This window comes from Dietzia cercidiphylli (assembly GCF_039531545.1).
In the GTDB taxonomy this organism is placed as follows: Bacteria; Actinomycetota; Actinomycetes; order Mycobacteriales; family Mycobacteriaceae; genus Dietzia; species Dietzia natronolimnaea.
This window is the reverse complement of the sequence record NZ_BAAAQG010000003.1, coordinates 420,456-478,126: the sequence shown is the minus strand read 5'-3', so window position 1 is coordinate 478,126 and position 57,671 is coordinate 420,456. Positions and strand designations below refer to the sequence as shown.

The 57,671-nt window shown below is 71.4% G+C and carries 51 protein-coding genes and 1 pseudogene (2 of these 52 cut by a window edge); 16 read left to right on the top strand and 36 right to left on the bottom strand.

All coding sequences use genetic code 11. The annotated features are described in order from the left end of the window. From purN to sucC, 4 genes are all read right to left on the bottom strand, one after another. A protein-coding gene (gene purN / locus ABD250_RS04005) for a phosphoribosylglycinamide formyltransferase (RefSeq protein ID WP_182658017.1) crosses the window boundary here: on the bottom strand, positions 1-286 show its start. The gene continues 338 nt to the left of window position 1, outside the view; only the first 286 of its 624 coding nucleotides appear in the window; it begins with the start codon at positions 284-286; the stop codon falls past the left edge of the window. Positions 287-346: 60 nt separating this feature from the next. Continuing rightward, positions 347-2,023 carry a cell division protein PerM gene (locus ABD250_RS04000; RefSeq protein ID WP_344390736.1) on the bottom strand — a complete coding sequence of 559 codons (1,677 nt, stop codon included), beginning with the start codon at positions 2,021-2,023 and terminating at the stop codon, positions 347-349. Between the two features lie 125 nt (positions 2,024-2,148). Further along, a complete protein-coding gene (sucD, locus tag ABD250_RS03995; protein ID WP_182610770.1) occupies positions 2,149-3,051 on the bottom strand; it encodes a succinate--CoA ligase subunit alpha in 903 nt (300 codons plus the stop codon). Between the two features lie 21 nt (positions 3,052-3,072). Further along, positions 3,073-4,239 carry an ADP-forming succinate--CoA ligase subunit beta gene (gene sucC / locus ABD250_RS03990; protein WP_182615772.1) on the bottom strand — a complete coding sequence of 389 codons (1,167 nt, stop codon included), beginning with the start codon at positions 4,237-4,239 and terminating at the stop codon, positions 3,073-3,075. Positions 4,240-4,571: 332 nt separating this feature from the next. Here sucC and ABD250_RS03985 point away from each other — a divergent pair, with 332 nt between their 5' ends. Continuing rightward, positions 4,572-5,432: a M23 family metallopeptidase gene (locus tag ABD250_RS03985; protein WP_344390733.1), complete on the top strand. Its 861-nt coding sequence runs from the start codon at positions 4,572-4,574 to the stop codon at positions 5,430-5,432. Between the two features lie 407 nt (positions 5,433-5,839). On the opposite strand, the gene ABD250_RS03980 is transcribed toward ABD250_RS03985, so the two are convergent. Both ABD250_RS03980 and ABD250_RS03975 read right to left on the bottom strand, forming a co-directional pair. After that, positions 5,840-8,416, bottom strand: coding sequence for a UvrD-helicase domain-containing protein (locus tag ABD250_RS03980; RefSeq protein WP_182657968.1), 2,577 nt, complete (start codon positions 8,414-8,416; stop codon positions 5,840-5,842). Positions 8,417-8,456: 40 nt separating this feature from the next. Further along, positions 8,457-9,881 carry an amino acid carrier protein gene (locus ABD250_RS03975; protein ID WP_182657967.1) on the bottom strand — a complete coding sequence of 475 codons (1,425 nt, stop codon included), beginning with the start codon at positions 9,879-9,881 and terminating at the stop codon, positions 8,457-8,459. A gap of 58 nt (positions 9,882-9,939) precedes the next feature. Here ABD250_RS03975 and ABD250_RS03970 point away from each other — a divergent pair, with 58 nt between their 5' ends. Continuing rightward, positions 9,940-10,218, top strand: a complete 279-nt coding sequence (locus tag ABD250_RS03970; protein ID WP_107746400.1) for a chorismate mutase — start codon at positions 9,940-9,942, stop codon at positions 10,216-10,218. On the opposite strand, the gene ABD250_RS03965 is transcribed toward ABD250_RS03970, so the two are convergent. After that, the gene (locus tag ABD250_RS03965) at positions 10,189-10,887 is read right to left on the bottom strand and encodes a DUF5701 family protein (protein WP_338404128.1); all 699 of its coding nucleotides are present in this window, start codon (positions 10,885-10,887) and stop codon (positions 10,189-10,191) included. The genes ABD250_RS03970 and ABD250_RS03965 overlap by 30 nt on opposite strands. Positions 10,888-11,016: 129 nt before the next feature. Here ABD250_RS03965 and pgi point away from each other — a divergent pair, with 129 nt between their 5' ends. From pgi to ABD250_RS03950, 3 genes are all read left to right on the top strand, one after another. After that, the gene (gene pgi, locus ABD250_RS03960; protein ID WP_182657965.1) at positions 11,017-12,663 is read left to right on the top strand and encodes a glucose-6-phosphate isomerase; all 1,647 of its coding nucleotides are present in this window, start codon (positions 11,017-11,019) and stop codon (positions 12,661-12,663) included. A gap of 51 nt (positions 12,664-12,714) precedes the next feature. Further along, positions 12,715-13,308 (top strand): dihydrofolate reductase family protein, encoded by a 594-nt coding sequence (locus tag ABD250_RS03955; RefSeq protein WP_182657964.1) that lies wholly within the window; start codon positions 12,715-12,717, stop codon positions 13,306-13,308. Positions 13,309-13,450: 142 nt separating this feature from the next. Beyond that, on the top strand, positions 13,451-15,133 hold the full coding sequence (locus ABD250_RS03950) for an HNH endonuclease signature motif containing protein (RefSeq protein WP_182657963.1): 1,683 nt from the start codon (positions 13,451-13,453) through the stop codon (positions 15,131-15,133). 54 nt (positions 15,134-15,187) lie between these two features. Here ABD250_RS03950 and ABD250_RS03945 read toward each other — a convergent pair whose 3' ends face one another. The 4 genes from ABD250_RS03945 to ABD250_RS03930 all read right to left on the bottom strand — a co-directional run bounded on the left by ABD250_RS03945 (position 15,188) and on the right by ABD250_RS03930 (position 22,662). Beyond that, the gene (locus tag ABD250_RS03945; protein WP_179525869.1) at positions 15,188-15,943 is read right to left on the bottom strand and encodes an SDR family oxidoreductase; all 756 of its coding nucleotides are present in this window, start codon (positions 15,941-15,943) and stop codon (positions 15,188-15,190) included. Next, positions 15,940-16,815 carry a DNA-formamidopyrimidine glycosylase family protein gene (locus ABD250_RS03940; RefSeq protein WP_182653434.1) on the bottom strand — a complete coding sequence of 292 codons (876 nt, stop codon included), beginning with the start codon at positions 16,813-16,815 and terminating at the stop codon, positions 15,940-15,942. The genes ABD250_RS03945 and ABD250_RS03940 overlap by 4 nt, the downstream gene beginning before the upstream one ends. Positions 16,816-16,899: 84 nt before the next feature. Beyond that, positions 16,900-17,856 (bottom strand): cation diffusion facilitator family transporter, encoded by a 957-nt coding sequence (locus tag ABD250_RS03935; RefSeq protein ID WP_182657962.1) that lies wholly within the window; start codon positions 17,854-17,856, stop codon positions 16,900-16,902. 63 nt (positions 17,857-17,919) lie between these two features. After that, positions 17,920-22,662, bottom strand: a complete 4,743-nt coding sequence (locus ABD250_RS03930; RefSeq protein WP_344390724.1) for an ATP-dependent helicase — start codon at positions 22,660-22,662, stop codon at positions 17,920-17,922. Positions 22,663-22,728: 66 nt separating this feature from the next. On the opposite strand from ABD250_RS03930, the gene ABD250_RS03925 reads away from it, so the two are divergent. Genes ABD250_RS03925 through ABD250_RS03915 form a run of 3 tightly spaced genes read left to right on the top strand, consistent with a single transcriptional unit; the run spans position 22,729 to position 24,858 of the window. Further along, positions 22,729-23,508: a 3'(2'),5'-bisphosphate nucleotidase CysQ gene (locus ABD250_RS03925; protein WP_422110520.1), complete on the top strand. Its 780-nt coding sequence runs from the start codon at positions 22,729-22,731 to the stop codon at positions 23,506-23,508. Between the two features lie 10 nt (positions 23,509-23,518). Then, entirely contained in the window at positions 23,519-24,319 is an 801-nt protein-coding gene (locus ABD250_RS03920; RefSeq protein ID WP_182609993.1) for a thymidylate synthase, read from the top strand. Between the two features lie 29 nt (positions 24,320-24,348). Next, a complete protein-coding gene (locus tag ABD250_RS03915) occupies positions 24,349-24,858 on the top strand; it encodes a dihydrofolate reductase (RefSeq protein WP_344390972.1) in 510 nt (169 codons plus the stop codon). Positions 24,859-24,871: 13 nt separating this feature from the next. On the opposite strand, the gene ABD250_RS03910 is transcribed toward ABD250_RS03915, so the two are convergent. The 14 genes from ABD250_RS03910 to mftA form a co-directional block, all read right to left on the bottom strand. Then, positions 24,872-25,486, bottom strand: coding sequence for a DUF1707 SHOCT-like domain-containing protein (locus ABD250_RS03910; protein WP_182658687.1), 615 nt, complete (start codon positions 25,484-25,486; stop codon positions 24,872-24,874). A 13-nt stretch (positions 25,487-25,499) separates the two neighbouring features. Next, positions 25,500-25,886, bottom strand: coding sequence for a DUF302 domain-containing protein (locus tag ABD250_RS03905; protein ID WP_179525875.1), 387 nt, complete (start codon positions 25,884-25,886; stop codon positions 25,500-25,502). A gap of 76 nt (positions 25,887-25,962) precedes the next feature. Further along, entirely contained in the window at positions 25,963-26,229 is a 267-nt protein-coding gene (locus ABD250_RS03900) for a metal-sensitive transcriptional regulator (protein ID WP_179525876.1), read from the bottom strand. 184 nt (positions 26,230-26,413) lie between these two features. Beyond that, on the bottom strand, positions 26,414-27,535 hold the full coding sequence (locus tag ABD250_RS03895; RefSeq protein ID WP_182658686.1) for an NDMA-dependent alcohol dehydrogenase: 1,122 nt from the start codon (positions 27,533-27,535) through the stop codon (positions 26,414-26,416). Positions 27,536-27,678: 143 nt separating this feature from the next. Continuing rightward, positions 27,679-28,062 (bottom strand): thioredoxin, encoded by a 384-nt coding sequence (gene trxA / locus ABD250_RS03890; RefSeq protein ID WP_179525878.1) that lies wholly within the window; start codon positions 28,060-28,062, stop codon positions 27,679-27,681. A 156-nt stretch (positions 28,063-28,218) separates the two neighbouring features. After that, positions 28,219-29,154, bottom strand: coding sequence for an alpha/beta fold hydrolase (locus ABD250_RS03885; protein WP_182658685.1), 936 nt, complete (start codon positions 29,152-29,154; stop codon positions 28,219-28,221). Positions 29,155-29,211: 57 nt separating this feature from the next. Next, positions 29,212-30,519 carry a mycofactocin system GMC family oxidoreductase MftG gene (gene mftG, locus ABD250_RS03880; RefSeq protein WP_344390969.1) on the bottom strand — a complete coding sequence of 436 codons (1,308 nt, stop codon included), beginning with the start codon at positions 30,517-30,519 and terminating at the stop codon, positions 29,212-29,214. Continuing rightward, complete coding sequence (gene mftF, locus ABD250_RS03875; RefSeq protein WP_344390718.1) at positions 30,519-32,039, bottom strand: mycofactocin biosynthesis glycosyltransferase MftF; 1,521 nt, start codon at positions 32,037-32,039, stop codon at positions 30,519-30,521. The genes mftG and mftF overlap by 1 nt, the downstream gene beginning before the upstream one ends. Beyond that, positions 32,036-32,701: a mycofactocin biosynthesis peptidyl-dipeptidase MftE gene (gene mftE / locus ABD250_RS03870; protein WP_344390967.1), complete on the bottom strand. Its 666-nt coding sequence runs from the start codon at positions 32,699-32,701 to the stop codon at positions 32,036-32,038. Before mftE ends, mftF begins: the two co-directional genes overlap by 4 nt. Continuing rightward, positions 32,698-33,513: a mycofactocin-coupled SDR family oxidoreductase gene (locus tag ABD250_RS03865; protein ID WP_344390716.1), complete on the bottom strand. Its 816-nt coding sequence runs from the start codon at positions 33,511-33,513 to the stop codon at positions 32,698-32,700. The genes mftE and ABD250_RS03865 overlap by 4 nt, the downstream gene beginning before the upstream one ends. A 61-nt stretch (positions 33,514-33,574) precedes the next feature. Then, positions 33,575-34,798 (bottom strand): pre-mycofactocin synthase MftD, encoded by a 1,224-nt coding sequence (gene mftD, locus ABD250_RS03860; protein WP_182610384.1) that lies wholly within the window; start codon positions 34,796-34,798, stop codon positions 33,575-33,577. Positions 34,799-34,853: 55 nt separating this feature from the next. Further along, positions 34,854-36,086 carry a mycofactocin radical SAM maturase gene (gene mftC / locus ABD250_RS03855; RefSeq protein WP_179525884.1) on the bottom strand — a complete coding sequence of 411 codons (1,233 nt, stop codon included), beginning with the start codon at positions 36,084-36,086 and terminating at the stop codon, positions 34,854-34,856. Continuing rightward, positions 36,083-36,409 (bottom strand): mycofactocin biosynthesis chaperone MftB, encoded by a 327-nt coding sequence (gene mftB, locus ABD250_RS03850; RefSeq protein ID WP_179525885.1) that lies wholly within the window; start codon positions 36,407-36,409, stop codon positions 36,083-36,085. Before mftB ends, mftC begins: the two co-directional genes overlap by 4 nt. Before the next feature lies 1 nt (position 36,410). Then, positions 36,411-36,515, bottom strand: a complete 105-nt coding sequence (mftA, locus tag ABD250_RS03845) for a mycofactocin precursor MftA (RefSeq protein ID WP_241730437.1) — start codon at positions 36,513-36,515, stop codon at positions 36,411-36,413. Positions 36,516-36,628: 113 nt separating this feature from the next. On the opposite strand from mftA, the gene mftR reads away from it, so the two are divergent. Then, complete coding sequence (gene mftR / locus ABD250_RS03840; RefSeq protein WP_344390713.1) at positions 36,629-37,225, top strand: mycofactocin system transcriptional regulator; 597 nt, start codon at positions 36,629-36,631, stop codon at positions 37,223-37,225. Positions 37,226-37,306: 81 nt separating this feature from the next. After that, positions 37,307-37,813 (top strand): hotdog fold domain-containing protein, encoded by a 507-nt coding sequence (locus ABD250_RS03835; protein WP_182609471.1) that lies wholly within the window; start codon positions 37,307-37,309, stop codon positions 37,811-37,813. A 14-nt stretch (positions 37,814-37,827) separates the two neighbouring features. Here the strand turns inward: ABD250_RS03835 and ABD250_RS03830 are convergent, their stop codons facing one another. Continuing rightward, entirely contained in the window at positions 37,828-38,694 is an 867-nt protein-coding gene (locus ABD250_RS03830) for an ABC transporter permease (RefSeq protein ID WP_179525889.1), read from the bottom strand. Beyond that, positions 38,691-39,698, bottom strand: coding sequence for an ATP-binding cassette domain-containing protein (locus tag ABD250_RS03825; RefSeq protein ID WP_179525890.1), 1,008 nt, complete (start codon positions 39,696-39,698; stop codon positions 38,691-38,693). Before ABD250_RS03825 ends, ABD250_RS03830 begins: the two co-directional genes overlap by 4 nt. 200 nt (positions 39,699-39,898) lie before the next feature. Between ABD250_RS03825 and ABD250_RS03820 the strand changes: the two genes are divergently transcribed. Further along, on the top strand, positions 39,899-40,720 hold the full coding sequence (locus ABD250_RS03820; RefSeq protein ID WP_179526319.1) for an HpcH/HpaI aldolase/citrate lyase family protein: 822 nt from the start codon (positions 39,899-39,901) through the stop codon (positions 40,718-40,720). Between the two features lie 24 nt (positions 40,721-40,744). Here the strand turns inward: ABD250_RS03820 and ABD250_RS03815 are convergent. The 6 genes and pseudogenes from ABD250_RS03815 to eccCa form a co-directional block, all read right to left on the bottom strand. Beyond that, a pseudogene (locus ABD250_RS03815) lies at positions 40,745-40,928 on the bottom strand (sulfurtransferase); the annotation flags it as partial. A 22-nt stretch (positions 40,929-40,950) separates the two neighbouring features. Further along, the gene (locus ABD250_RS03810; RefSeq protein ID WP_179525892.1) at positions 40,951-42,309 is read right to left on the bottom strand and encodes an NAD-dependent succinate-semialdehyde dehydrogenase; all 1,359 of its coding nucleotides are present in this window, start codon (positions 42,307-42,309) and stop codon (positions 40,951-40,953) included. 193 nt (positions 42,310-42,502) lie between these two features. Beyond that, the gene (locus ABD250_RS03805) at positions 42,503-42,796 is read right to left on the bottom strand and encodes a WXG100 family type VII secretion target (RefSeq protein ID WP_182616040.1); all 294 of its coding nucleotides are present in this window, start codon (positions 42,794-42,796) and stop codon (positions 42,503-42,505) included. Positions 42,797-42,824: 28 nt separating this feature from the next. Further along, positions 42,825-43,145: a WXG100 family type VII secretion target gene (locus tag ABD250_RS03800; RefSeq protein ID WP_179525894.1), complete on the bottom strand. Its 321-nt coding sequence runs from the start codon at positions 43,143-43,145 to the stop codon at positions 42,825-42,827. Positions 43,146-43,257: 112 nt separating this feature from the next. Beyond that, positions 43,258-44,067: a hypothetical protein gene (locus ABD250_RS03795; RefSeq protein WP_179525895.1), complete on the bottom strand. Its 810-nt coding sequence runs from the start codon at positions 44,065-44,067 to the stop codon at positions 43,258-43,260. A gap of 5 nt (positions 44,068-44,072) precedes the next feature. Then, positions 44,073-48,074 carry a type VII secretion protein EccCa gene (gene eccCa / locus ABD250_RS03790; protein ID WP_182657683.1) on the bottom strand — a complete coding sequence of 1,334 codons (4,002 nt, stop codon included), beginning with the start codon at positions 48,072-48,074 and terminating at the stop codon, positions 44,073-44,075. Positions 48,075-48,294: 220 nt separating this feature from the next. Between eccCa and eccD the strand changes: the two genes are divergently transcribed. Then, positions 48,295-49,833, top strand: coding sequence for a type VII secretion integral membrane protein EccD (gene eccD, locus ABD250_RS03785; protein ID WP_182616043.1), 1,539 nt, complete (start codon positions 48,295-48,297; stop codon positions 49,831-49,833). Beyond that, positions 49,830-51,230, top strand: a complete 1,401-nt coding sequence (gene mycP / locus ABD250_RS03780) for a type VII secretion-associated serine protease mycosin (protein WP_344390700.1) — start codon at positions 49,830-49,832, stop codon at positions 51,228-51,230. Before eccD ends, mycP begins: the two co-directional genes overlap by 4 nt. A 62-nt stretch (positions 51,231-51,292) precedes the next feature. On the opposite strand, the gene eccB is transcribed toward mycP, so the two are convergent. Beyond that, a complete protein-coding gene (eccB, locus tag ABD250_RS03775; protein ID WP_182658395.1) occupies positions 51,293-52,744 on the bottom strand; it encodes a type VII secretion protein EccB in 1,452 nt (483 codons plus the stop codon). Positions 52,745-52,875: 131 nt separating this feature from the next. Here eccB and ABD250_RS03770 point away from each other — a divergent pair, with 131 nt between their 5' ends. Continuing rightward, positions 52,876-54,498 carry a type VII secretion protein EccE gene (locus ABD250_RS03770; RefSeq protein ID WP_338404161.1) on the top strand — a complete coding sequence of 541 codons (1,623 nt, stop codon included), beginning with the start codon at positions 52,876-52,878 and terminating at the stop codon, positions 54,496-54,498. Here the strand turns inward: ABD250_RS03770 and ABD250_RS03765 are convergent. Continuing rightward, positions 54,452-55,537, bottom strand: a complete 1,086-nt coding sequence (locus tag ABD250_RS03765) for a DUF695 domain-containing protein (protein WP_182609880.1) — start codon at positions 55,535-55,537, stop codon at positions 54,452-54,454. The genes ABD250_RS03770 and ABD250_RS03765 overlap by 47 nt on opposite strands. A 164-nt stretch (positions 55,538-55,701) precedes the next feature. Between ABD250_RS03765 and ABD250_RS03760 the strand changes: the two genes are divergently transcribed. Further along, positions 55,702-56,787, top strand: coding sequence for an NAD(P)H-binding protein (locus ABD250_RS03760; RefSeq protein WP_344390696.1), 1,086 nt, complete (start codon positions 55,702-55,704; stop codon positions 56,785-56,787). 39 nt (positions 56,788-56,826) lie between these two features. Beyond that, entirely contained in the window at positions 56,827-57,540 is a 714-nt protein-coding gene (locus tag ABD250_RS03755) for a CPBP family glutamic-type intramembrane protease (protein WP_259847693.1), read from the top strand. Between the two features lie 4 nt (positions 57,541-57,544). On the opposite strand, the gene truA is transcribed toward ABD250_RS03755, so the two are convergent. Then, a protein-coding gene (gene truA, locus ABD250_RS03750) for a tRNA pseudouridine(38-40) synthase TruA (RefSeq protein ID WP_304816400.1) crosses the window boundary here: on the bottom strand, positions 57,545-57,671 show its end. 824 nt of this gene lie beyond the right edge of the window; 127 of the gene's 951 nt are visible here — the last part of the coding sequence; its start codon lies off the right edge, out of view — the gene reads right to left on this strand; it ends in the stop codon at positions 57,545-57,547.

Below are 57,671 nucleotides of genomic sequence, written 5' to 3'. Positions count from 1 at the left end.
AACCCGCGGAGACGACCCAGTCCGGGGAGAACCCGCGCACCGCGTCCGTCAGCGCACGGTCCCAGGCCGGGCGGTCGGGATGGTCGGCGGGCCGGACTACCGCGGTGGGCAGCCCGGCGGTCTCGGCGCGGGTCACGGCCTCGCAGTGGCGATCGGAGACCAGGCCGACGACCCGGTAGGGACTGTCGGCCCCGCCGGACGAGTCCAGGACGCTCTGCGCGAGCGTGCCGGCACCGGAGGCCAGGAGTACGACCTGGCAGGGTGCTCCGGACTCGGCACTGACCACGTCCTACGCTCCTGCCCGTCGATCCACCCGCCCGCCGGATTCCCGGGCACGGGTCGCAGTCTAGTCGGAGGCCTTGGGGCGCTCGTCAGGGCTCTCCCCGGCCGTCTCGGCTTCGACTGACGCCGCGCCGTCCACCGCCGCGCCGTCCACCGCCGAGTCGTGCCCGTCCCCCTCTGTCGCTCCCCCGGAGTCCGGCGCCGTCCCGCTCGCGGAGTCGGGGGACTCGGGACGGGGGGCCGCCACCTCGTCGTCGTCGGGCTCGTCGCCGGCGGTCTCTTCGCCGCCGGATACAACGCCGTCTGAACCGCCCTCACCGGGGAGGTCTTCATCCCCGGGCAGGTCTTCGGGCCCGACCCGGGACGGCTCCGGTTCTGGTTCCGGTTCCGGTTCCGGTTCGCTCTCGAATTCGGCCCCGCCCTCGGCGTCGAACTCGGCCTCCGACTCGGCCTCGCCCCCGGGCGGTGTCCGCGCCCCGACCTCGGGGTCCGCCCCGACCTCCGGTTCCGTCTCCGCCTCGTCCCCGGGCACCGTCCCGGCGCGGCGGCGCCGACGCTCGAGCTCGCTCTCCGCGCGCTCGCGACGCCGCGTGAGGCCTGCGAGGGACAGTGCGATCGTGGCGGAGCCGATCACGCCGAAGAGCGCCAGCGCGGTCCCCGCGGCGATCAGCGAGCCGGTTCCCACCGTGCCGAGCACCCCGAGTTCGCCACCCGCCACGACCGGGCTGACGGCCACGACGAGTGCGACGATCGCGGCGGCCAGCCACGCGGCCTTGACCGCGTCGGCGGTGGTGCGGAACCAGTGCGCGACCGCACGGGCGAGCCCGGCCGCCACGAGCACCGTCACCAACAACAGCGCCTGCATCGACCAGTGCGGATCCGTCGTGGGCAACGCCGCCGCGAGCGGGACCTCGGGCATCGGCCCGCGGGACACGGCGAACACACTGTACGAGGCCTCCCCGAGGTGGGCCTCCCCGCCGACCGCGAGGGTGGCCGCGGCCATGACGACGTTCGGAAGGTAGGCGATGGAGATCGCCGCGAGCGCCGCGGTGCCCGTGAGATCCTTGCCGATCTCGAGGACCGAACCGACCGGCCCCCACGCGGCCAGCAGGCCGATCAGCAGGAGGATCGCGGCGATGGCCCAGACGGCCGCCACGAACGCCGACCCGAGGTGGATCCCCCCGCGTACCCAGAGCGGCAGGATCTCGCGGAGATCCCGTCGGAAGTACAACCACACCCCCAACCCGGATCCGAACAGCGCCACCGCGGCCGTCCAGAGCAGTGCCGTCGACAGGGAGGCCTCCCGCACGGCGAAGTCCGAGGCCGCGGACCCGACGAGCAGGGAGGCCAGCCCCGTCAGCAGCAACCCCGCCAGCGTCACACCCGCCACGGCGGCGGCGGCCTCGCGCGGACCGGGCTCCTCGACGTCGGCGAGCACCGCGCGGGTCTGCCGGGCCAGGACCGCCACGTAGATCAACGGCGGGAGCAGGGGCAGGAAACCCAGGGACACCGCGTCCACGGTGAGCGGTACCCGGTTGACCACCAGCCACTCCACCGCGACCACTGCGAACAGCGAGTCGAACCCCCGCGCGGTGAACACCAGGATCGCCAGCGTGACGGCAGCGAGGACCAGGACGGTGACGATGACGGGGAGCGCAGCGGCCGCCGCCGTCCAGAGCAGCGATCGGGCGCCCGCCGGGGTCCGTCTCGCGGCGGGCCGGATGACACGTGGAGGACTCACCCTGCCACCGTAGAGACCCGCCTACCCACGCCCGCCCCCGGCACGCCGCGACCCCCGCCATCCGGGGATGGGCGGGGGTCGGGGAACGCTCACTCGCGGCGGCCCGGAGGGCTGCCGCGGGCGGATCACATCGCGTCGAGGATCTCCTTGGCGAGCGCCGCGGTCGCGGACGGCGTCTTGCCGACCTTGACACCGGCGGCCTCGAGGGCGTCCTGCTTGGCCTGCGCGGTACCCGCGGAGCCCGACACGATGGCGCCGGCGTGGCCCATGGTCTTGCCCTCGGGAGCCGTGAAGCCCGCCACGTAGCCGACGACCGGCTTGGTGACGTTGGCCTTGATGTAATCGGCCGCGCGCTCCTCGGCGTCGCCGCCGATCTCGCCGATCATCACGATGACCTTGGTCTCCGGGTCGTTCTCGAAGGCCTCGATGCAGTCGATGTGCGTGGTGCCGATGATCGGGTCGCCGCCGATACCGATGGCGGTCGAGAAGCCGTAGTCGGCCAGCTCGTACATCATCTGGTAGGTCAGGGTGCCCGACTTGGACACGAGTCCGATCGGGCCCTTGCCGGCGATGTTGGCCGGCGTGATGCCGACCAGCGACTCGCCCGGCGTGATGATGCCCGGGCAGTTGGGGCCGATGATGCGGGTCTTGTTGCCCTTGGACACGTTGTAGTTCCACGCGTCGGCGGTGTCCAGGACCGGGGCGCCCTCGGTGATGACCACGGCCAGCGGGATCTCCGCGTCGATGGCCTCGATGATGGCGTCCTTGGTGAACGGCGGCGGGACGAAGAGGATCGTCACGTCGGCACCGGTGGCCTCCATGGCCTCGGAAACGCTGCCGAACACGGGGAGCTCGACGTCGTTGCCGTCGGCGTCCTTGTGGGCCACGGTGGTGCCGGCCTTGCGGGCGTTGACGCCACCGACGACCTGGGTCCCGGCCGCGAGCATGCGGGCGGTGTGCTTGGTGCCCTCGCCGCCGGTGATGCCCTGGACGATGACCTTGCTGCCTGAGTTGAGGAAGATCGACATATCTGGTTGTTCCTACTCTTCCTACTTGGAGGCCAGCTCGGCGGCCTTGTCGGCGCCGGAGTCCATGTTGTCGGCCAGGGTCACGAGCGGGTGATTGGCGTCGGCGAGGATCTTGCGACCCTCCTCGACGTTGTTGCCGTCCAGGCGGACGACCAGCGGCTTGTTGGCCTCGTCGCCCAGCATCTCCAGGGCCTTGACGATGCCGTTGGCCACCGCGTCACAGGCGGTGATGCCGCCGAACACGTTGACGAAGACGCTCTTGACCTGCTCGTCGCCGAGGATCACGTCGAGCCCGTTGGCCATGACCTCGGCCGAGGCGCCGCCGCCGATGTCGAGGAAGTTGGCGGGCTTGACTCCACCGTGGTTCTCGCCCGCGTAGGCGACGACGTCGAGCGTGGACATGACCAGCCCGGCGCCGTTGCCGATGATGCCGACCTGGCCGTCGAGCTTGACGTAGTTGAGGTCGTTCTCCGCGGCCTTCTGCTCGAGGGGATCAGTCGTGCCGGCGTCGGCGAAGTCCGCGAACATCTCCTTGTGACGGAACTCGGCGTTCTCGTCCAGGGTGACCTTGCCGTCCAGCGCGAGGATCTCGTCGTTCGGGGTGCGGACGAGCGGGTTGACCTCGACGAGGGTGGCGTCCTCGTTGACGAACACCTCGTACAGCTTCGCGATCGTCACGGCGGCCGCGTCCAGCACCTCCTCGGGGAGGTGGCCGGCGGCCGCGATCTCGCGCGCCTTGGCCACGTCGACACCGACGGTGGGGTCGATGTTGATCCGCGCGAGGCGGTCCGGGGACTCCTCGGCGACCTGCTCGATCTCCACGCCGCCCTCGACCGAACACATGGCGAGGTAGTTGCGGTTGGAACGATCGAGGACGAAGGAGATGTAGTACTCCTCCGCGATGTCGCTGGCCTCGGCCACGAGGAGCTTCTTGACGATGTGGCCCTTGATGTCCAGGCCAAGGATGTCCTCGGCCCGCGCACGCGCTTCGGTGGCGTCCTCCGCCAGCTTCACGCCGCCGGCCTTGCCACGGCCTCCGACCTTGACCTGCGCCTTGACGACGACAGGCTTGCCGATCTCGGCCGCGACCTTCTCGGCTTCCTCCGCGGTATCCGCGACGCGCCCCGGGGTGGTGGGGACGTCATGCTTCGCGAAAAGAGCCTTTGCCTGGTATTCAAAGAGATCCATCAGCTCACCATCTTGACGTGGGTAGATTCGCCCGGCCCTGTTGAAAGCCGAGTCAACCCTCATCCTAAGCGGCCAGTGTGTCGCCCGTCGCACCCTGGGGGTAGACGTGTGCGTCGGGTCACAGATCCCCGGGGGTGAGAAGCCGCTCGAGCCGCCACTCGCGACACTTCAATCAACTTCATACCCCTCGACCACTGGAGTCACATCAGTGTGATCCACCCCTCCCCATCGGACGGCCCGTTACCTTGCGACACCGTTGCCGATCCGTTACTTTGGGGGACGTCTTGGTCACGGAAAGATCACAGCACGACCTCAGAGGGGAAACGCCACCGGTGAAGAACGAGTCGCAGCACGTACCACCAGCGACTCCTGTCGTCGTACCCGCCTCCGGAGCACACGGCGGGGGACGTCACCGCCTCCCCGCTCCCCCGCACGCACTGCGCGGCCGCGCGGCCGTCCTGGCCGTCGCCGCCGGCGCCGCGGTGTCGGCCGCCTCGGCCGGGTCCGTCATGGACTTCGCGGGCACCCACTCCGCCGAGGCCGGCGACATCGCACTCCTCGCCAACGGTGAAGCGGAGCCGGCGACCAGTACGCCCGACGCGCCGTCGTCCTCCACCCCCGCCACTCCCTCTCTACCCGAGCCGGTGGTGGTGTCGGTCTCCGACTCCGAGTCCGAGAACGCGCAGTCGGCCATGCTCTACGCCGGCACCGAGATCAACACCCAGCGGGAGATCGCCGAGGAGCAGGCCCGGCGCCCGAAGGTCGCCCTCCCCGCAGTGGGCACCTTCACCTCCGGTTTCGGCATGCGCTGGGGTGCGATGCACGCCGGCATCGACATTGCCAACGCCATCGGCACCCCGATCCTCGCGGCCACCGATGGTGTCGTGATCGACTCGGGCCCCGCCCAGGGCTACGGGAACTGGATCCGCATCATGTCCGACGACGGCACGATGACCCTCTACGGCCACATGGAATCCCTCGACGTCCGCGTGGGCGAGCGCGTCTACGCCGGCCAGAAGATCGCAGGCATGGGCAACATGGGCTTCTCGACGGGATCCCACCTGCACTTCGAGGTCCTGCTCAACGGCGGCACCCAGCACGTCGACCCCGTCATCTGGCTGGCCCAGCAGGGCATCCACCTCGCGGGCGCCGGGAGCAGCGAGAGCTCGGGCTTCAGCCCCTTCGGGAGCTGACCTCGACCTGGGCAGTCGTCCACGGCCGAGTCGGGTATTCAGCGGAGTACCGCGCGTAGCCCCCTCGAAGCGAGCACCGAACGTCCACCCCAGCCGGAGCTTCTCGTTCCGGGTGTCGATCTCGGTGAACGAGCTGATCCCGGCGACCGTGCCGACCTCGTCCGGTCGCGGGGATTCCACGCGCACCGTGTAAGGATGTGCCCCGGGCGCCATCCGGTCCCCGACGAACTCCCGGGTCCGCGCCAGATCCGCGTGCGCGGTCTCGAACGGGTATCCCGACCCGAACGCCGCCGGATCCGGCATGAGCGGCTACAGGCCTTCCGCGTCTCCGGGGGCCATTGGATCCAGCCGTACCAGCCTCCCGACCAGCGGGGTGCCCACCGGCACTCGGGCGGGCATCTGCGCCCCTAGAGCTTCTGCATCGGAACTCCCCCGATGAGCATCAGGCGCACCTTTCCGGACGCGCCGAAGTCGATCGTCGCCGTGGCCCGCGGACCGCTGCCATCGCAGGTCAGAACCTTTCCGAGCCCGTACTTGTCGTGCGTCACCCGGTCTCCGGGCGCCAACTCCAGGGCGGGCGCGGAGGACTTGGCCCGGGGAATCCCGGACGACCGGCCGCCGCCGGAGCCGAATCCACCACCGGAGCCGAACCCACCACCGGAACCGTATCCACCCCCGCCGGAGCCGCCGCCGCCACCGAATCGGCGCCGCGGCGCGTACGAGTCGTCGTCACCGAACCCGCCACCGCCGGCCGGTTCCTCACGCTGCCACTCGATCGCCTCCGACGGGATCTCCTCGAGGAAGCGCGACCCGGGGTTGGTCATGGGCTGGCCCCACGACGAGCGCATCATGGCGCGGGTCAGGTAGAGGCGTTGACGCGCACGGGTGATGCCCACGTACGCCAGCCGCCGCTCCTCGGACAGCTCCGCCGGGTCCCCGAGCGCGCGCATGTGCGGGAACAGCCCGTCCTCCATGCCGACGAGGAACACCACCGGGAACTCGAGCCCCTTGGCGGTGTGGAGGGTCATGAGTGTGACCTGCCCCTGGTCCTCGGCCGGGATCTGGTCGGCGTCCGCCACGAGGGAGACCCGCTCGAGGAAGGCCGCGAGCGAACCGGGCTCGGCGATGCCCTCGTCCAGTTCGGCGTAGTCCGGTGCGGCGTCGTCCGGTGCGCCGTCGTCCAGTGCGGCGTCGGACTGGTCGGCCACCGCTCCCGCGGCGTCCCCGGCGTCCTCGTCCCCGAAGCCCTGCTCGCGCGCCGACCGCTGCAGCGCGGCCTCGGAGGAGAACTCCCGCCCCACGCCCACCAACTCGTTGAGGTTGTCCAGGCGGGCCGCGTCCTGCGGATCGTTGGAGGCCTCCAACTCGGCCCGGTATCCGGTCCGGTCGAGCACGGCCTCCACCAGGGCGCCGACGTCGGGGGCCGAGTCCTCGCCACCGGCGTGGTCGGAGCCGCTCAAGCGCCCGCGGAGCTCGTCGAGGAGAGAGACGAAACCCGCGATCGCCTTGACCGAGCGGGTGGGCAGCAACGCGACCCTGCCCTCCGCGGCGTCCCGCAGGGCCTCACCGAAGCCGATGGCCCGCTGCTCGGCATGGACCGCCACACACGCCTCCGCACGGTCCCCGATTCCCCGCCGAGGGGTGTTGAGGATGCGGCGCAGCGCCACCGTGTCGTCAGGATTGGAGAGCACCTTGAGGTACGCAACGATGTCGCGCACCTCCTTGCGCTCGTAGAACCGTGTGCCCCCGACGACCTTGTAGGGCAGACCCAGCCGGACGAACACGTCCTCGATCACCCGGGAGGAGTTGTTGGTCCGGTAGAACACGGCCACGTCGGAGTACCCGGCGTCCCCGGAGTCCACCAGGCGGTCTATCTCCCCGGCGATGAACCGCGCCTCGTCGTGCTCGTTGTCCGCCACGTACCCGACGAGCAGCTCGCCGGTTCCCTCGTCGGTCCAGAGGTTCTTCTCCCTCCGGCCCGGGTTGCGGGAGATCACGGCGTTGGCGGCGGAGAGGATCGTCTGCGTGGAGCGGTAGTTCTGCTCGAGCAGGATCGACCGGGCGTCCGGATAGTCGTGCTCGAAGTCCTCGATGTTGCGGATCGTCGCGCCCCGGAACGCGTAGATCGACTGGTCCGCGTCGCCCACCACACAGAGCTCCGCCGGTGCCACCCCGGCAGCGGCGTCGTCCCCGGACCCGGCCGCACCGCCGACGAGCGTCCGGACCAGGACGTACTGGGCGTGGTTGGTGTCCTGGTACTCGTCCACCATGACGTGCCGGAACCGGCGCCGGTAGTACGCCGCCACCTCGGGGTGCGACCGCAGCAACCCCACGGTCTCCCCGATCAGGTCGTCGAAGTCGAAGGCGTTGGCCGCCTGCAGCCGCGCCTGGTACTCGGTGAACACCGCCGCCACCGTCTGCCCGGTCCGGTCCGAGTCTTCCAGCGCACGGTCCATGGCCTCCGACGGCTCGCGGAGCTCGTTCTTGTGGTTCGAGATGGCCGAGGCGAGCATCCGCGGGGTGAACTTCTTGACCTCGAGGTGCTGCTCCTTGGCGATCATGCCGAGCAGGCGACGGGAATCGTCCGAATCGTAGATCGTGAAGTTGGAGTTGCGGGTGCCCAGCAGCGCGGACTGGGCCCGCAGGATCCGCACGCAGATCGAGTGGAACGTGGCCACCCACATCCGTTCGGCGTGTGGCCCCACCAGGGCGGACACACGCTCCCGCATCTCCGCGGCGGCCTTGTTGGTGAACGTGATGGCGAGGATCTGCCCGGGGTGTGCGCCCCCCTCGGCCAGCAGGTACGCGATCCGCCTGGTCAGCACGCTGGTCTTCCCGGAACCCGCGCCGGCCACGATCAACAGCGGACCGCCGCGGTGCGTGACCGCGGCGGCCTGCTGTGGATTGAGTCCGTCCAGGAGCGGGGAGTGGGACGAGGTGGGACTGACGGCGGAACCGGCTGAGGCGGGGGCGGAGTGGGTCATCGTGGCGTCCAATCTACCCACCCGGTCCGACACCCCGGTCTCAGCGCGGGCGGTCCCCCATGAACTCCTCGACCTGCGCGGCCGTCGCCGTCAGAGTCGGATCGTTGTCCAGGTAGTACCGCGTCTCCCGGACGATGAGGCCGGAGAGGACCAGGAGGCCGATGAGGTTCGGGAGGGCCATCAGTCCGTTCATCACGTCCGCGAAGTTCCACACCACCTCGAGCTCGGTGACCGCACCCACGAACACCACACAGGTGAACACCATCCGGTAGGGGATGACGCCCCCGGCGCCCACGAGCCGCTCCACACACCGCTCGCCGTAGTACGACCAGCCGAGGATGGTCGAGAACGCGAAGAACGCGATCGCCACCGCCACCAGCTTGTCGCCGTACGGCATCGCCTCGGCGAACGCGTCGGCGGTCATGGTCCCGGCCGTGTCACTGCCCCGCTCCCACACGCCGGAGGTGACGATCACCAGACCGGTGAAGGTGACGACGATGATGGTGTCGATGAACGTCTGGGTCATCGACACCAGGCCCTGACGGGTCGGGTGGGTGGTCTTGGCCGCCGCGGCCGCGATGGCCGCCGAGCCCATCCCGGACTCGTTGGAGAAGATGCCCCGCGCGACACCCATCTGGATGGCGTACATGATCGCCGCACCCGCGAAGCCGCCCACCGCGGACGTCCCGGTGAAGGCCTGCGTGAAGATCTGCCCGAAGGCCCCGGGGATCGCGTCGGCGTTGAGCACCAGGACGACCATCCCGCCGAGCAGGTACAGCACGATCATCAGGGGCACGAACCCGGCCGTGACCCGGCCGATGGCCTTGATGCCCCCGAGCAGGACCGCGCCGGTGAGGACGAACAGGATGACGCCGGAGGCGACCACGGGGACGCCGAAGGAGTTGTCGAGCTGGGCCGCCACCGCGTTGCCCTGCGTCATGTTGCCGATGCCGAAGCTGGCCAGGACGGCGAACACGGCGAACACGATCGACAGCACCAGACCCACCCGGCCACCGGTCTTCCCGAACAGCTCGGAGAACCCCCGGTGGAGGTAGTACTGCGGACCACCGGACTGCTCGCCGCGGGCGTCGGTGACGCGGTACCGCACACCCAGGAAGGCCTCCGAGTACTTGGAGGCCATCCCCACGAGGGCGGTGACCCACATCCAGAAGAGCGCGCCCGGCCCACCCAGTGAGATCGCCGTCGCCACCCCGACGATGTTGCCCACGCCGACGGTCGCGGCGAGCGCGGTGGTCAACGCCTGGTACTGGGTGATGTCGCCCGCACCGCCGTCGTCACTCCGGCGGATCAGACCGAGTCTGAGCGCGGGGCCCAGCTTGCGGAACTGCAGAGCCCTCAACCGGATCGTGAGGAAGAGGCCCGTGCCGAGGAGCAGCGGGATGAGGACGAAGGGTCCCCAGATCACGGAACCGATGTCCGCGAGAGTCGAGTTCAAGTTCTCCACGGGCGGAAACACTAGACGGTCCCGCAGCCTCCGCGGAACCGAGTGGGATAATCACGGCATGAACACCGACCCCGCCGGCACGGACGATCCGCTGTCCGAGGCCCAGATCCAGGAACTCCGACTGGAGATCGACCGGTTGGACGCCGAGATCCTGGACGCGATAGTCCGTCGCAGCGAGATCTCCAAGCGCATCGGTCGCACGCGGATGCAGTCCGGCGGCACCAAGCTCGTCCACACCCGCGAGCTCAAGGTCTACGAGCGCTTCTCCTCACTCGGGCAGGAGGGGCAGACCCTCGCGGGGATGCTCCTACGTCTCGGTCGCGGGCGACTGGGCTGAGTCCCGGCCGACCCGACCGGCCGTGGAGGCGTACCCCAACCACGTGTGGTGGTTGTTCGCCCAGCACCAGCCCACCTTCGGCGCGCCCTTGTTCTCCCGGCCGTCGCGGCCGGTCCCCCCGCTGATCCACAGCGCCGGCGTCCGGGCATCCAGAGCTCCGTCCGCCTTGCGCTTCCGCGATCCGATGCACATGAAGCACCTGCCGGGTTCGAGCATCTCCGGCTGCTGGAGCAGCCAGCTCACCCCCTCGGAGATGGTCAGCGGAGTGCGCCCCCGCCGGGCCAGCTCGGCGTGCGCGTCCGTCGGGGTCCAGCCCAGCATGTCGTCGTCGCGTGTCACGTCCCTGACCAGATAGAGCGGGGCGTCCGGAACCCGGACGTCGTCGGTGGGTGTGAACTCGGCCAGGTCGGACATGTCGACGACGACGAAGCCCGCCCTCCCACCACGGCGCAGCAGGGTCGCCAGTCGGGCGGTGGACACGAACGACGGGTGGACGGCCAGCACCGGCCGACCGGGCCCCGGGGCGGCGGCACGAGCTGCGTCGTCACGAGCCGCGCCGTCAAGAACTGCGTCTTCGAGAGCTGCGGCGTGCTCCCGCAGCCGCCCGGCGGTGATCCCGCCGAGCTCGGGCACGCCCAGTTCGACGAGCCGATCGGCCTGGGCTGACACGGAGGGGTGGTCCGGAGGAGTCATGGGGGTCACGTGTCTGGAACGGGCGGCGGGGCCCCCGTATTCCCGACTAACCTCGCTGTCAGACGGCGGGCGATCCCCGGGCGGCAACACTGGGCAGGAGCGGCAATGACGGACATCAGCACGACACCACAGTGGTCGGCGATCGAGGATCTCGTACCGGCGATCGGCGAGGTGACCCTCCGTGAGCTGTTCGCCGCCGATCCGGAGCGGGGTCGCCGCATGGCGGTCACCGCGGGCGATCTGCACGTCGACCTGTCCAAGCACCTAATCACCGACGAGGTCCTGAGCGCTCTGACCGAGCTGGCCCACGCCGCACGGCTGCCGGCCCAGCGGGCCGCGATGTTCCGGGGCGACCGCATCAACACCACCGAGGACCGATCGGTCCTCCACACCGCGCTCCGTCTCCCGGCCGAGGCCGACCTCGTCGTCGACGGGCGTGACGTCGTGGCCGACGTCCACGCGGTCCTCACCCGGATGGCCGACTTCGCCGACCGCGTCCGGTCCGGCGGATGGACCGGGCACACGGGCGCGCGGATCGACACCGTGGTCAACATCGGCATCGGTGGCTCCGACCTCGGGCCCGTGATGGTCGACAAGGCCCTGCACCACCTGCAGACCGCGGGGATCAGCGCACGCTACGTCTCCAACGTGGACCCCGCCGACCTCTCGGCCGTGCTCGCCGAGGTCGACCCCGCGACCACGCTGGTGGTGGTCGCCTCCAAGACCTTCACCACGCAGGAGACCATGGCCAACGCCCACGCGGCGCGTCGGCACTTCGTCGAGGCCCTCGGATCGGAGGAGGCGATCGCCTCCCACTTCGTGGCGGTGTCGACGGCCACCGAGGAGGTGGCCGACTTCGGGATCGCCGCGGACAACATGTTCGAGTTCTGGGACTGGGTCGGGGGCCGGTACTCGGTGTCGTCGGCGATCGGCCTCTCGGTGATGATCACGGTGGGCCCGCCCGCGTTCGTCGAGCTGCTCGAGGGCTTCCACGCCATGGACCTGCACTTCGCGACCGAGGCGCCCGAGCACAACGCGCCGGTCCTCATGGCCCTGCTCGGCATCTGGTACACCTGCTTCCTCGGGGCCCAGTCCAAGGCCGTGATCCCCTACGCCCAGGGCCTCCTGCGATTTCCCGCCTACCTCCAGCAACTGACCATGGAGTCCCTCGGCAAGTCGGTCCGACTCGACGGCTCCGACGTCTCCTACCCCACCGGCGAGGTCTACTGGGGCGAGCCCGGCACCAACGGCCAGCACGCCTTCTTCCAGCTCCTGCACCAGGGCACCCAGCTCGTCCCGGTGGACTTCATCGGGGTCGCCCGTCCGGTCTCGGACCTGCCCACCGCCGACGGCGCCGGATCGATGCACGACATGCTCGTGGCCAACCTGTTCGCCCAGTCCCGTGTGCTGGCGTTCGGCAAGACGGAGGACGAGGTGCTCGCCGAGGGCGTGGACCCCGCGATCGCGCCGCACAAGGTGATGCCCGGCAACCGGCCGTCCACCACGATCCTCGCGCCGTCGCTCTCGCCCGGGGTGCTCGGGCAGCTCATCGCCCTCTACGAACACGTGGTGTTCGTCCAGGCCGCCGTGCTGGGCATCAATGCGTTCGATCAGTGGGGGGTCGAGCTGGGCAAGGCCCAGGCCGGCGAGCTCCTGACCGCCCTGACCGCGGAGAAGCACCCCGGGGAGGGCTTCGACTCCTCGACGGATGCTCTCGTCGAGATCTACCGCGAGGCACGCGGTCGTCGCTGAGCCGGAACTGTTCCGCCCGGAGCTGTCGTAGCCGGGTGCGAGCATGGCGGTATGAGCACTGTCTATTGCACCGCCACGAGTCTGGACGGGTACATCGCCGACGACGAGGAGAGCCTCTCCTGGCTGTTCGCGACCTCCGGTGAGGCCGAACCCGCGGGGTACACACCGACCGAGCCGGACCCCACCCTCCCCGACCTCCACTTCGACCGCTTCTACTCCGGCGTCGGTTCGATCGTCTGCGGCGTCAACACCTTCGAGTGGGTCCGCCGCGACCTGACGAAGGACGGCCAGCCGTTCGTCTGGCCGTACTCCCTGCCGAGCTGGGTCGTCACCCACCGCGATCTCGATCCCGTCGACGGCGTCGAGTTCTTCGCCGGAGACATCGGCGACCTGCACCCGCTCCTCGTCGAGGCCGCCGACGGCGGGGACGTCTGGATCGTCGGGGGCGGTGACCTCGCCGGCCAGTTCGCCGACCGAGGACTGGTGGACCGGGTCTGGATCCACCAGTGTCCGGTCGTCCTCGGATCCGGGCGACCCCTGCTGCCCCGCCGACTCCGTCTCCACCGCCGGAAGCTCGAGACCCACGGCCAGTTCACGGCGATGCTCTTCGACGTGGTGGGCCCCGAGCCCCGAATCACGACCTGATCGGCGAGTACCCCGGCGCCTTCCTCCGCTGCAGTCCCGGACGAAAGGCCCGCAGCAGACTATTGCGCGTTCGAATGTATGTGCGTAGACTAGAACGTACATTCGATACAGGCGGCGGTGGCGGAAGACTCGGAGGTGAGGCATGGACGTTGGCAACGGCCCCTCCTCCGACGGCTCCTCCGATGTCGATCCACTGACCGGACTGACCGCCTCGGCTCGTGCCGGGTGGGCGGCCGAGAATCGCGCCTCCGCCCAGCGGCTGTCCGCCTGCTACGACCTCCTGCTGGAATGCCTGCGCCGAGACGACTCCGGCGCCGGCCCCGATTCCCCGCCCGGCCACGCGGTGGTCGACCCGTTCGTGGTGGCAACCGGATACGTGGTGGCGGCGATGGCCGTCTCCACCCTGCGAGCCGAGTCGATGATCTCGTTCGCCGCGGACCTCCACCAGCGCTACCCCGCCGTCCTCGCCGCCCTGGCCGCGGGGCGCCTGGACCAGCGCGCCGCGGAACTGCTGGCCCGCCAGATGGCCACCGTCGACCCCGAGGTGCTTCCGCAGGTGCAACAGGACGTCGTCGACGACTACCTGGCCGCGACGGAGGCCGGCGAACGCCTCGGTCGGCACGCGGTACGCGATGCGGTGGACGCGATCATCACCCGCTACGACGCCGAGGGAATCCGTCGGCGCAAGGAGGACGCCAGCCGTGCGCGCGGTGTGCGCATCAGCAAGGGCGCTGACGGCATGTCCACCGTGTCGGCCATTCTGGCCACCGAGGAGGCCGCCGTCCTTGCCGAGGCGATCGATCAGCGCGCTGCCGAACACGCCGCCGCCGAGTCCGAGGCTGCCGCGGCGAGCGCAGCCGCGGCCGAGGCCACCGGCGAGTCGGGCTCAGTCCCGGGTCCGGACCCGGCCCCGGACTATCACTATTCCAAGGCCGAACGCCGCGCCGACGCCCTGTTGGCGCTGGTGTGCGGCGACAGCCTGCACGCCGGTGGCCAGGGCCGACCCACTGCGCCGTTGCGACCCAAGATCACCGTGATCGCTCCCGGCAACGACGGCGCGGGTGGCAACGGCGCGGGTGGCAACGGCGCCTGCGACGACGACGGGGTTCGGGTGGAGTTCACCCGCACCGGCGAGGCGGCGCTGCAGGCCCTACTGGACATGCTCGTCACCAGCGACGGAGCCAGCTTCGAGAAGGTCGACCCCCGTATCGGCGCCGCCGACGACGCCCGCCGCGCCCTGAGGTACCGGCCCGGTGCCGAGTTGGCCCGCCGCATCAGGCTGCGCGACGGTACCTGCCGCCATCCCGGCTGTGCGGTTCCGGCCGATGACTGCGACATCGATCATGTCCGCCCCTTCGACCACGCCGACCCCGCCCGCGGCGGACCCACTGAAGAGTGCAATCTGATGTGTCTGTGTCGGCGCCATCACCGGTTCAAGACGTTCTCCGACTGGATCTACGACCTGGCGCCCGATGGCACCCTCACCGTCATCACACCGGACGGGGCGACCATGACGACCCGACCATCCGGGCCGCTCGGGGTCTACCGCCGCGAGCACGCCCGCAATGAATCCCGCGCCTGGGACAGACAACAACAGCGCAACCCGGACCCGACCATCACAGGAGGGGAGACGCGCCCGGAGCCCACCTACTGGACTCGCCGTGCGGCCCGCCTGAGCGCCGAGCGTGCCCGCGCAACCGGCCCGGTCGACACCCGGCCCGGCGGCCAGAGCCGCTGGTGGAAGCGCAACGCGCCGGTCTTCAGCACGGTCGAACACGAGGTCGAGGCCCTGCTCGACGACATCCTCAACCCGCCTCCCTTCTGACCCGCCTTCCTTCTGACCCGTCGCCTCTCCGGCGCGGGCGGGCGGGAGAACCCGTCAGACGAACCTGCGGCTGACCTTCTCCGGCAGAAGCGTCAGCAGTGGGCCGATCGCCTTCCAGGGCTTGGCCGGGACGAGCGCACGAGTGGGCTCGGCGTCAATCGTCCTGACCAGCGCGTCGACGCCCTCGTCGAATTCGGTCATCAGCGAGGTCTTGACCGACCGGTTGATGTCGGTGCGGATGTACCCGGGAAGGATGTCGGTGACCTTGATGCGGCTGCCGGCGCTGTCGAGCTCGGCGTGCAGACCCTGCGCCAGCGAGGAGACGAACGCCTTGGTGGCGCCGTACGTGTTCTGGGCCTTGGGCATGCCGCGCAGCGAGCTCACGGACGAGATGAACACCAGGTGCCCCTCGCCCCGTGCGTGCATCAGCTCCATCGCGGCCTCGGCCTGGTTGAGGGTGCCGATCACGTTGACCATGGCGGTCTCCCGGTTGGCGTGCGCCTTCCCCGTACCGATGGACGCCCCCTTGCCCAGTCCTGCGTTGAGGACGAAGCGGTCGATCCCGCCGAGCTCCGCGTCGAGCTCGCCGAACACCCTCTCCACCGCGTCGCCGTCGGCCACGTCGAGCTCGCGGACCGCCACCGTGATCGACGGGTTGGCCGCCAGCAACTCGGCGCGGAGTTCCTGGAGCCGGTCGAGACGCCGGGCGCACAGCGCCAGATTCCTGCCCTGTGCGGCCCAGCGACGGGCCATGCCCTCGCCGAGACCCGCGCTGGCGCCGGTGATCAGGATCGTGTTGCGGTCGGTCACAGCTTCTCCTCCGTTGGCGATGGCCCCAGTGTGGCACGCGCCGGCTGGCACGACGGGCAGCGGTAGGCGATGCGATCGAGTGAATCGCTCGGCTCGTCCGGGTCGGCGAGACCACCCAGTCGGAACGTCTCCACCTCGGTCCCGCACCTGCGGCACGGCTTGCCGTCCCGCCCGTACACCCACAACTCCCGCCCGCGTCGCGTGTCCCCGGTGGTCACCCGGACCGCGCGATCGGCGTTGGCGAGGAGCATCCGCCGGGCGAGCACGACCACGGCGCGCAGATCAGGCACCGACTCCACCGGCTCCCGCGGGTCGAGGCCCCGCAGGAAACACAGTTCGGCGCGGTACACGGTGCCGATGCCGGCGAGATTGCGCTGGTCCAACAGTGCCTCCCCGATCGTCCGGGACGGCCGCTCGCCGATCCGCCGGAGCACCTCCGCGACGCTGGCGTCCGGGTCCCAGTCCCGCCCCAGCAGGTCGGGACCGAGATGCTCGACCGCCCGGTCGGCCTCGGCGGGATCCAGCGCGCGCAGCAACCCGAGCTCGGTGCCCACCACCTCGACGTCGTCGGCGCGCAGGAGCATCCGGACGGTGTGCGCGGGGAACCGCCACCGCTCCCCCGCCTTGTGGATGTGGATGCGGCCTTCCATCTTCAGGTGGATATGGAGGGTGACCGGGTCCCGACCCTGCGCGTCCGGGCCGACGACGACGAAGAGGTGCTTCCCCCGGGACCGGGCGGCCACCACGGTCCGGCCCCGCAGATCCACGGCCGCGAACCTGGGAACCCTGAGCTCGATCCTGTCCAGGGTCCGCCCGTTCAGCGCACGGTGCACCTTCGCGGCCGCCCTGTAGACGGAATCGCCCTCCGGCACCGTTGACTCCTCTGCCCGCTGTCCGATCTACCGCTCTCCGAGTGTGCGCACCATGGTGCCCTGAACCGCCCCGGGCTGCCGGGTTCACCATCCCGGTTGTCGACACTCCACGACGCCGGCGGTCTCGAGCTGCACTGTCGCATGCTCGATGCCGTGGCCCTCCCGCAGGACGCGTCGCGCCTCGTCGAGGACTCCGGAGTGGGGCACTCCGGGGGCGGTCACGAGGTGGACGGTCCCCACGTCCATCCCCGAGGTCAGCGTCCACAGATGCAGGTCGTGCACCTCCTCGACGCCGCGTACCGACGCGAGTTCGGACTCCACCGCTGCGGGGTCGACCCCGGCGGGCGCGTGCTGGGCGAGCACCGTGACGACCTGTCTACCGAGCATGACCGCGCGGACGACGATGAACACGGCGATCGCCACGGCCACCACGAGGTCCCACACCGTCGAACCCGTCGCGCGGATGAGCAGTGCGGCCGCGATCACCCCCACCGATCCGGCCGCGTCGGCCATCACCTCGAGATACGCCCCCCGCACCGCGAGACTCTCGGAGGATCCACTGCGCAGAAGGAGCAGCGAGATGATGTTGACGACCAACCCCAGTCCGCCGACGAGCAACATGGTTCCGGTGGCGACGGGGGCGTCCGACCCGAGCCGCCTGAACGCCTCGACAAGCACGTAGACGCCCATGCCGGACATGATGAGCACCGCCAGACCGGAGGCGAAGATCTCCACGCGATAATGGCCGAACGTGCGTCTCCCGGAACGGTCCGGCCGTGACGCGATCACCGTCGCCGCGAGCGCCGCGCCCAGCGCCACCACGTCCGCCGCCATGTGGCCGGCGTCGGAGAGCAGGGCCAGGGAGCCGGAGATGAGGCCCGCGACCAGCTCGACCACGAAGAACACCACGGTCAGAACGAAGGCGCACGCCAGTCTGATCCGATACCGCGCGCCGGCGTGACCGGTCGGTCGGGCGTGGCCGGAGCTGTGCGCGTGACCGGAACTGTGCGCGTGGCTCCCGTGTGCGTGCCCGACCCCCATCTGATTCCCCTCCCGCTGACATATGCATTGATGCGCATATCTTAACTCGTCAGAACGGTTCACTCAACGCCGGATGCGCAGCCCCTTCGGGGTGGCACCGAACCCGGCGTTCTCGAAGGCGGCCGCGACGGGCGAGGTGTGGACGGGTTCGCCGGCGAGGGTGGTGACGGTCAGCGGGCCGACGGCACCTGATCGCACGACTGCGGCCAGCGCGGACGCGGCGAGCGGCACGGCCTCGGCCCGGTCGTCCAGCACGAGGACGGTCCGGCCGCCGCGTTCGACGAACAGGACACACAGCCCGTCGACCAGCACGACGAGCGCACCGGCCTTCCTGCCGGGACGGTGCCCAGATCCGCCCTCCGCAGAAGGTGGCCAGGGCAGCGCGGCGCCGTACGGGTTGGCCGGGTCCGTGGCGGCGAGGACCCGGACGACCGGTTCATCGGTGCCGGAGGGCCAGTGGGCGTCGTCCGCCGTGTCGTCGTAGGCGCGTAACCGGTCGATCGTGTTGCCGGCGGCGAACTGGGCGGCACCGAGACCGTCCACGAAGTAGCCGCGGCGGCAGCGGCCCGAATCCTCCATCTGCGCGAGGACCTTGTAGACGGCGGCGAACCCGCCCGGGATCTCCTCCGCCTCGACCGCGCCCCGGGTCACCACGCCGTGGCGCAGCAGGAGGGTCTCAGCCCAGGCGTGGGCGCGCAGGGTCGCGTCGGTGACCGGTTCCGGCACCAGCGACCAGCGCCCCGCCAGCACGGGCGGCGTCCGCGTGCCGGCGGCCATCGCACCGTTCAGCTGGGCCATGGAGGTCCGGCCCAGGCGGGCCCGACGGGGGCGGGCCGACGATCGCGGTGAGCGGTGGGCGGTCCCTGAGCCCGACGACCCGCCGCCGGCCAGGACCGCCCGCAACGGGGCGAACGTGTCATTGGTGACCACCCCGTCCCACACCAGGTCCCAGAGCGCGTCGCGGACGACCGCCTCGGTGATGGCTGGTCCGGTGGGGGCTGGTCCGGTGACGGCTGGTCCGGTGGGGGCTGGTCCGGCCACCTCCGGGGTGTCCCCGGTCGACTCCTGTGCGGCCTCCTTGACCGCTGCCACCACATCCCGGAAGAACAGCGCCCCGCCGCGCAGCGACTCGGCCACCGCGAGGTGGACGGGCCCTTCCGGTAGCGGGCGATCGAGGGGAAGGGTCGCGCCGGCGGTGTCGGCGGGGTGCAGCGAGATCCATCCGTCACGGGACCCCGCCCGGCCCCGCCCGCTCCAGATCACCTCTCCGCCGGCGAGCAGCTCGTCCAGCATCGCCGGGGAGTAGTCACGCACCCGCGGCGCCAGCACGAGCGGCTCGAGCGCGGAGGCGGGCAACGCCAGGCCGTCGAGCTGCTCGACCACGGCGAGTACGCCGTCCACGCCCGACTCGGCTCCCGAACCGGCGCCCAGGCTCTGCCAACCGGGCAGGAACCGCGCCAGCGCGGTGTGCGAGACCGGCTCGATCTGGCTGCGCAGTGCCGCGAGGGAGCGTCGGCGGATGTGGCGCAACACCTCGGCGTCGCACCACTCGGGACCCGAGGCCCCCGGGCGGAACTCGCCGGCCAGCACCGTCCCGGCCGAGGTCAGCCGATCGAGCACCCCGCGGGCCACGGCCACTCCCAGGCCGAAGCGCGCCGCCAGGGCGTCCACCGTGAACGGACCGTGGGTTCGCGCGTAGCGCCGGATCAGTTCGCCGAGTGGGTCGTCGACGTCGCCGAGGAAGGCCGAGGAGACCCCGGGCGGAGGCGGGACCCCCAGGCCGTCGCGGAGCCTGGGCACGTCCTCGACCCCGGCCCACCAGGTGCGACCGGCGTGCTCGACGGTGACCACCCGGAACGACCGCGCGAGTGTCGCCAGCCACCCCGGGACGGCCTCCGGCTCCGTGGACCGCTCGGCGATCTCCTCGACCGTCAGCGGTCCGAGCAGCCTCAGCAGGTCGGCCACGGCCTCGGCGTCACGGGCCGCCCGCTCGGGTTCGAGGTGCTGGAGCCGACGTTCGATCGAGTCCAGTACCTCCACGTCGAGAAGTTCCCGGAGCTCCACGCGGCCCAGGAGCTGACCGAGGAGGGTCGGGTCGATCGCCAGCGCCGCCGCCCGCTTCTCGGCCAGCGGCGAGTCACCCTCGTAGAGGAACGCACCGACGTAGTCGAAGAGCAGCGACTGCGCGAACGGCGACGCCCGGGGGGTGTCGACCTCCACGATCCGGACCGTCCGCGAATCGATCTCGCGCAGCAGACGTTCCAGCGCCGGGACGTCGTACACGTCCTGCAGGCACTCGCGCACGGCCTCGAGGATCATGGGGAAATCGGGGTAGCGGCGCGCCACGTCGAGCAACTGCGCCGACTTCTGCCGCTGCTGCCACAACGGGGCCCGCCGACCCGGGTCCAACCGCGGGAAGAGCAGGGCCCGCGCCGAGCACTCACGGAATCGGGAGGCGAACAGCGCGGACCCTCCCACGTGGGTGGTGACCAGGTCCACGGCCTCCTCGGCGCCGAGGGCGAAGGTCTCGGCCCCCGGGCGGGCGCCCGCCTCGCCGTCGTCGATCGTGTCCGGGACCCGCAGGATGATGCCGTCGTCGGACACCACCGGGACGGCGTCGAACCCGTGGGCGGCGGCGAGCCGCGCACGCACCGCCTCCGCCCACGGCCAGTGCACGCGCGCGCCGAACGGCGAGTGGAGCACGATGCGCCAGTCCCCCACCTCGTCGCGGAACCGCTCCACCACGAGCGTCGTGTCGCTGGGGAGATGCCCGGTGGCCTCCCTCTGCTCGGCCAGGTAGCGCCGGAGATTGGCGACCGCGTTGTCGTCGAGTCCGGCGGCGGCGAGGCGGGGCCCCACCTCGTCGTCGGACCCGTGCCCCACCTCGCGCAGGAACCCGCCCAGGGCGCGGCCCAGCTCGGCGGGCCGCCCCTGGTCGTCGCCCAGCCAGAACGGCAGGCGTCCCGTCCCGCCGGGCGCGGGCGTGACCAGCACCCGGTCGTGCGTGATCTCCTCGACCCGCCAGCTCGAGGCCCCGAGGGCGAACACGTCGCCGACCCTGGACTCGTAGACCATCTCCTCGTCGAGCTCACCGACCCGCGTCGCCTTCTCCCCCACCATGAACACGCCGAACAGCCCGCGGTCGGGGATGGTGCCGCCCGAGGTGACGGCGAGACGCTGCGCACCCGGGCGGCCGGTCAGGGTCCCGGCGTCGCGGTCCCACACCAGGCGGGGCTTGAGCTCGGCGAAGTCCGCCGACGGGTATTTGCCCGCCAACATGTCGAGTGTCGCCTCGAACGCCGACCGCGGCAGCCCGACGAACGGGGCGGTCCGACGCACGGCGGCGAACCAGTCCTCGACGTCGATCGACTCGAGCGCGCACGCGGCCACCGTCTGCTGCGCGAGGACGTCCAACGGGTTGGTGATGACCGACATCGTCTCGATCGCGCCGGCGACCATCCTCTCCACGGTCACCGCACTGTGGAGGAGGTCGGCGCGGTGCTTGGGGAACACGGCCGCGCGGGAGACCTCGCCGACCTGGTGACCGGCGCGGCCCACCCGCTGGAGCCCCGAGGCCACGGACGGTGGGGACTCGACCTGCACGACCAGGTCCACCGCGCCCATGTCGATGCCCAGCTCGAGCGACGAGGTGGCCACCACCGCGCGTAGCCGACCCGATTTGAGGGCGTCCTCGATGAGCGCCCGTCGCTCCTTGGACACCGATCCGTGATGGGCCATGGCCAGCTCCGCGGGGGCGCCGCGCGAGACCTCGGACGGCACCATGATCTGCGCGGGTGGGCGGGCTGGCGCCGGCGGCAGGGAGCCCGGATCGGTGTCCTCGGCGTGGATCTCGTTGAGCCGCGCGGTCAGCCGCTCGGCCAGGCGGCGGGAGTTGACGAACACGATCGTCGAGCGGTGCGCCGTGACCAGGTCCACCACCTGACGCTCGACGTGCGGCCAGATCGACCCCTCGCCCGGCGTCCCGGGCGGAGCGGTGACGTCCGAGCCGGCCGAGGACAGGTCCGCCATGTCCTCCACGGGCACCCGGACCGTGAGCTCGAAGCGCTTGTCGGATCCCGGCGCCACCACGGTCACCGGCCGCTCGCCCGCGAGGAAGCGGGCCACCTCGGAGTGCGGCCGGACGGTGGCGGACAGGCCCACCCTCCGGGCGGGGGTGTCCAGCAGGTCGTCCAGTCGCTCGAGACTGAGGGCGAGGTGGGCGCCGCGCTTACTGGCGGCCACCGCGTGGATCTCGTCGATGATCACCGTGTCGACCGTGGCCAGGGTCTCCCGTGCGGCCGAGGTGAGGAGCAGGAAGAGCGACTCGGGGGTGGTGACCAACACGTGCGGTGGCCGCGACCGCTGCCGCCGGCGTTCCTCGGGCGGCGTGTCACCGGTGCGGATCCCCACCGTCACCTCCGCGGTCTCCACGCCCAGGGACGCGGCCTCGCGCGCGATCCCGGCGAGCGGCGCCCGGAGATTGCGCTCGACGTCCACGGCCAGCGCCTTGAGCGGGGAGATGTAGAGCACACGGGTGCCGGGCGGGGGTGCGCCTGTGCTGTCACCGTCGCTGGTACTGGTACTGGTGCTGGTACTGGTGCTGTGGCCGCCGCCCAACATGAGTCGGTCGAGCGAGTCCAGGAACGCCGAGAGGGTCTTGCCCGACCCCGTGGGGGCCACGACGAGCGTGTGGGCGCCGCTCGCCAGGGACGCCCACGCCCCCTCCTGCGCGGGGGTGGGCCGGTCGAACGCCCCACGGAACCACGAGGCTGTGGCCGGGTGGAACCGCTCCAGTGCGTCGGACATGAACTCATGATGTCGCACGCCCACGACATCGGCCCGACCCGCGCCCCACCTCCGTAGAGTGTCGGTATGCGCAAGACTGTGAGCATGCACAGCGACAGCATGCGCGATCTCGACGACGACGACCTCGCCTGTTTCCTCGCCACGGGGATCGGTGACATCGTCCGGGGCACGCGCGCCGGGGGGCTGCTCCGCGGGCGCTCGCTCGCCCGTGTCGCCAACGAGGTCGCGCAGAACTGGACCGACGAGGTGCTGGCCGTGCACCGCCCGGATGACGGAACGCTCTCCGAGGGGGTCTCGGACGATCTCAGCAGGCTGGACAAATCCCGCGTCTGGATCATCGACGTGATCGACGGCACCAAGGAGTTCTCGACGGGCCGCTCGGACTGGTCGGTTCACGTGGCACTCGTCGTCGACGGCCGGCCCACCGTCGCCTCCGTGGGGCTGCCGGACTCGGGGCGGGTATTCCGCTCGGACCAGGTCGATCACGTGGACGGCCCCCATTCGGGGACCATGGTGATCAGCCGCAACAACCCCCCGCCGGGGGCGCTCCAGGTCGCGGACGCGGTCGGCCTGGAGGTGCGGCCCATGGGCTCGGCCGGTGCCAAGATGCTCTCCGTCCTGCTCGGCGACGCGGACGCCTACCTCCACGCCGGGGGGCAGGACGAGTGGGACCAGGCCGCGCCGGTCGGCGTCGCCCTGGCCGCGGGGTTGCACGCCTCCCGCCTCGACGGGACGCCGATCCGGTTCAACAAACCCGACACCCACTCCCCGGACGTCCTGATCTGTCGCCCCGAGCTCACCGAGAAGATCCTGGCCGCGCAGGCCGCGCAGGCGACTCGAACGTAGACTGCAGGTCATGACCGTCCCCACCCCGTACGAGGACCTGCTCCGACTCGTCCTGGAGCAGGGCACCGCCAAGGCCGACCGCACGGGAACGGGCACCCGCAGCCTGTTCGGCCACCAGCTGCGCTATGACCTGGCGGCGGGATTCCCGCTGATCACCACCAAGCGCGTCCACTTCAAGTCGGTGGCCTACGAGCTGCTGTGGTTCCTGCGCGGCGACTCCAACGTGGGCTGGTTGCGCGAGAACGGCGTGAGCATCTGGGACGAGTGGGCTGACGAGCGCGGCGAGCTCGGACCCGTCTACGGCGTGCAGTGGCGGTCCTGGCCCACCCCCGACGGCCGGCACGTGGACCAGATCGCGAACGCCGTGGACCTGCTGCGCACCGACCCCGATTCGCGGCGCAACATCGTCTCGGCGTGGAACGTGGGCGAGCTGACGGACATGGCCCTGCCGCCCTGCCACCTGCTGTTCCAGTTCTACGTGGCCGACGGCAAGCTGAGCTGCCAGCTCTACCAGCGCAGCGCCGACCTCTTCCTGGGGGTGCCGTTCAACATCGCCTCCTACTCGCTGCTCACCCACATGGTGGCGCAGCAGGTCGGGCTCGAGGTGGGCGAGTTCATCTGGACCGGGGGCGACTGCCACATCTACGACAACCACGTCGAGCAGGTCAGGACGCAGCTGGCCCGCGAGGCCTTCCCCTACCCGGAGCTGCGCCTGCGCCGCGCGGACTCGGTCTTCGACTACCGCTTCGAGGACTTCGACGTGGTCGGATACGAGCACCACCCGGGCATCAAGGCCCCGGTCGCGGTCTGAGCCGGGAGACGACGACCGTGCCGGTCCGGATGGTGTGGGCGCAGGCCCGCGGCGGGGTGATCGGCGACGGTCGTGACATGCCCTGGCACATCCCCGAGGACCTGGCGTACTTCAAGCAGGCGACCACCGGGCGCCCCGTCGTGATGGGCCGGGCCACCTGGGACTCGATCCCCGCCCGCTTCCGGCCCCTGCCCGGTCGCCGCAACATCGTGTGCACCCGGGACGCCGGGTGGTCGGCCGAGGGCGCGGAGAGGGCGGCCTCTGTGCCCGCGGCGCTGGCGGCGGCCGGCCCGGACGCGGCGGTGATGGGCGGCGGACAGATCTACGCCGCCGCGCTCGGCTCAGCCGACGAGTGCCTGGTCACCGAGATCGACGCGGACGCCCCGGGGACCGTGCTGGCCCCGGAGCTGGACGGGACGTGGGAGCGGGTCGAGGTCGGCGAGTGGATCACCGATCCGCGGAGCCGCGTCGAGGGGCACGACGACGAGGTCCGGCACCGGCACACGGTGTGGCGGCGGCGGCCCGGCTCATCTGCCTGAAACCGCCGTCTGCCTAGAACCACTTCCACGTCTTGGGGATCCGCTCCCCCGCCGCGAGGATCTTGATCTTCACCCCGGCCATGAAGCCGTTGATCTCGAAGTCCAGGTGCGGACCGCCACGGATGTCGTAGCGGCCCTCGTCGATCTTGAGCTCGGACCACGTCCGATTGCCGGTCACCGCGACCGAGACTCCCGGGGGCAGCAGGATCTTGGCGTTGGCGGCCCACAGGTCGAGCTGGATGTGGGTGCGCGGGCGGTCGACCACGGCCTCACGGGCGTCGAGGTAGATCTCGCCCATCCAGGACGTCAGCCGGTAGTCGTCCGGGAGGGACCACCGGCCTTCCCGCTTGAGCGTGTCGAAGACCGAGGTCTTTCTCCGGCTCTCGTCGACGGTGATCGCCCCCGTCGGCCGGGTGGCCGGTGGCTGCGCCGAGGAAGGGGTGGGCCCCGCGCCGGGACTCAGCGGCAGTCCGCTCAGGGCCACCTCCAGCTCGGCGGGGCAGGTCGCGGACCAGATCCTGGCGGCCCGGTCCGAGAACTCGGCGAGGGACAGCTCTCCCCGCCCCACCATCGCCTCCAGTCTCTGCTGAGCGAGGGCCCGCGGGTCGGTGTGCGGCTCCTGGGTCATGCCCCCAGGTTACTCAGCGGGTGAGGTCCTTCATCATCGACCGCATCTGCGCGGACAACTCGTCGGCCATGTCCTGCAGGCCGCCCGAGATGACCTGTGCCAGCAGCGCCGGGTTCTGTGCCTCGATGACGCAGCCCCCGGAGGACTCGCGGACCACGACGTTGCAGGGCAGCAGCAGCGCGACCTCCTTGCTCACGTCGAACGCCTCACCGGCGAACCCGGGGTTGCACGCCCCGAGGATCAGGACGCGCTCGATGTCCTTGTCGATCTTCTTCTTGAGCGTGGCGGTGAGATCGATCTCGTGGAGGATCCCGAAGCCGCGGTCGGCGAGCGCCTCGCGGGTCGCCTCCACCGCCTCGTCGAATCCCATCGCCGTGTACGTACCGATTCCGACGTCCATGTCGCAGTCCTCACGTCTGTGGTCGGGTGATGTCTTCCGCGTACCGGGGCCAGCATCCCACGGCCCCGGGGAGCGGTCAGGCGAGCGAGAGGAAGAGCTTCTCCAGCTCGGCCACGGTGATCCCGTCCTCGCCGGTCTCGCCGTCGCCCGCGAGGCATTCCTGGATGTTGGAGCTGATGATCTTGAACCCGGCGCGGTCCAGCGCCTTGGAGACCGCCGCCAGCTGGGTGACGACGTCCTTGCAGGGGCGCTCCTGCTCGACCATGTCGATCACCGCGTTGAGCTGTCCCCGCGCCCGGCGCAGGCGGTTGAGCACCTGCGTCCTCGCCTCGTCGTCAGCCATCTCGGGCCCTCCTGCTCTCTCGCGGATGCGGATGTCGATCCGGACCCCAGTGTACCCGTGGGGGTATCGCTGTCCAGTCCGGTGTACGGAGCGGGCCCCGGTCCACCCCCTCGAGGGGAACCGGGGCCCACGGTTGCCGCGGTCGTGCCCGCAGCGCCGGCCGTGCCGGCGGAGTCGCAGGGGATCAGTCGTCGTGGACGATGATCCCGCGGACCATGCCGTCGCCGCCGGACTCCATGATCTCGTAGCCCTCGTTGACCTGATCGAGCGTGAAGCGGTGCGTGATCAGCTCGTCGAGCTTGAGCTGCTTCTCGTCCCACAGCCGCAGGATGTTGGGGATGTCGTGGAAGGCGTTGGCCGACCCGAACAGTGACCCCTTGATGACCTTCTCGTACTGGGAGACGAACAGCCCGGTGAGGTTGATGGACTGGTTGTCGAGGCCGCCCATGGAGGTGAGGACCACGACCCCCCGCTTACCCACCATGTCGGTGGCGTCGGCGGTCACCTTAGCGTCCGCCACGCCGATCGTGATGATGGCCTTCTCGGCCATGTTCCCCCAGGTCAGGCCCGGAAGCTCGGCCTTGGCCTGGTCGACGTCCGAGTAGACGTGGGTGGCGCCGAACTCCGTGGCCTTGGCCAGCTTCGACTCGTCCGTGTCGATGGCCAGGATGAATCGCGCGCCGGCGTGCTTCGCGCCCTGGATCGCGTTGATGCCGATGCCGCCGATGCCGAAGACGACGACGGTGTCACCGGCCCGGACGTCGGCTGAGTAGACGGCCGATCCCCAGCCGGTGGTGACGCCGCAGCCGACCAGCGCCGCGACCTCGAAGGGGATCCAGTCCTGGACCTTGACCACCGAGTTCATGTTGGCGACGGTGTACTGCGAGAACGTGCCGAGGGTGCACATGGCGCCGGCGGTCTCGCCGTTCTCGAGGGCGAACGGGTACCGGCCGTCGGCCATCTCGCCGATCGTGCCGTTGAGTCCGCCGTCGCACAGGTTGGTCATGCCGCGCGCACAGGCGGAGCACTTGCCACAGGCCGGAATGAACGACCCCACCACGTGGTCGCGGGGCTGGACGTGGGTCACGCCGGGGCCGACCGCCTCGACGACGCCCGCGCCCTCGTGCCCGCCGACGATCGGCAGACGCCCGGGCAGGTCACCACTGGTGATGTGGAGGTCGGAATGGCAGAGACCGGCGACCTTCCACTTGACGAGCACCTCGCCGAAGTGGGGGCCGTCGAGCTCGGCCTCCACGATCTCGAACGGCTTGCCCAGCTCTCGGGCGATGGCGGCCTTGGTCTTCATTCGACTCCCTCCGGGCGCGACGGGGTGATCCCGTCACTGGAACGTGTTCTCATCACGATATCCGCATCGGTCCACCGGGGATCGGCAAACCGAGAACCTGTTCCAATTTCGGCGCGCGGGCGCGCCGGAGGGAGTGGGCCGACTCAGCCCTGGGCGTCGCCCTGCTGGGCCTGGGCCTCTTCGACCGCCTTGCGGACCTCGTCCATGTCGAGCCCCTTGATCTGCTCGACCAGGTCGTCGAGCGCCTGCTCCGGGATCGCACCGGAGTGACGGAACACGGCGATGCCCTCGCGGAACGCCATGAGCGTGGGGATCGACTGGATCTGCAGCATCGCGCCCAGCTGCTGCTCCGCGTCGGTGTCGACCTTCGCGAAGGTCAGCTCGGGGTTCTTGCCGGAGACCTTCTCGAACACCGGCCCGAAGGCCTTGCAGGGGCCACACCACTCGGCCCAGAAGTCCACCAGGACGATGTCGTTGTCGGTGACGGTCTTCTCGAAGTCGGCGGTCGTGATGTCGACGGTGGTCATACGAATGCCCTCCTAGCGGGACGGGGCGGCTCTCGTCCCGTCGTCTCTCGTCGCCAGCCTACGGACAGCCCGCGCCTGCGACGACCTTCTCGCACGGACCATACCCGTGTGGGTATTCAAGGTCGTGCAGTGAGGAACAACGTCGCCCGATCGGGGTTATTCCCCCCGCGCCCCCGGGCGGGGCGGGGATCCGAGGATCTCCGCCAGGAACCACTCGAGTTGGTCCAGGAAGACCGCGTTGTCGTCCCCGGCCACCATGTGACCGGCGTCCGCGACCTCGTGGGTGTACGCGTGCGGGAGGTGCCGCAGCAGGTGGGCCACCGACTCGTCGCTGACGATGTCCGATCGCGACCCCCTGATGAGCATGGTCGGCTCGGTGACGTGGGGCACGATCCCCTCGAAGTAGTCGTTCCCGATCTCGGCGTTGTCCCCGGTGGCGCCCGCGACGAAGCGCGGGTCCCAGTGCCAGTACCACCGGCCGTCGCCCTTCTGGCGGAGATTCTTGCGCAGTCCGTCCAGGTTCGTCGGGCGCTGACGACCCGGCTGGTAGGCGGCGATCGCCTCGGCGGCGGCCTCCAGGTCCGCGAACCCGTCGAGCCCCGACCGCATGAACTCCCCGATCCGCTGGACGCCCTTCGCCTCGATCTTCGGGGTAACGTCCACCAGCACCAGCGCCCGTGCGACGGGCTTGGCGGTCCCCAGCGCCAGCAGTCCGGTCAACCCCCCGAGCGAGGCGCCCACGAGAACCGGCAGCCGGCCGGGGAAGCGGGCGGCGACGATCAACTCGAGATCATCGACCATGCGGTGGATGTCGTAGTCCCCGTCCTCCGCCCAGTCGCTGTCACCGTGGCCCCGCGCGTCCATCGTCGTGACCCGGTACCCCTCGGTCGCGAGTCGCCGGGCGGCGCGGTTCCACGAGTTCCTGGTCTGCGCCCCGCCGTGCAGCATGAGGATCTCGTCGACCGGATCCGCATCACCGATCGGCTCCCACACGTCGCCGACGAGCATCCCGGCCGCACCGGCGAGCGTGAAGGACCGGGGTTCGGCGGTGTGGGGGTGATCACTGCGGGTCTCGATCTCGCTACTCGTCATGGTGACCCTTCCGCCCGCACTCCCACCTCGGCGGCGGAACGTGTTCTCATACCGGTTCTACCACGAGTTCCCGGCGATCACCCGCGCGGCGAGGTCCTCGGCCACCGCGAGGACGGAGAGATAGGGGCCGCACCGCGGCAGGACCGGGAACACCGAGGCGTCGGCCACCCGCATACCCTCGCAGCCCAGGACCCGGCCGGAATCGTCGACCACCTCACCGATCCGCGCCGACCCCGCGAGGTGCTGGGAGGTCGACGGGACGGGTGCGGGCCGCGGCCCACCACCGGAGATGCCCAGGCGGTCCGCGACCATCCCGGCGGCCTGGTCGAGCGCCGAAGCGTCGCGGGGGTCGTCGGCCAGCACCACCCGCGGGCCGTCTCCCCTGGAGCTCCCCTCCCGCACGTGGCCCCGGCCCACGGGGTTCATCAGGGCCACCCCGATCCGGTGCGGCTGGGGGTCCAGGCCGGGGATCACCCGGTGCATCGGGACCGAGTAGGGCCGCACCTCGATCTCCGCGAGGCCCGTCGGCCCGGGCAGACCGAGCCGGACCACGTGGGAGAGCAGGGGCGGCGGGACGAGCGGGTCACCCTCCCCCGGACCCCAGTCGGGCGGCAGGTCCAGCAGGACCTCCGGATGCTCCTGCGTGCTCCGCCCGACCGGGTGGCCGGACCGCGGCCCGATCCCCGAGCGCAGCAGGACCTCGGCCGTCCCGATCGACCCCGCGCACAGGATCACCTCCCGGGCGGTGATCTCATCGTCGTCGTCGAGCACCACTCCCTCGCACCGTCCCCCGGTGCGTCCACCGGACCACCGGAGCTCGCGGACCGGCGAGCCCGTCAGCACCCGCACACCCGCGCCCGCGGGGCCCCAGGCGTCGAACGCGGTGACCCGCCGCCCGTCCCGCCGCGCCTGGGCGATGGCGGACACCCTGCCGGGGAACGCCGCGGCCACGCGCGCGGCGACCGGGCCGGCGGCGACCAGTCGTGGGCGCAGGCGTTCGGTCGCCCGCGCGAGCCCCACCGCATACCGGCGCGGCCAGTCGGCGCCCCACCCGGCGAGGTCGGAGGGCCGCGCCGGGGTGCAGTACCCGCCGTTGACCGCGCCCGACCCTCCGAGGGTCCGTCCCCGGGGCAACTCCGGTCCGGCGCTCCCGATCCCGGCACCTCCGAGGTCCGCGCGGTATCGGGTGATCACCCGCGACGCGGGCCCGATGTCGAGCACCCCTGCCCGGGTGGGCGCCCGCTCGGACCCCGCCTCGAGAAGGATCACGTCCCTCCCCGCCTCCGCCAGGCGTCGGGCCATCACGCAGCCGGCCGGACCCGCCCCCACCACCACCACGTCCGCGGCGTGCGCGCCGGGAGGCATCACCGCTTGAGCTCCGGCCGCAGGGCGCCGACCGACCGGGCCGCCCACGCCGAGCGCCACACGCCCACGCCGTAGGCCAGGTCGTCCAGGCGATGCAGGATCACGTGCCCCAACGGCTCGTCGACAGGCGCCCGGCCCGGCTCGCGGGCGGCCCACCAGTGCCACAGGCCCTCGGCCACCGCCGCCGCCGCGACCCGCCGGCGCAGGCCCCGCGCCACGGGCGAGCGCGAGTGGGCCGTCGAGAGCAGGGCCAGGGCGGTCAGCGGCCAGTACGGGCGCAGCAACGCCTCGGGGAGCTGCCGGACCGAGGCCACCGACCCCCTGAGCACCAACCCGGCGGCCGCCCTGTCGTCGCCGGTCAGCGCCCGGGTCCGGCTCCACGCCCGGGCTGACGCCCCCGCCGCCACCAGGAGCCCGACGGGGGTCCCGCTCCAGAACCCCAGCGCCACCGCGAGCGACCACGGCGCCGCCACCGCGGGTGCGACGGCCGCGCCGTGTCGATCCGCCAGCGGCGCCGCGCCGGTGCCGTAGAACGCGCGACGGACCAGCAGCGGCGCCACGGTGGTGCGGTGGCGGTGGGCCACCCGGGAGGACGGTTCGTAGCGGATCAGGGCGCCCGCCCGGTCGGTACGCCAGCACAGGTCGACGTCCTCGGCCACGCGCAGCCGCTCGTCGAACGGGCCCCGCCCCGAGCCGTCGGGGGCAGGGGGCAGCCGGTCGGGACGCACCGCCAGTGCCGCGCTGGGGACGTACGCCACGCGGGTGCGTGGCCGCACCCGCGCCGGTTCGTGCCCCATGTCCAGGGCCGAGCGGGCGGTCTCGTACCCGCGGACCCAGAACCTCCCCGGCGCCGCCGCCACGATCCGTGGCGCGACGGCCGCCACGCGCGGATCGTCGAGGTGCGTGAGCAGCGGCTCGAGCCAGCCCGGCTCCGGGATCACGTCGGCGTCCAGGTACACCACCACGTCGGCGCCCCCGGACAGCGCGACGGCCGTGCCGGTGTTGCGCGCCGCCGCCGGTCCGCGCGGGTCGTCGTGGCGCACCACGCGGACAGCGCAGGCGGGTGGGGGCTGGGTGGGTGGGGGCTGGGTGGGTGGGGGTTGGGTGGGTGGGGGCTGCGTGTGTCGGAACGGTGCTGCCAGGGGAACCGTTGACCCGTCGTCGACGACGACCACCCGCAGCCCCCTCGCGAGTTCGGATCCCAGGGCATCCACGACCGCCGCCACACCGTCCGCGTCGTCGTGGACGGGGATCACCACGGCCACCGTCGTGAGCACCCGCGCGTCGGGCCCCCCGACCTCCGGGTGGGCCATCCCCCGGTCGGTGAGCGCGCGCGCCAACGCGGCACCGGCGGTGGTCCCGGTGGGGATCGCCCCGCCGTCGAGCAGCGCCGCCACCGCCGGCGACGGCGTGACCAGGGTGACCGGGTCGCCACCCAGGACCCGGACCACACCCCCGCGGCGCAGGACCCGGGTGCGCCGGTCCAGGACGACGCGGGATGCCCCGCCCGGGGTGGTCACCGCAGCATCCCGTCGGAGTCGCCCGGAGCCCAGCGTGCGAGGCGGCCGCGGGCGTCGGCGAGGAGCTCGTCCCACAGCCGGCGGCCGTCGAAGGCGGTGGCGGTGGTGGGGTCACCGAGCACCCCGGACGGGCTCACCGCGGCCACGCCGCCGTCTCGGAGGGCGGGCAGGATCTCCGCGAGGGGCCGGGTGCACCCGGGGGCCGCGCGATCCATCCGCACCAGGTCGGGGTGGAGGTGGAGCATGAGCGAGGTCTCGGCGTGGCCGGCGTGGGTGTCGGCCGGGTCCACGGACGTCCGGCACGGCAGCCACGCGGCGTCGCGGCCCTCGTGGCGCAGCAGCGGGACCGCCCGCCGCAGCGCGTCGAGGTTGCCGCCGTGGCCGTTGACCACCGCGAACCGGGTGGCCCAGGTGGACACCGACCTGCCGAGTTCGATCAGCGTCTGCGCCAGCGCGTCGGTGCCCGTGGACACCGTGCCGGGAAACGACTGGTGCTCCCCGCTCGCGCCGTACGCGAGAGCGGGGAGCACCAGGACGCCGGCGGCCGCGAGGGCGTCCGCGGTGGCCGTGGCCAGCAGCGTGTCCGTCTGGGTCGGCAGGTGCGCGCCGTGTTGCTCGGTGGCGCCGAGCGGCAGCACCGCCAGGACGGGCTCGATGGTCAGACCTTGATCGCGCCCATGTCGACGGTGAACGTCGACGCGGTGATGGTGCGGGAGGCGTCCGAGGCCAGGAACAGCACCGAGTCGGAGATGTCGTCCGTGGTGGCCATGCCCATCCCCAGGATCGGCGTGAAGTGCGGGAGGAACTGGGGCATGTTGGTGAACACGTCGTGGGCCGCCGGGTCGTCGGCACCCATGGGGGTCAGCACGCCGTAGGGGTGGATCGTGTTGACGCGGATCCGGTGCTCACCGAGCTCCTTGGCCGCGGTCTGCGCGAGGCCCACCACGCCGTACTTGGAGGCCGAGTAGGGCGACTGGACCGGCATGGCCTTGAGTCCGGCGACGGAGCTCACCAGGACGATCGATCCACCGTTGTCCGCCGCGAGCATGTGCGGGATGGTGGCCTTGAGGGTCTTCCAGTACCCCGTGAGGTTGATGTCGATCGTGTCCTGCCACTGCTGCTCGTCGATCTCCCAGACCTTGCCCCAGTTGCAGATGCCGGCGTTGGCGATCACCACGTCCAGACGGCCGCCGAACTGCTCGACCCCGCGGGCGACCAGGTCCTGCTGGAACGCCAGGTCGCGGACGTCGCCGATCTCGACGAGGATCTCCCCGCCCTCCGCGCGGACCTTCTCGACCGTCTGCGCGAGGTCGTCCTCGGTGGCCGCCTTGTAGCCGACGTGCTCGGACGGCGAGGCGCACAGGTCCAGTCCGATGACACTGGCACCCTCCCGGGCGAAACGGATGGCGTGCTTGCGGCCCTGGCCGCGGGCGATGCCGGTGATGTAGACGACCTTGCCGTCGAAGTCTCCCATGGACTGTGGTTCCTTTTCCTCTACGGACGTAACAGGGAGGCCCGGCGGACCGCCCACCGGGTCACTCTCCCAGGCGACGCATGAACCCGTCGGGGATCACGTAGTCATCCCTGGTGAGCTCCGAGATCGAGGACTTGCTCAACCCGATCAGGCTGGAGTCCAGGCCCGAGCGCAGGACGTCCAGGACGTTCTCCACGCCGGCCTGGCCGTTGGCGCCCAGGCCCCACAGGTACGCGCGGCCGATCATCACGGCGCGGGCGCCCAGGGCGAGCGCCTTGGCCACGTCCGAACCGCGCCGGATCCCGCCGTCCATCAGCACCTCGACCTGACCGTCGACGGCGTCGACGATCGGTGCGAGGCAGCGGATCGAGGCCGGGGTGCCGTCGAGGTTGTTGCCACCGTGGTTGGAGACCGAGATCGCGCTGACGCCGGCGTCGACGGCACGCCGGGCGTCGTCGATGCGGGTGATGCCCTTGAGCATGACCGGCCCGTCGTAGTTGTCCACGACCCACGCGATGTCCTCCCACGTGGCCGGCGGGGTACCCATCCACTCGCCGTAGGCGCCGAAGAAGGTCGGACCCATCTCGCCCTGGTGCACGAGGTTCGGCGTGGTCAGGTCGGGGAAACGCTTGTTGGTCACCACGTCACGCGCCCACTCGGCGGCCCAGCGCGGACGCACCGCGATCTCCGGGGCGAGGGTGAGCATCGCCTTGGCGTCGAGCTTCTCCGGGATGGTCGGACTGCCCCAGTCGCGCCCCATGGAGAACGACCAGTCGGTGGTGAGGATGACGCCCGCGGCGCCGGCGGCCTTGGCCCGCTCGAGGCGCTCGAGGACCTTCTCCTTGCCGCCGAGCCAGTACACCTGGAAGAAGGTCTGCGGGTTCGCGGCGATGACCTCCTCGATCGGCTTGGAGGCGAAGGAGCTCAGTCCCATCGCGGTGCCGCGCGCGGCGGCCGCGCGGGCCACGTCGACCTCACCGTCCGGGGTCACGGCCTGGACCCCGGTCGGCGAGATCATCACCGGGAGGCTGATCGGCTGCCCCATCACCGTGGTGGCCATGTCCCGCTCGGCCTTGGCCCCGATCACGTGCGGCTTGGGACCCAGCTCGGCGAACGCGGCCGTGTTGTCGTCGATCGTCACGCCCTGCTCACTGCCGGCCACCAGCGCCATGTAGACGCTCCGGGGCAGCTTCTTCTTGGCGCGGCGCTGGGCCTCGGCGACCGATTCGAACCAGGGGTTGCGGCGCCAGGGGTTGGCCTCGGCGATCTTCGACAGGCGTGACACGGGAGAGGGCTCCTTCGGGGGGAGGACGTGGGCGGTGGCGGGTCGGCCGGCCGACTCAGACGGGGGACTCGTCGCACAGGCTGGTGGGCCTGCGCGGCGGGGTGGTGACGAGGGTCAGCGGGACCGGGCCGGTGGGCTGCTTGCGCGCCGCCAGCCCCTTGACCCGGGAGTGGTCCTGTGACGGCGAGGGGATGCTGCGCTCGGCCGCGAGCAGTCCCTCGCCGTAGCCCTGGACGCACTCCGGGTCTGGCCCGTCCATGGGCAGGCCGGTGAAGAACTTGGCCGCCATGCAGCCGCCGCGGCAGCTGTCGTAGAAGTTGCAGGACGCGCAGGCCCCGGCCGACTGGGGCTCACGCAGCTCGCGGAAGAGCTCCGAGGTCTGCCAGACGCTCTCGAAGCCGCCGTCGGAGACGATGTTGCCGGCGAGGAACTCCTCGTGGATCGCGAACGGGCAGGCGTAGACGTCCCCGATCGGGTCGATGAGGCACACCACGCGGCCCGCGCCGCAGAGGTTCAGGCCGGGCAGCGAGCCCTGGCCGTCGCCGAAGGCCGACAGGTGGAAGAAGCTGTCACCGGTGAGGACGTTCGACCCGTGCTCGACCAGCCAGTCGTAGAGGTCCTTCTGCTGCTCGGGGAGCGGGTGGAGGTCGTCCCACACGTCCGCTCCGCGGCCGGAGGGGCGCAGGCGGGTGATGCGAAGGGTGGCGTCGTACTTGTCCGCCAGGGCCTTGAACTCGTCCAGCTGGGTCACGTTCTCGCGGGTGACCACCACCGAGATCTTGGCGTCGGTGAAGCCGGCGTTCTTGAGGTTCTCGAGGGCACGGACCGCCATGTCGAACGAGCCCGGGCCGCGGACCGCGTCGTTGACCTCGGCGGTGGCACCGTCGATGGAGATCTGCACGTCGACGTAGTCGCTCGCGGCCAGTCGCTGCGCCACCTTCTCGTCGATGCGCACGCCGTTGGTGGAGAACTTCACGCCCACCTGGTGGCTGGTCGCGTAGTCGACGAGCTCCCAGAAGTCGGGGCGGACGGTGGGCTCGCCACCGCCGATGTTCACGTAGAAGACCTGCATGCGCTGCAGCTCGTCGATGATCGCCTTGCACTGCTCGGTGCTCAGCTCGCGGGGGTCGCGCTTGCCCGAGGAGCTCAGGCAGTGCACGCACGCGAGGTTGCAGGCGTAGGTGAGCTCCCAGGTCAGACAGATGGGGGCGTCGAGGCCGCGCTCGAACTGGTCCACGAGGCGGCCGACGGGGGCGGGGGCCGCCGGGCGGCTGAGCGTGCTGGTCATGAGGTCTCCTCGATCATGCGCGAGGCGGCGAGCTGGCCGAGCGCGTGCAGGTACAGGCGGGCGGTCCCGGGGTCGTCGATCGGTACACCGGCGGCCGCGCAGGCGGCGCGGGCGGTGGGGTGGTCGGCGAGGATGCGGACCACCTCGACGATGGTCGGCGACTTGAGAAAGCTGAGCTTGCGGGTGTGGAAGTGGTAGAGCAGGGCCCCGAACGGCTCGGGACGCAGCGCCACTCCGGGGTGCAGGCGCCAGCCGGCGTCGAGATCGAAGGCCGCGGGCGCGGCGTCCTGTCCGGCGCCGGCCGGCGCTGCTGCGGAGGTCATGTCAGTAGACCCCACACATACCGTCGATCGAGACCTCCTCGATGAGGGCCTCCTCCAGCACTACCTCGGTGTTCTGGGTGTTCTCCACGGCGGTTCCTCTCGTCAACGCGGTTGGGTTCCTCACCACTCCAGGTGAGACCTGCATCATATTGGCACCTAGTGCCAATTGCAATGGTCAATGCACGGTCCGCGTCCGGGATGGCTCTAGGCTTGTCGATCATGGGAATGTCGGAGTCTGACGACAGTCGCGTCCCCGGGCGACGACCGTCCACGACGCGCGCCTCGATCGTGGCGGTGGCGTTGAGGCTGTTCGCGCGCCAGGGATACGACGCGACCAGCGTCGACGAGATCGCCGAGGCCGCACACATCTCCCGGCGGACCCTCTTCCGGTACTTCCCGGGGAAGGCGGCGATCGCGTGGGGCGAGTTCGACGTGCAGATGGACGGGATGCGGCGACAGCTGGCCGAGATCCCCGGCTCGACCCCGCTCCGGGACGCGCTGGCGGACTCGCTCGTCGCGTTCAACACCTTCCCGGACTCCGAGACCCAGGTGCACCGCCTGCGGATGGGACTACTGCTCGGGGTGGACGAACTCCAGGCCCATTCGACGCTGATGTACGCGGACTGGCGGAGGGCCGTCGCGGAGTTCGTGGCCGCGCGTCGCGGGGAGACCGTGCACGATCTGATCCCGGCCGCCACGGCTCACGCCGCGCTCGGGATCGCCCTCTCGGCGTACCGGCGCTGGGTCGACGAGCCCGACGCCGACCAGGCCCGGCTCCACGAACTCCTCAGGCAGGGGACGTGCATCCTGGCCTGAGGCGGCGGGCCGGCGGTGGGCACCGCGGTGCGTCAGGCGGTGCGCGACACCCGGAACCTACCGGGGAGTAATATCGGCTGGATGACCGACACCGCACCCGTCCAGCCCGCACCCACCCAGACGTACCGCCTCTGGCAGAAGGCCACCCGGCTGCCCTTCGGCTCGCGCCTGTTCAGCGCGGCCGTGAGCCTCAAGGCCCCCTACTTCCGCACCGTCCTCCCGCACGTGGTGGACGTGCGGCCCGGACGCTGCGAGGTGCGCGGCCCGGGCTGGTGGGGCAACCGCAACCACATCGGCACCTTCCACGTGATCGCCGCCCTCAACCTGGCCGAGATGGCGATGGGCGTGCTCGCCGAGGCCACCGTGCCGGCCACCCACCGGTGGATCCCCGTGGGCATGAACGTGCGCTACCCGGCCATGTCGACCGGCGGCCTGACCGTCACCGCCGAGTGGACCGAGATCCCCGACTTCTCGGCCATCACCAGCGGGCAGGACATCGACGTCCCGTTGCGCTTCGTCGACGACGCCGGCGTCGAACCGGTGGTCGGCTCCATCACCATCCGGGTCTCCCCCAAGACCAAGCGCTGACGGTCGCGGGCGCGTCAGTCGCGGGTCCGGGCGTCGAAGGCCTTGACGGCGATCGGGGCGATGATCACCGTCAGCCCCACGATCCACAACAGTGACGCCAGGACCGGGTGCTGCAACGGCAGCGCGGCATCCGGTCCGACGGCGGGGGCGTTGCCCCAGAGCTCACGCATCGCCTGGACGACCGAGGCCAGCGGGTTCCACTCGGCGACCGGCCGCAGCCACGACGGCATCGACTCCGGGGGCGCGAAGGTGTTGGCGAGGAACGTGATGGGGAAGATCGTGGTGAACATGACACCGTTGACCGCCTCGATGGTCTTGAGCCGGGAGCCCACGACGATCCCGATCCAGATCATGACGAACCCGAAGCCCAGCAGGATGAGGTAGCCCAGCACGGCGTCGACGATCCCGCTCCGGATCCGCCACCCCACGACGAGCCCCGTCAGCGACATCACCACCACTCCGATGGAGGAGTGGATGAGGCTGGACGCGCTACGCGCGATGAGGATCGACGCTCGCTGGATGGGCAGGGTCCGGAAGCGGTCGATGATCCCCTTGTTGAGGTCGTTGCACAGTCCCGCGGCCACGACGAACGAGGAGAACGCCATGGTCTGCGCCATGATGCCCGGCAGCAGCCACTCGCGGTAGTTCACGCCGCCGGCCACCGCGATCGCGCCGCCGAAGACGAAGGCGAACAACAGGACGAACATCACCGGCTGGATGGTGACGTCCGCCAGGTTCTCCGGCTGGCGCCGGATGTGGAAGAGGTTGCGGCGCACCAGCGCGGAGATCTGCCGGCTCAGCGGCGGCCCCTCGTGACGGACCGGCATCGCGAACCGCTCGTGGGTGGCCGAGGTGTGGGTGGGGTCGGCGACGGTGCTCATACCCGGTTCTCCTGTTCGATGGTCTCGACGTCCGCGGCGTCCGCGGTGTCCTCGGCCCTGCGTCCGGTGAGGGACAGGAAGACGTCGTCCAGACTGGGGCGCTGCAGGCCGATGTCGTCGAGTTCGATGCCGGCGTCGGTGAACGCGGTGGCGATCCCCGCCAGCGCCGAGACGCCCTCCGACGGCGCGGTGAGCCGACGCGCGTCGCGGTCGACGTGCAGTTCCCCGATCCGGCCGTCGAGGACGCGGACGGCCTCGTCGACGTCGTCCGGCCTCGAGACGGTGATGACCAGGCTGGCCGCACCGGAGCGGTCCTTGAGCTGCAACGGGGTGCCCTCGGCGATGACGCTGCCGTGATCGATGACGATCACCCGGTCGGCCAGCTGATCGGCCTCGTCGAGGTACTGCGTGGTGAGCAACAGTGTGGTTCCGTCGCGGACCAGGTCGCGCAGGACGTCCCATAGTTCGTTGCGCGAGCGGGGGTCGAGCCCGGTGGTCGGCTCGTCCAGGAACAGCACGGGCGGGGCCGCGACGAGGCTGGCCGCCAGATCGAGCCGGCGCCGCATGCCCCCGGAGTAGCTCTTGGCGACCTTGGTCGCGGCGTCGCTGAGCGAGAACTTCTCCAGTAGCTCGTCGGCGCGCGTCTTGACCATCTTCTTGGGCAGGCCGTACAGGTCCCCGATGAGGCGCAGGTTCTCGCGCCCGGTGAGCAGCTCGTCGACGGTGGCCGCCTGCGCGGTCAGGCCCATGGCCTTGCGCACCTCGGCCGGGGCACCCATCACGTCGTGCCCGGCGACGCGGGCGGTGCCGGAGGTGGGCGGGCTCAGGGTCGTCATCATGCGGATGGTGGTGGTCTTGCCGGACCCGTTGGGCCCCAGCAGTCCGAGGACCGATCCGGTGGGGACGGAGAAGGAGATGTCATCGACGGCGGTGAAGTCGCCGAATTTCTTGACGAGGTGTTCCGCCTCGATCGCCGGGGCGTCGGACGCCAGTCTGGTACTCACTCGCCAAAGAGTGCCGCGCCGGGAAACGGTAGTCAATACGCAGGTCCGCCAATGAGGACCGATCGCGTCCTATGGCTTGCTGGTCACCGTGTGGAACGCCACGACCGGGGCAACGTATCGTGGGGAGGTTGCCGCGCTACGTCTCGCGTCCCGCGGCGAACCGTCTCTCGAACAAAGGATGACCGGTACCCATGAGCCCCATGTCGACCATCCCGCCGACGATCGCCCGTTCGTGGCTGCTCCTGCCTGCCGACAAGTCCGAGCGCTTCGACGCGGCCGTGAACTCCGAGATGGACGTCGTCGTCCTGGACGTCGAGGACGGGTGCCGCCAGTCGGAGAAGGAACGCGCTCGTCGTGAGGTCCGCCAGTGGCTCGAGGCCGGCAACCACGCGTGGGTCCGGATCAACGACGTCCGCTCCCCCGAGTGGGAGAAGGACCTCATGGCCCTGGGCCACTGCCCCGGCCTCGACGGCGTGATGCTGGCCAAGACCGAGAACCCGGAGCACGTCTCGCTGACGGCCGCCCGGTTGGCCGCGGACACCCCGATCGTCGCCCTGGTCGAGTCCGCCGACGGTCTGGCCGCCGCCACGGAGATCGCCAAGACCGACCAGGTGGTGCGCCTGGCGTTCGGCATCGGTGACTACCGCCGCGACACCGGGATCGGGTCCTCGCAGATCGCCATGGCCTACACCCGGTCGCAGTTCGTGGTGTCCAGCCGGGTCGCGCGCGTGGCTCCGCCGATCGACGGGCCCACCATCTCCAACGACACCCAGGTCCTCATGGACGCCGCCGAGCACGCGGTCGAGATGGGCATGACCGGCAAGCTGTGCCTGCGGGTGGACCAGGCCCCGTACATCAACGAGGTCCTGTCCCCCTCGGCCGCCGACGTCTCGTGGGCCGAGTCAGTGATCGACGAACTGGGGCCCGGCGGCGAGCGGTGCCGCGACGGCGCGGACCTTCCGCGGCTGGCCCGCGCGCAGAAGATCGCGCACCTCGCGCAGGCCTACGCCGTCGCGCGCTGACCCGCCTCGGGGGCGAGTCAGCTCAAGGGGCGAGTCGCCGGTGACAAGCGGCAGTTCCGGATCGCCGGCCCAGGCGGTCATGGAGCCGTCGTACACCGCGACGTCCTCCCGGCCGACGAGCGCCAGAGCGTGCGCGACCCCGGTCGCCGCAGTAGGTCACGACGGTCCGGTCGTCGAGCAGGCCCGCGGCCTCGAACTCGCGGCGAAGCTAACGCGTCGCTGCACTGAGGTCAGTGGACCCGCTGCAGCCGTACGTTGACGAACTCGCCGAGGCCCCAGCGGCCCAGCTCGCGGCCGTAGCCCGAGCGCTTGACGCCGCCGAAGGGCAGGCCGGCCATGGTGGTGCCGTGCTCGTTGACGTAGGCCATCCCGACCTCGAGCTTCTCGGCCACCTCGGAGGCCTTGTCGGTGTCGGCCCCCCACACCGAGCCGGACAGGCCGAAGGGCGTGTCGTTGGCGACGCGCACGGCCTCGTCGACGGAGTCGTAGCCGTACACCATGGCGACGGGGCCGAAGATCTCCTCGGTGTAGGCGTCCATCTCCGGGGTGATGCCGGTGAGGACGGTGGGCTCCATGAACGCACCCGGTCGATCGATCGCGCGGCCTCCGGTCACGAGGGTCGCGCCCTGCTCGACGGCGCGCTCGACCTGCTCGACCACCCCGTCGCGGGCGTCCTCCGAGGACAGCGGTCCGAGCCCGGTTCCCTCGTCGGCCGCGGGGCCGACCTTGGTCCCCTCGTACAGGTCGCGGAGCTTGCCCACGAAGTCGTCCTTCATGTCCGCCGGAACGAACATCCGCTTGGGCGAGTTGCATGCCTGGCCGCAGTTCGACAGCCGCGCCTTGCCGACGGTCTCGACCAGCTCGTCCAGGTCGTCGGTGTCCAGGACGATGAGCGGGTCCGAGCCGCCCAGTTCGAGAACGCTGGTGGTGAGGTTCTCCCCCGCCACCTTGGCCACGGCGGCGCCGGCGCCCTCGCTGCCGGTGAGCGAGACGCCCTTGATCCTGGGGTCGGCGATCATCTCGGCGACCGTGTCGCTGGAGGCGTAGACGTTGACGTACGCGTTCTCCGGAAGCCCGGCCGCGCGCTGCACCTTCTCTATTGCCGCGGAGGAGCGCGCGCAGATGCTGGCGTGCTTGAGCACGATGGTGTTGCCCAGGAGCAGGTTGGGGGCCGCGAACCGGGCCACCTGGTAGTAGGGGTAGTTCCACGGCATCACGCCGACCAGGGGTCCGACCGGTTCGTGGGTCACGCGATTCAGGCGGGCGCCCGGCACGTCCAGCGTCTCGGGCTCCAGCAGCGCGGGGCCGTGCTCGCCGTACCAGCGGTAGATCGAGGCGGCGAGCTTGACCTCCCCCTGCGCCTGGTCGGGCAGTTTGCCCATCTCGGTGGTGATGGCCTTGGCGAGCTCGTCGGCGTGCTCGTCGAAGGCGTCCGCGATCGCCAGGAGGATCCGCGCCCGCTCCGCGACGTCGGTGGCGCGCCAGGAGGTGAACCCCTCGGTGACGGTGGACAGGATCCCGTCGACGTCGTCGGTCTGGTCGTACTGGCTGTCGGTCGTTCCCGTTGACGGATCGTGGGTGACGTACATGTGGGTCCTCCCGTGGTTCGCGTCCGCCGGGTGATCGACCCGGCTCTACGTCCGACGGTAGGACAGCCTTGCCTCGCCTGCATCCGGTCGGGGGGTGCGGCGGCCGCGCGGAGCCCGGTCATCACACCGACGGTGACCGAGACTCCGCGCCGCTGTGCCTCCACTCAGGGTGAGGCCACTCGGAAAGGGGCCGTCATGCCCATCCCTGGGCGGCGCGACGGTCGGCATCCGCCATACCCTGGTTTCCCTGACTCGCTGCCCGCGAGATCTCCGCGAGCATCGCCTGCAGGGCGGCGGCGGCCTGGTCCCAGTCGTTCTGGTGGGCCTGATAGGCGACAGCGGCGTCGCCCTCCCATTCGGCGACGAGCGGTGCGAGGTACGCCCTGAGATCGTCGAGGGTGGTGCGCAGCGCCGTTGACGCCGAACCGACCTGGCCGACGAGCGCCTCGATCGGGCCGTGGTTATAGGTGATCTGTCCTGAGGTCATGAGAATTCTCCCGACTGGAGGTGGGTGGTCAGATGTTCAGAGGGCCGGAGGCGCCGACCCGGCTGATCGCCTGCGCGGAGTCCTGATCGGCGGCCTCGAACGACGTGCTGTTGGTCCGCATGGTCTCCGAGATTCCCGCCAGGGCGGTGTTGAGCTTGGTGCTCTGCTGCTGCCACTCCGCCATGATCGTCGCGAACCGGGCCTGGGCCGCACCCCGCCACACCGACCCTCCGAGCTGCGACACCGAATCCCGGACGTTCCCGAGCAGTCGATCGATCTCAGTGTTCACGTCGTCGACCCGTCTGGCCGCGGTGTCCATGGTCCCGATGTGGGTGTTGAAACCGGCCATCTCGTCCTCCCCTTTGTGGTCCTGCGGCCCCTTCCTGGGTCCGTCACAGTGTTCGACGTCCCCGGGGCCGGGTTCGGTTCCATCCGCCACGACGACCACCCGGGGGGGCGACTCAGACTCCCTCGTGTAACCGGAGAGCGGCCTCGACCGGAGCGAGATCCGGAACGACGAAGGAGAGCAACCGCGCCTGATCGCAGGCGTCCACCACCCGCTCGGCGTTGCGTCCGCGGGCCAGGATCTCGGTGGAGCCGGTGCCCGCCTCCCGCCGCCCACGCCGTAGCGCGGTCACCGCCTCGAGCACACGGGGCACCTCGTCGTCGCGCATCGAATCCCGGCACGGATCCCACCGGTGGACGATGGTCCGGTCGATCAGGGTCAGCTCCCCCCGCGTGCGTTCGACGAGGCTCACAGTGGTCCTCGCGGCGCAGGCCTCCACGCACACCGCCCAGCGGGCCGAGGATGAGGGCAGCGCCTCGGCGGTCACCAGCGCCGCGCGGACGATGTGGGGTGACACACCCAGGCCCTCCGCAGCGGATGCCAATCGGGCGGAGCGGGTGTTGCCCCACCCACTGGGAACGATGAGCACCACTCCGTCTCCGTCCCCCGCCGCGCCCCACCGCAGGGCCCGGGAGACCGGAGCCGCCAGGAGTTCCTCCACGGGGACGGAGAGCCCGGCCACGTCGGTGCGATCCCGGTGAGCGCCCGCCAGCGGGTCCGGCAGACAACGGTCCGGGTGCCGGAGGGCGACGGAGTCGACCCGCTCGGAGCACTCGATCCGATCGCCCCCGGGTGGTAGCGCGGAACCGTCTGCACCTGCGAGGACGGAGGTGGGCGCGACCGCCGGGGAGAGAACGGTCGACGCCGACGCCGACGCCACCGACAGTCCGGAACAGGAGAGATCGACCGCGATGGTCGCGCCCACGGGGGTCACGGTTCCGCGAGTGCGGTCTGCACCAGTCGGACGCCCCCGTTGCGGGTGACGAGCCTGCCCCGACCCGCCGGCAGGTGGGTGGGACGTACTCCTCCGAGAAGGGGGCCCTCCTCGCGGCTCCCGGACATGATGAGGCCGGCGCCGCCCAGGTCCCGGATCCCTCCCACGAGACCGTCGTACAGCGCGCGCGAGGAACCCGCGGTCCTCCGCGCGAGAACCACGGAGAACCCGATGTCGCGGGCGTGCGGGAGGAATCGGGTCAGCGCGGACAGCGGGTTCCCCGCACCGGTGATGACGAGGTCGAGGTCGTCGACGATCAGGTGGATTCGCGGACCGTTCCACCACGAGCGGGCGCGTAGTTGCTCCGGCGTGATCCCGACGCCGGGCATCCGGCCCTCGAGGATCTGGACCAGGTGATCGACCATCGGCACCAGCGCCGTCTCGGTGGCGGCGTATCCCGCGAGATGATCGCCCTCGATCTCGCCCAGCATGGTGCGGCGGTAGTCCACCACGATGACCTTCGCCGCCTGTGGGCTGTTGCCGGCGACCAGCCCCCGGGTGACGGCCCGGAGAACAGAGGTCTTGCCGCATTCCGAATCGCCGAGCACCAGCATCAGCGGGTCCGCCTCGAGGTCCGCGTAGACGACCTTGAGGTCGGATTCGTCCACACCGAGAGGCACCCGCGTCCGTGTGCCGTCCGGACCCGGGCGCGCCAGACCCGCGAGTTGGGCGTACGGCAGGACCTCCGGGAGCATTCTGACCGGCGCCGCGTTGACGGGGCCCACCAGGGCCCGCCACCGCTGCGCCAGGTGCCGGGAGGCCGAGACGGTGGCGTCGGCGATGCCATCCGGGTCGACGAGTCCGTCGAGCCGGGGTTGGTAGACGAGCATGTGGTGGCGTTCGCGGGTCAACCCCCGGCCGGGAGAGGCGGGGACGGTCATCGCCGCCCGGCGGTCGATCATCGAATCCGTGGGATCACCCAGCCGGAGTTCGACACGGGTACCGAGCGCGTCCCGCAGCGCCGGCCGGAGGTCGGCCCAGCGGGCTGCGGACAGGACGACGTGGACGCCGTAGGACAGGCCGTCCGCGGCGAGCCCCACCACGAGCTGTTCCAGGTCCTCGACCTCGGTCCGGAACGCCTGCCAGCCATCGATCACCAAGAGGATCTCGGGATACTCGGCGATCGACCGACCGTCGCGCCCGATCAGCCGGCGGCGGGCGTGGTCGACGGACGTCACTCCCTCGTCGCGGAACGCCGCCTCCCGGCGCTTGAGTTCGACGCCAACCTCCGCGACCGTTCGACGGATCTTCTCGTCCTCGCCGCGCCTGGCGACACCACCGACATGGGGGAGCTCGGCGACCGACTGGAGAAGCCCGCCACCGAGGTCCACGACGTATACCGAGAGCCGGTCGGGTCCGGTGGTCGCCGCGGCGGCCAGCACCAGGGTGCACAGGGTGGTCGACTTGCCCGACCTCGTCCCGCCCACCACCGCGACGTTGCCGTCCGCCCCGGAGAGGTCCACGACCCAGGAGGCTCGACGCTGTTCGAACGGCAGGTCGACCTCGGCGATCGGGAAGCGCAGGCTCGGCGGGCTCTCGTCGCTGGACACCGTCGGTTCTGTTCCGACCGCCGTGTCCAGGGCTGCGCCGGCCCCCAGAGGCGGGAGCCAGACCTCGTGTGCGGGTCTTCCGTGACCGGCGAGCCGACCGACGAGGACGTCCAGCAGACTCGTCTCCTCATCCCGGTCGTCGGGGACTGGCGCGTCGCGTCGGACGGCGGCCGCCGATGGGGCGGGAGCGGCCACCGGCATGTACCAGGACGTGAACGGACGCACTGTGGCGCGGGCGACCGGGACGGCGACAGAGGAGCCGTCACGTCGACGATCCTCTCGATGGGGCCCCGAGACGTAGGCGGCGTCGAATCGCACCGGCTCGCCGGAATCGACCTTCAGAAAGCCCGCGCCCGGCGTGGCGGGCAGGTGATAGGCGTCGGTCACACCCAGGACGGTGCGGGACTCGGTCGCGGAGAACGTCTTGAGGGCGATCCGGTAGGACAGGTGACTGTCGAGACCGCGCAATCGTCCCTCCTCGAGCCGTTGAGACGCCAACAGCAGATGGATGTGCAGACTGCGCCCGAGACGCCCGATGGTGAGGAACAGTTCCGCGAACTCCGGCTTGGAGGACAACAGCTCGGAGAACTCGTCGACGACGATCACCAGTGCCGGCAGGGGATCGAGCTGCGCTCCCCTCGCCCGCGCCGCCTCGTAGTCGCCCACACCCGCGTAGTTGCCCGCGGCGCGGAGCACCTCCTGTCGCCGGTTCAGTTCGCCCTCGAGCGCATCCCGCATCCGGTCGACCATGGTGATCTCGGACTGGAGGTTGGTGATCACGGCTGACACGTGGGACAGCGACTCGAGTCCGAGGAACGTGGCCCCGCCCTTGAAGTCCACCAGCACCAGGTTGAGCGCGTCCGGGTCGTGCGTGGCGACCAGACCCAGGACGAGGGTGCGCAGGAACTCGGACTTCCCGGACCCTGTCGCGCCGACACACAGGCCGTGCGGGCCCATTCCGCCGTGCGCGGCCTCCTTGAGGTCCAGCTCCACGGGGGCTCCATCCGGGCTCACCCCCACCGGGACGCGCAGGCGGTCGCGTTCGCCGCGACGTCGCCACGCCACCGCCGGGTCGACGCGGGTGGCCATCCCGATCCCCAGCAGGTCGGGCAGACCGGGGACCCGCCTGGTGGAAGTGGAGCCGTCGGCGTGTGTCACGGTGTCGGCGGGTCGGTAGCGGGCGAGTGCCATGGCGAGCCGCTCCGCTTCCGGAAGGCTCATGGAATCGGCCCTCGCGATGTCCTCCTCCCCCGATTCGGTGTGTACCGACGCCCTGCCGTCGTCGTCGAGCCGGATACACAACCCGAGACGGGTCGCGAGGTCGCGCAGCTGCCCGGCGCGACTGCCGGAGACCTCGAGAACGGTCACGCCGTCCAGTCCGTCCTCGGCCACCAGACGCTCGGCGCCGGTGACTCCCACGCCATCCACGATGACGACGAGATGAGGCACCTCCCGACCGTCCCTCGCGTTCGTCCCGAAAGCGGGCCGCACCGCGATGTCCTCGGAGAGCATCGACTCGACCCCGGCGAGTGAGAACTCGGTGAGTCGCACCCGTCCGCCGCCGTCCGTGTACGTCGGGTGTTCGTGGTGAGGGAGCCACTTGAGCCATTCCCAGGCCCGGCGGGCGTTCCCCTCGCTCGCGGCGACCGCCACGCGGACCCGGTCGGGACCGTGGGAGACGACGAGTCCTGCCAGTGCCGCTCTGACCGCAGATCTCGCCACGTCCACATCACCGTCCAGGGAGACCGCGGCGAACGCCCGCAACTCCAGCGCCACAGGCAGGTCGTCCACCACCGAGTGGACTCTCACGAAGCGCCTCATGCTCACGACCGAGACGGGCTCCAGATCGTCGACCGGACCGGTGTCGGGGGCGGACAACCGGGTCGCCAGGGACTGCCGCCCGGGGCCCAGTCGTACTGTGAGGTACTCCGCGTCGCCCTCCTCCCGCTCCCACATCCGTGGCGTTCCGACCAGCGCGGGCAGCTCCACCGGGTCGGGGTGTCGCCACAGTGCGGCCGCCCGCTGCGCGACCACGGTCTCGTGGACGGTCTCCCGGGTCTGACCCAGGTAGCGGAGGTAGTCCTTCCGCAGTTCGTCGGTCTCACCGGTCTTGTTGCCACCGGACAGGCTGCCGGCGAGCATTCCGACAGCGGAGACGGCCATCATCACGGGGAAGAGCATGAACATCGGGTTGCGCATCATCCCCGTACGCATCATCACCACGACCATCCCGACCACGGCGACGACGAGGACGACGGGGAGAACGATCTGCACCAGTGGCCTGGGAGTCGGCCGGGGCAGTCCCGGAGGGGCCTGGAGGGTGAGCTCACCGGTCGACACCTCCGGGGCCTCGAGCCGCTCGCCGCGGGTGAAGACCACGTCGCCCATCCGCGCCCGCCTCCTCGTCCAGTTCCTGCCGCCCGGTCCCCGACGACCCGTTCCTCGTCCGAAACCGGAGGAGGGGCCCCCACGGGAGCATCCCGCCGTCGACAATGGTCGCCGTGTCGAAGCGCGATGTTAGGGCAGTGCACGTCGTGACGGGGACGTCAACCGACCAGGGTGGCACCGCCGGCGACCGGGTGGGCAGGGACGAGTGGGAGGACAGGGCGTGACGGGGCGGGACGAGCCCGGGGGCGTCGCCTCGGGCGTCGAGCCGCTCGACCAGCGTCGGGTGTCGATCGTCTGCCGAACGACACGAGTGGATCTGAGTCTGCCGGCCCATCTCGAGCTCGTCGCCGTGATCCCCGAGATCGTGGACCTGGTCCGCGATCGGATCCGGGCGGCCGCGGGGCCCGCCTCGAGTGTGGACGTCGACGCCCGGATGGGTGGGCACGCGAGCGGGTCATGGCAGCTGTCGAGGTTGGCGGGTGGACCACTGGCCGTCTCCGAGACACTCGCGCAACAACGTGTGCACGACGGAGAGATCCTCGTGCTGGACCACCGACCCGTGCCCACTCCGGCGCCGCTGTTCGACGACGTGCTGCAGGGGCTCACCGATCCGGACGTGGCGCGCTCCTCCGTCTGGAGTCGCCGCGACGCCGTCGACACGGCCACCGCGACGACTGCGGTGGCCGTGGTGGCCGCCGTCGCCGCACTCGTCGGCCAGTGGTGGAACCTCGGGGGGATCGTGCCCCCTCTCGTGGCCGCCCTACTGGCCGCTCTCGGCCTCGCGGGGGTCCTCGCACTCCGCCGGACCGCCGCCCCCGTCTCCGCACACGCCGTGGCGGGGGCGTCCACGTACGGGTTCACCGTCCTCGCGGCGGGGACGGTCGGCGCGGCCCCCGGCGGAGCGGGGAACCTGATGGGTGGCCTCACCGCCGGGGCGGTCCTCGCCGGTGTGCTGCGGTGCACCGTGTTCCGGACGGGCCACGATCGGTCGTACGGTCTCGCGGCGGGTTACCTGGCTCTGGCCCTCGTGTCGGCGGTGGGCGCGATCACCGCCATGATCGTCGCGTACACCACCGTTCCCGTGCACGCCGTCGGAGCCGGAGCCGTCCTCACAGGCCTGCTGCTGCTCACCGCCGCACCCGGCGTGTCGATCTCGGCGGCCCGGATCCCGATCCCCCCGGTTCCGGCGCCGGGCGAGGACGTCGAGGCCGGGGATCTGGGCGAGGTCGATCACGACCTGCGCGCGCGGCATGCCGATGACCGACGGTCGCATGGACCTCTACCCACACCGGCGGTCCTGAGGCACCGCTTTCTCACCTCACGTTCGTGGCTCACCGGCCTGTTGGCCGCAGGGGGCGCGATCTGCACGGCCGGGGCACTCGTGGCGCTGACCGGTGGTCCCGCGTCCACCCGGTGGTCCGCTCCCCTGGCACTGGTCGTGATCCTGACGTTGGTCCTCCGGGGCCTCGGGTACGCCGACCGGGTGCACACGACGGTGCTGCTGGCATCGGCCCTGACGCTGGCGTCCGGCCTGCTGCTCGGGGCGGCCGTCACCCATCCGTCGCCGGTCGGGATGGTGATCCCCGCGGCCGCCGCCCTGGCCGCAGCGGTCGTCGTCGCGGCGACGGCACTCCCCCATGTCGAACTCTCCCCTGCCGTGCTGCGCGCCGTGGGGACGATCGAGGTGATCGGTATATGCGTGCTCGTACCGCTCGCCGTGGGCGCGATGGACGTCTACTCGACCGTCCGTCAGCGATGAGGTCGGGCCTGCTGGTACCCCTCGCGGCCACCGTGGCGATCCTGACCGCGCACTCTGTCGATGGTCAGGTGGCGGCCGCGCTCGAGCGGCCCTCCATCGACGGTCCCGTCCCGGAGGTCGGCCCTATCGATCCCGGTTCAGCCGAATCGGGATTGCGGCGTGACGGCCCCTGTCGCACCACGGCTGCAGTTCTCGACCCGTCCGCCCCGCCCGCCTCTGCGACGGTTGACGATCTCAGTGCGGCGTGGATCCACGGGCGGGGGGAGGGGCAGGTGGTGGCCGTGATCGACACCGGTGTCAACCCCGGTCCCCGTCTGCCACGTGTTCGTGGGGCCGGCGACGTCGTCCCCGGCCGGGACGGCACGGAGGACTGCGATGCGCACGGCACTCTGGTGGCCGGGGTGCTGGCCGCGAGCGAGGACGACTCGGGCCATTCCGGTGTGGCGCCGGGCGTCGAGATCGTCACGATCCGGCAGTCGAGCAGTGTCCTGAGGTCGACCGCACGCTCATCCGACGTCACCTCGGTCGGATCCGGGGTCGGCACACTCTCCTCCCTGGCGAGGGCGATCCGCGCGGCGGTGGACGCGGGTGCCGGCGTGATCAACATCTCGGAGGTGGCCTGCGTTCCCGCCGGTACCGCGCTGGCCGACGACACGCTCGGTGGAGCGGTCCGCTATGCCGCGGTCGACCACGACGTCGTGCTGGTGGCGGCTGCGGGCAACGTCGGTCAGACCTGTGGGGACCAGAACCCCGACCACCCCGATCCCGCCGCTCCCGGGGACGACGGATGGGACGACGTCGTCACCGTGGCGGTGCCCGCCTGGTACGACGATCACGTGCTGGCCGTGGGCGGCGTCGGTCCGGACGGATCCGCAGCGGACTTCTCGCTCAGGGGACCGTGGGTCGACGTGGCCGCCCCCGCGGTGGGCCTGCGATCGGTCGGTGCCGACGGCGCAGGGGTGTCGGACCTGGTGGTGGACGGGGACGGCGCGCGGACCGCCATCAGCGGGACGAGCTTCGCCGCACCGTACGTCGCCGGCACCGCCGCGCTCGTCCGACAGGCGTACCCGGGGCTCACCGCCCGACAGGTGATCGCGCGCATCGAGAACACCGCGATCCCCGCGGCCGGCGGGCACGACTTCGCGGTGGGCCACGGGGTGGTGGACCCGGTCGCCGCGGTCACCGGGGTGCGTCGGTCCGGCCGCCCCGGACCCGCCTCCATCACCATCGCGGCGCCCACGGCGGACACGGGTCCGGTCGGCGCGGGCACCGGAGCGGCCGTCGCGGCCGGTTCACTCACCGTCGGGGGTCTCGTCCTCGTCGTCGTCGCTCTGGTTCGACCCCGCGGCCTCCGCCACCGCGAGACACCCACAACGTGGACACCGACAGAGAACTGACGGGCACCGCCCGGCGGGCCGGCACCCGGACGTTCCGACCGTGGTCCGGCATCCCCGCGGGGTCATCGCACCGGAGCCGTGGCCTCGTCCGCGACGGTGTGGAGATCGTGGCCATCCCGGACGACGAGGGCGGAGTCACGGTCCAGCCTGGGTCCTGCGGGGAGCCGGTCGATGATCGCACCGTCGACCGGCACCGGGGTCCCACCGACACCGAGGACCGCTGCGGTCTCCGGGTCGGGGATGTCGAAGCGCACGCCCGTATCGGCGACGATCGTCGTCACCGCACCGCGGGTTGACGTGCCTCGTCCGACCGCGGTCACCAGAAGGCCTCCACCGGGTACGCCGAGCACGTCGATCGCCGGCCCGCCCCCGTCCGCGCCGGCCACCGGACGCGCCTGTGCGGCCGACGGAGCCGGAGCGCCGGCGACAACGGTCACCCGCCGGCCCACTGACCCCTCCCTGCCCGCATCGCGAACGCACAGCACCGGGGAGTCACCGGTCGAGAGGACCGAGGGACGATCCGCTGGGAAGGCATCCACGTTCAGCGCCACCGAGCGCGGGACGCCCATCCGGTCGGGATCCACGGACACGACCGCACCCACCGTCGTCGTCGAACGGATGACGTCGGCCACCACCGGACCGACCTCCTGGACACCATCTGCCAGGGCGACGTAGGTCTCCCTGCCCGAGGCGGTGTCCACCGTGAACACCTGCCCGATCCGCAATGAGTCGAGACCGTAGTCCACCGGCCTGCCTGCCAGATCGATCTCCGGTCGCACCACCGGATCGACCTCCGGCAGCGGGTCGATCAACGCCGCGGTGACCGGCCGCGGCTCGACGCCGCCCAGTCCGAGGATCGCCAGCAGGTCGCCGTCCGACAAGTCGATTCTCGAGCGGGTCCCGTCCCGCAGCAGCCAGCCCCAGCCGTCCTGGTCGGCCAGGACGATCTCGTCGCCGGTGGTGTCACGCCCGGGTCCCGCCGCCCCGTCACGGGCGACGACACTCGTCGAGACGATCCGGGGGCGACCGCGATCGACGTCGGCGATCTCGTCGCACACGGTCCACGAGACCGCCGCGGCCCCGTCCTCGTCGCGCGGTGCCGGCAGCGCGGACGGCGCTCCGGGGATCCCGATCAGTCCTCCGCGACGCGTCTGGGCGATGTCCGAGTCCCGCACAGTGGTGGGGTCGGCGGGCTGACCCGTCACCAGACGGGCGGACGCGAGGTTGAACACCGGGTGGACGGTGTCGCCGGCGCGGACATACATCTGGCCGGAGTCCCGGCCCACCATCACCACGGCGCGATCGACATCGGGCGTCGGATCGAGGAGGGCCAGGACCGCCGCACCGACGCAACCGAGGACGGCGGCGACCGCACCCAGCATGAGTCCCGTCGACTGTCGCCTGAGTGGATCGTGGAGCATCCGGACGTCGCGGACGGCCACCGCGTGTCGGGCCCGCCGGGACAGGAAACGGTGCCCGTCGACCTGCGCCCTGGTCGTCGGCTTCAGCGGCACGAACGGGCTCCTTCCCACGGATGTGACGCCCCGCGACGGCGGGTTCCGGGGGTAGGGTACGCCACTGTCCCGGCCGGATGGCCGGGCTTCCCGGGCGGCCTCGCGCGCCCCCGACCAGGCCAGGAGGACGTGTGACGGCTGCCCCTCGCACCCTTCTCATCCTCCTGACCGTCCTCCTGACCTCGGGGGTGCTCGCGGTGATCTGCCCGCCGCCCTGGCAGCCCTGGGTCCAGTTCGCCGCCGCCTCACTGGTCGCCTGCGCCGCCACCATCCGTCACCGGGGCCGATATCTGCTCGGAGGCGGACCGCGCCCACGCCGGTCAGACGTCGACGTCGTCGATCTGGTCTCGCCCGAGTTCTCCTTGGTCGGGTGCGTCGGCGGTCACCAGGTGGTGACCACCGGTGTCGAGGTCTCAGCCGGCGCTCTGGAGACCACCGAGGTCGGGTGCGACGACCCGGCGGATTTCCTCGGCGTCCGGCTTCCGCTGGGCGCGGTCGCGCGGCAACTCGACCAGGGTGGGGTGCTGCTCGAGGGGATCGATGTGGTGGTTCACGGGCGACGTGCGGCGACGGGCCCAGACGGCGAGGTGTACTGCTCGCTCGTGGGTCCGTTGGCTCTGGTCTCCCACCGGCGCGTCCACCTGCTCCTCCGATTCGACCTGTCCGAACTCGCGCTGAGCGCGCCGGCGGAGGCGGGGCGGGGTTCGCCGCAACGGGTCATCGCGGTGGCCACCGAACGACTCCGCCGATCCCTGGTCCATCACGGGGTTCCGTGCCGCGTGCTCGACGCCACCGAGCTGGCGGAGCGATACCTCGAGGCCGAGGCCGATCCCACCGACGGAGTGGGGTTGGTGGTCCGCCCCGGTGAGGACCCGCGTGAGGTCGTGGACGCCCTCACCTCTGTACCCGCGTCAGACATCACCGAGGTGCTCCGACTCCGCCGGGTGCCGGGCCGCCGCGACGTCGTCGACTCGATCTCGACCGTGGGTCTCGCGGGGCTCACCGTGGACTCGCTCCCCCAGTCCGCGGGATCGTGTCATCTGTTGCCGTCCCCGCGCGTGCTGCCCGTCCCGGGTGAGTCCCTACCCGAGACGCTCGCCGGCTCCACGGTCCGACGGCGCCTCGATCAACTCGACGACCTCGCCCCGCCCGCCCACGGTTGCGGTCAGATCCTCGGGGCGACCCGGACCGGGAACGCGGCCGCGGTCCAGCTGGCGGGGCCTCACCTGCGCTCGGTACTCCTCGCGGCCGGTCCGGCCGTCTGTCGACAGGTGGCCTTCCGCGCGGTCGCCGCCGGGTACCGGGTGGCGGTGGTCACCGACGTCCCGGACCGCTGGAGACCGCTGCTGGCGATCGGCGACGAGACCAGATACCGGATTGTCGACCCCGATGCCTCGGACGCCGGCGCCCCCGTGGACGCGGTGTTCTGGGACGTCGACGGCCCCCTGAGCGAGGGGCGGATCGACGCGCTCGCCGGTCCCGGTGGCCCCGACGTGACACCGCCGACCGTGATCCGCGTGGATGCCGACTGGGACGCCCCCGGCCCCGGGCGTGCGACGACCGGGAATCCGCCCGAGCTGGTACTCGATGGCAGGATTCCGGGCTGGATCTCCATCGAACCGCGTTCCGGACCCGCCCGGCAGGTGTCGGTCGTGACCGGCCCCGGAGAGGACGCGTTCGTGGGTCCGGTCCCAGGACCTGCCGACCTCACACCCGCAGGTGTTGCACCTTCCGCCAGCCCGGATCGTCGGTGACCGTCAGGGTCACCTCGCCCTGTTCCCAGCCGGAGGCGGCCACGCGCAGCTGCTCGTGCGCGGGGGTCGCGGAGTCCACGTAGAAGTGCAGGAGCCGGCGGCCGTTGCAGCTCTCGGCGCCCACGCACTCGCCGGTGCCCTCCAGGCGGTCGACCAGGTGGTCCTCGAAGTCCCGCAGCCCGGGCAGGGAGGCCGATCCCGGCAGACCGCCGTCCTCGACATCCGTATAGGGCACGTGGACGGCGACGTGCCGGTCGAACTCCGGGGCCGAGAGCGCCACCAGGGGCACGCGCACCACGGCCACCATCGGGCCCCGGGAGGTGTCGCCGTGCAGGATCTGCCAGGCGGGTTCCCCGTCCTCGTCCGTGTTGTCCCGCTCGATCTCCCGCAGGATCCCGGGCAGCGCGTCGAGTGACACCGCGTCGTCCCCCGGGGCCGTGGCGTTGGAGCGGATCATGCCCACCCACGTCTCCACCGCGGCCTCCCCGCACATGGCGTCGAGCAGCAGGTAGGCGGCGATCCCGGCGTCGGATCCCTTGAGTCCGGCGAACCCGGGGTGGTGCACGGTCACGTCGGCCCGGGAGAGGCCGCAGTCCACCACCACCTCCGCCTCGTCGAAGCCCAGGCGTCGGTCGCGGAAGTGCATGGCGCACCCGGAGACCGGGTCGCGCAGGTCCGCGTACGACCAGTCGGCGTCGGCGGGCGGGGCCTGAGCGAGCCACCGGCGCGCCGCCCTGCGGAGCTCGGGTACCCCGGCCGCGGTGACGGTCAGGCGGTGCGGCGCGCCGTGAGACCCGGGGACGAACTCCCACGACAACCCGGGGTCGATCGCCTCGATGAGCGAGGTGATCTCCGGGACCACGCGGCGGGCGTCACCCGACTCGAGCGCGGCGGTCGTCCGGCGGCACCCGCCCTCGGTCCACCACCGCCAGAAGGTGGTGACGGCCCGGTCCGAGCGGAGCCTGGCGGTCTCGATGCGGACGCCGGACAGGTCCATCGATCTGGAGAGTTGTCGGGGTCGTGCCGCGCCGATCGCCATCTGTTCTCCCTCCGCCCGTCACGGTCCGTCTGGCTGGTCTCACTCCAGTATCCGGATAAGCCGCCACTCGTGCGCGGAACGACTCACCCCGGCCGGGCCCCCGGGCCGGTCCTGTCCCCCGTCAACGGGTGCGCATCGGCGTCCGCACTGGAAGAGTCTCGGGTATGACCAACCCCCACGGATCCCCCGACGCCCCGACCGGCCCGCGCGTCCTCGTCATCGGCGCCACCGGGTACGTCGGCTCCCGTCTCGTCCCCCGACTGCTCGCCGACGGCGCCGAGGTCTCGGTCCTGGCGCGCACGCCCGCGCGTCTCGACGATGTGCCGTGGCGGGACCAGGTCACCATCCACGAGGGCGGGCTGGGAGACGAGGCCGCACTGTCGGCCGCCCTCGCCGGCATCGACGTGGCGTGCCACCTCGTCCACTCCATGGGCCACTCGACTGACTTCGAGAAGGAGGAGCGCGAGACCACCGAGGCGTTCGTCCGCGCAGTCGAGGCCGCCGGGGTGGGCCGCATCGTGCACCTGTCCGGGCTGCACCCGGAGGACGAGATCGACCTGTCGACCCACCTACGCTCGCGCGTTGAGGTGGGACGGATCATGCTGGCCTCGTCCGTGCCCGCGCTGGTGATCCAGGCCGGGGTGGTGATCGGCTCCGGGTCCGCCTCGTTCGAGATGATCCGGCACCTGACCACCCGGCTCCCGGGGATGGTCACCCCGAAATGGGTCTCCAACCGCATCCAGCCGATCGCCGTGCGGGACGTGGTCCACTACCTCGCGGCCGCCACCACGGTTCCGCTCGACGGGGACCTGGCCGACGGGCGCGTGATCGACGTGGGCGCGCCGGACGTGTTGACCTACGGGCAGATGATGCAGATCTACGCCGAGGAGGCCGGGCTGCACCGCCGGCTCATGGTCCCCGTCCCCGTGCTCACGCCCAAGCTGTCCTCGCTGTGGATGGGCCTGGTCACCCCGCTCGAGCCCGCCCTGGCCCGGCCGCTGGTGGAGTCGCTGCGCTGCGAGGCGATCGTCCTGGTCGACGACGCCGACGAGGTGCTGGGCCCCCCGCCCGGCGGCCGCACGAGCTACCGCCAGGCCCTCCGCGAGGCCCTGCGCGTGCCGCACGGCCCCGCCCGTCCCGCCCTGTGGGCCGCTGCCGACCCGCTCGGCGACCCCGCGCGGCTGCTGCCCAGCGACGCCGCCTGGGCCGGGGTCCGCCCGCCCGCCGTGTGGCACGCCCGCACGAGGTGACGGACATGGACCGCGATGAACGCGGGCGGACCCGATCCCATGCCTGAGGCCGTGCCCGACACTCTGTTCGGCCGCTACCGGCACGCCTTCCGCACCGGCGAGATGGAGACCGCGCCGGTGCCCCCGACGCGCCGCCGCCTCGTCGTCGTCGTCATCACCCTCGTCCTGGGAACGGCGATCAGCGCCTGGGCGCTGCGCATCCCGGCAGGCGACTCGATGTTCTATCCCGCCACGGCCCTCCTCGCGGCGGTCTGGCTGGTGGGGGCCTTCGCCTCGGGCCCGATCCGGGTGGGGTGCGAGCCGTACCGACCGGGCCGGCCGATCCTGTCCTCGATCCTCGCCGCCACCGCACTGGCCGTGGTGTTCTGCGTTGGAGCGGTCGTGGTGGCCCGCATCGAACCGCTCCGCGAGCCGGTGTCCGCCCTGCTCGCCCACGCCACGGTCGGCAACCTGGCCCTGGTGGCCCTGCTCACCGCGGTCAACGGCGCCGCCGAGGAGTGCTTCCACCGCGGCGCGGTGTACTCGGCCACCTCGCGCATCCACCCGATCCTGGTGACCACCGCGATCTACGGCGTGGTCACCGCCGCCGCCGGCATCCCCCTGCTGGTGGTCGCGGCCGTCGTGCTGGGGCTGGTCACCGCGGTGCAGCGGCGGTGCACCGGGGGGGTCCTGGGCCCCATCGTCACCCACGTGGTGTGGTCGATGGTCATGCTGTTCGCGCTGTCACCGATCTTCGACGCCGCGAGCGGATAGCCTCCTAGCCCCCGCAGCACCCCGACCCGGACCCCGGGCCGGACCCCGGGCCGGCGCCCGGACCACGGTCCGGCCCGGGGCGCACCTCACGGGTGGTGAGGTTCCGGGCCGCCAGGTCCGCCTCCGCCGGG

Coding starts and splice junctions, on each gene's coding strand:
- sucD (WP_182610770.1), bottom strand. CDS start 3,051: ATGTCGATCTTCCTCAACTCAGGCAGCAAGGTCATCGTCCAGGGCATC.
- sucC (WP_182615772.1), bottom strand. CDS start 4,239: ATGGATCTCTTTGAATACCAGGCAAAGGCTCTTTTCGCGAAGCATGAC.
- ABD250_RS03980 (WP_182657968.1), bottom strand. CDS start 8,416: ATGACCCACTCCGCCCCCGCCTCAGCCGGTTCCGCCGTCAGTCCCACC.
- ABD250_RS03970 (WP_107746400.1), top strand. CDS start 9,940: ATGAACACCGACCCCGCCGGCACGGACGATCCGCTGTCCGAGGCCCAG.
- pgi (WP_182657965.1), top strand. CDS start 11,017: ATGACGGACATCAGCACGACACCACAGTGGTCGGCGATCGAGGATCTC.
- ABD250_RS03955 (WP_182657964.1), top strand. CDS start 12,715: ATGAGCACTGTCTATTGCACCGCCACGAGTCTGGACGGGTACATCGCC.
- ABD250_RS03950 (WP_182657963.1), top strand. CDS start 13,451: ATGGACGTTGGCAACGGCCCCTCCTCCGACGGCTCCTCCGATGTCGAT.
- ABD250_RS03935 (WP_182657962.1), bottom strand. CDS start 17,856: ATGGGGGTCGGGCACGCACACGGGAGCCACGCGCACAGTTCCGGTCAC.
- ABD250_RS03930 (WP_344390724.1), bottom strand. CDS start 22,662: ATGTCCGACGCACTGGAGCGGTTCCACCCGGCCACAGCCTCGTGGTTC.
- ABD250_RS03925 (WP_422110520.1), top strand. CDS start 22,729: ATGCGCAAGACTGTGAGCATGCACAGCGACAGCATGCGCGATCTCGAC.
- ABD250_RS03920 (WP_182609993.1), top strand. CDS start 23,519: ATGACCGTCCCCACCCCGTACGAGGACCTGCTCCGACTCGTCCTGGAG.
- ABD250_RS03915 (WP_344390972.1), top strand. CDS start 24,349: ATGGTGTGGGCGCAGGCCCGCGGCGGGGTGATCGGCGACGGTCGTGAC.
- ABD250_RS03910 (WP_182658687.1), bottom strand. CDS start 25,486: ATGACCCAGGAGCCGCACACCGACCCGCGGGCCCTCGCTCAGCAGAGA.
- ABD250_RS03905 (WP_179525875.1), bottom strand. CDS start 25,886: ATGGACGTCGGAATCGGTACGTACACGGCGATGGGATTCGACGAGGCG.
- ABD250_RS03900 (WP_179525876.1), bottom strand. CDS start 26,229: ATGGCTGACGACGAGGCGAGGACGCAGGTGCTCAACCGCCTGCGCCGG.
- ABD250_RS03895 (WP_182658686.1), bottom strand. CDS start 27,535: ATGAAGACCAAGGCCGCCATCGCCCGAGAGCTGGGCAAGCCGTTCGAG.
- trxA (WP_179525878.1), bottom strand. CDS start 28,062: ATGACCACCGTCGACATCACGACCGCCGACTTCGAGAAGACCGTCACC.
- ABD250_RS03885 (WP_182658685.1), bottom strand. CDS start 29,154: ATGACGAGTAGCGAGATCGAGACCCGCAGTGATCACCCCCACACCGCC.
- mftG (WP_344390969.1), bottom strand. CDS start 30,519: ATGCCTCCCGGCGCGCACGCCGCGGACGTGGTGGTGGTGGGGGCGGGT.
- ABD250_RS03865 (WP_344390716.1), bottom strand. CDS start 33,513: ATGGGAGACTTCGACGGCAAGGTCGTCTACATCACCGGCATCGCCCGC.
- mftC (WP_179525884.1), bottom strand. CDS start 36,086: ATGACCAGCACGCTCAGCCGCCCGGCGGCCCCCGCCCCCGTCGGCCGC.
- mftB (WP_179525885.1), bottom strand. CDS start 36,409: ATGACCTCCGCAGCAGCGCCGGCCGGCGCCGGACAGGACGCCGCGCCC.
- mftR (WP_344390713.1), top strand. CDS start 36,629: ATGGGAATGTCGGAGTCTGACGACAGTCGCGTCCCCGGGCGACGACCG.
- ABD250_RS03835 (WP_182609471.1), top strand. CDS start 37,307: ATGACCGACACCGCACCCGTCCAGCCCGCACCCACCCAGACGTACCGC.
- ABD250_RS03830 (WP_179525889.1), bottom strand. CDS start 38,694: ATGAGCACCGTCGCCGACCCCACCCACACCTCGGCCACCCACGAGCGG.
- ABD250_RS03820 (WP_179526319.1), top strand. CDS start 39,899: ATGTCGACCATCCCGCCGACGATCGCCCGTTCGTGGCTGCTCCTGCCT.
- ABD250_RS03810 (WP_179525892.1), bottom strand. CDS start 42,309: ATGTACGTCACCCACGATCCGTCAACGGGAACGACCGACAGCCAGTAC.
- ABD250_RS03805 (WP_182616040.1), bottom strand. CDS start 42,796: ATGACCTCAGGACAGATCACCTATAACCACGGCCCGATCGAGGCGCTC.
- ABD250_RS03800 (WP_179525894.1), bottom strand. CDS start 43,145: ATGGCCGGTTTCAACACCCACATCGGGACCATGGACACCGCGGCCAGA.
- eccCa (WP_182657683.1), bottom strand. CDS start 48,074: ATGGGCGACGTGGTCTTCACCCGCGGCGAGCGGCTCGAGGCCCCGGAG.
- mycP (WP_344390700.1), top strand. CDS start 49,830: ATGAGGTCGGGCCTGCTGGTACCCCTCGCGGCCACCGTGGCGATCCTG.
- ABD250_RS03765 (WP_182609880.1), bottom strand. CDS start 55,537: ATGGCGATCGGCGCGGCACGACCCCGACAACTCTCCAGATCGATGGAC.
- ABD250_RS03760 (WP_344390696.1), top strand. CDS start 55,702: ATGACCAACCCCCACGGATCCCCCGACGCCCCGACCGGCCCGCGCGTC.
- ABD250_RS03755 (WP_259847693.1), top strand. CDS start 56,827: ATGCCTGAGGCCGTGCCCGACACTCTGTTCGGCCGCTACCGGCACGCC.